The organism is Corynebacterium kroppenstedtii DSM 44385, from assembly GCF_000023145.1.
GTDB classification, from domain to species: Bacteria; Actinomycetota; Actinomycetes; order Mycobacteriales; family Mycobacteriaceae; genus Corynebacterium; species Corynebacterium kroppenstedtii.
The window spans coordinates 1,845,486-1,903,156 of sequence record NC_012704.1; the positions used below are offsets into that span (position 1 = coordinate 1,845,486).

Here is a 57,671-nt window from a genome sequence, read left to right on the forward strand (position 1 = left end):
TGACCGCGCCAGGTGTACCAGCTGTAGGGGCCTTCTTCGTCCTCGTGGAATGAGCGTTGAACGTCAACCCATTTCGGATCTTTCGCCGGCCCCCGGAAGCTCGCTGCGGACGGTTGGTAGTCCTTGGAGGCGAAGAAATCACCAATAGCGCCGGCGTTGCCCTGCCGTCGCCCATCGCTCAAGGTCACGCCACGGGGCGCCTCGGTCGCGTCATTGATCTCAGAGACCGTCACACCGGGGCCCGGACCGAAAATGGAGTCCATAAATGCGCGCTCATCAGGCAAAAAGCCGGCCTTCTTGCGGTTGCCCTTCCAGCTCTTCAGGTCCTCTCGACGGTGGCAAATGTTCCAGTCCCCGGCGACGAGCATCTTGTCGTACTGGCCGGCCCGCTGCTCCAGCACGGGGGCAAGAGAGTCCAAAAAAGCGTATTTTTCGTCTTGTTTTTCGTTCCACCCGCCACTCGGGAGGTACAAAGACGCGAGACGCACATCGCCTAATCCCCCACCGGCGTGAATCGTCCCCTCAATCCAGCGGCCTGCATCCTCAAAATCGGGAATACCGATCTCGACGTCGTCGACGGGGTACATCGACAAGATCCCCACCCCGGCGCGACCACGACTTGCCGCCGGCGCTACGGTAAGCGACCATCCATGGTCGAGGGCAGGTTTGAGAGCATCCTCGGCCTGCTTTTCCGACGCCCGCACCTCTTGCAAGAGCACAACATCCACGTTCGCGTTCTTCAACCACTCATGGAAGCCGAGGTTCTCTTCCGACCGATGCTTGACCGCCGCACGAATTCCATTCACGTTAATCGACGCGACAGTCAGCGAGGCGTCGGCAAATGATCCGGCGGACGCGGCAAACGAATTCCGGTGTCCAGGGGTGTTGTCATCATTGGGTTTTATCGGCGCACTGTGGGGAGGCATGCCGGACATCGTAGCGGATGCGCAGGACACGACTTCATCGGGGCAGCCGACGTCGGGGCGATAGGCCTGGTCACGGCTGATCGACGGTGGGCGTCTGCGCGACGTTGGTGGGGCGTCGGCAATTATTGGGCCGCTATTCGGCCACTGTTTTGCCCCTTTATGCTCCCCGGTCTAACTGGTGTTTTAGCTGGCTGGGGCCTTGACATGCTGCACCGACGCGGTTGATCGCTTACGAACCAGCGCGGTGGGCGCCCACACAATCATGGACAGCAGCGCCATGAGAGCACCGGCCAGGCCACCACTGGAGTAGCCGAACCCGGCGGACACGACCCAGCCACCGACCATTGCTCCCCCGGCATTCGCAAGGTTCAACGCGGACTGGTTGAGGGCGGATGCGAGGTTCTGCGCCTCACCGGCCGTGTCCATCAGCCGGGACTGCAGGTTCGGGGTGAGTAGCGATCCTGACATCCCGATCAGCGCGAAGTTGATGGTGCCGAGCCACGGGTTATGGGAGGTGAAGAAGAACGCGGTCAAAATCACCATCATGACGATGAGCGAGAAGAAAATTCCACGCTCCGGGTTGTAGTCCACCAGTTTTCCGCCGAACCAGGTGCCGATAATCATGCCGACGCCGTAAGACATCAGCACGATCCACATGAGGCTTGCCGGCAGGCCAGCGACTTCCGTCATCGTCCACGAAATGTAGGTGTAGACGGCGAACATGCCACCGAATCCGACCGTGCCCATGAGCAAGGTGAGCAAAACCTGCGGCTTAATGAGCGCACTGAGTTCGGTCAACGGGTTCGTCGTCAACATAAGCGTCATGTGCGGCAGCGCGATCCAAATAGAGACCAAGGTGGCGAGCCCGATCAGCGACACCATGGCGTACGCATAATGCCAGCTCATCGCCTGGCCGATCGCCTGCGCGAGCGGAACACCGATCAACGTGGCAATCGGCAACCCCAGGTTCACAATGGCGATTGCTTGGCCTCGCTTACCAGGCTTGGACAGGGACACCGCAACCAGCGAGGACACCCCGAAGAAAGCGCCGTGTGGGATACCGGCGATAAACCGAGCCGCTATGAGGAAAGGATAGTTCGGGGCAAAAACACTTAAACCATTGCCGACGGTGAACGCCCCCATCAACAGGAGGAGCAGCCGCCGACGGGGGATTTTGCCGGTCAGAGCGGTGATCAGCGGCGCTCCGACAACAACGCCCATCGCGTAGGCGGTGACGATCCGTCCGGCGGCGCCGTCGGAAATCCCGTAATCGGCACCGATGTACTTCAGCAACCCCATGGAGACGAACTCCGTGGTACCGATGCCGAACCCGCCGATGGAGAGCGCGATCAGGGCGAACAGGGCACGTCGGGACCCCATTTCTGTTTGCCGCGGGATCGGTTTGCGCTCTGGCATGCGCTCCACGACGACCTGCTTACTGCTGTTATAGGCGTGGCGTGAAGCCTGACCCGTTTTCACAGCAGCGGCGCGGGACGTGTGCGCGGTTTTCGCTGCGACGGCACGCGAGGTGTGCGCCGTCTTTGCTGCAGCGGCACGCGACGAGTGGGCAGTTTTCGCGACTGCTTTCTTCGACGCCTGCGTACTCTTTGCCACAACCTCTTTGCGCGCCTGAGCGCGGCGGGCTCGGTTATCGCGACGTTGCTGCGCTTTCGCCGCCTTGCGGGCGGCTTTGTCCTCTGCGGTGCCGTGCGTGGCAGCGCCGTGCTCGTCGTCACCTGCGTCGTCAAGGGAGTATCCGTTGCCGTGGGCCTGCGGGTGGTCATCGATGTCGATACTCAGCGACTGGTGGACCAGCGTTGCGTACGGCTCTTGAGGAGCCCCCGACGCGTCGCCAAATTCACGCCCCGATTCACGCTCGTCGGACGCCTCCATGCCCTCCGGCGCATGGGCATCTCCCGTAGCAACAGGCTCGGTCAATGCGCGTGGCGCAATGATGTAGTTGTCTGCGTCCATATAGTCGCGAAAAACGTCGACGGCTCTACGGATGAGGCTCCCCACAGGCATCACACTTCCTCTTCTCTTGACGTCGGTGCGTCATGTACTCGTGATCGTGTGTCGATGTAGTCGGTGTAAACGTGAATTTATCGGTCTTGCGTCGGTATTAGTTCGGTCGGAATCAGGGGGTTATGCGGACGCGGAATTAACGGAATTGGCGGGCGAAGCGACGCATTGTCATGTCTCCGGAGGTTTCCTTGTGGTCGCGTTCGAGTTGCCTACATTTGCACATACGTGTGCCATCGTGCAATGCGAAATGGGCATTTTCCCCTGCACAATTCATTACATTCCCGTGCGGAGTGTGATTCGTTTTACTTTGTTGGGCTTCGAGACGGGGTAATTTCAGCTCTTCTGAGCGAAGTATCTCAGCTGCAGCCGCGACGGGTCGACTGGCTCGGCTTTGTCCGACTGTATGACCCGACCGACGTCGTCCGTCTCTGTGAGGGAAGCCGTGTCCGGTTTTGTCGGGACCGACAGGTAATCTTGACTCTGAATTTAGGCACGACCTCGCGCCTTCATCACGCTGTCATCCCGACGCCCCCCAACGCGACCGCCCCCCCTCACTAACAGAAGGACCTCCAGTGAGCTCATCTGACGTGCGAACACAGGACACTCGACGCCCCCGCTTTTTCCTCACCCCGATGCGCCCGCGTGATCCTGAGCAACCCCATCGCGCTGCGACCGTTCTGGAGCTCTTCTTCGACCTGGTCTTCGTCGTTGCCGTATCGACGGCTGGCGTGCAGTTGCACCATGCCCTCACCGAAGGCCACGCGGGCAAGGGCATTGGCCTATATCTCATGGTGTTCTTCACCATTTGGTGGGCGTGGATGAACTTCACCTGGTTTGTCACCAGTTTCGATAGCGACGACTGGCTCTACCGCTTAAGCACGTTCGTGCAGATGGCGGGCGTGCTGGTCCTCACCGCGGGGATCGGCGACGTGTTTGAAGACCGCGATTTCAGCATCATGGTCATTGGCTATGTCATTATGCGCGTTGCCATGGGAGCGCAGTGGCTTCGCGCTTCTCGCGCTAAGGGACGGGAAGGCCGTTCGGCGTTAACCTACGCCATCGGAATCTTGTCGGCGCAGGTGCTGTGGGTGATCTCGGCGATGGTCACGTCGGGACGTATTCCCCTGTGGATATTCGTTATGTTCGTCATCGTGGAGCTGTCGGTTCCTCTGGTTGCCGAGGTCACGGGTGGGACGCCGTGGCACCGGGAGCATATTGCCGAGCGGTACGGCCTGTTCACCATCATTGTTTTAGGCGAGTCGCTGTTGGGTTCGGCCAATGCGATTATCGAGGCTCTTGATGAGGGCGAGCACATTGGTCAGCTGATCGATGTGTCGATCATGACCATCGTGATCAGCGCAGGTATTTGGTGGATCTACTTTTATCCACGGCACACGGAGCGGTTATCGAACTCGTCCATTCTGTTGTCTGTCCGATGGGGCTATGCGCACTACCTGATTTTCGCGTCTGCTGGTGCGTTCTCAGCGGGGATCGAGGCGCTCGTGGACTACGTGACGGGCTCGTCGGAGCTTTCTTATGTCGCTGTGTCATTGGCGGTGACTGCGCCGGTGGCAGTCTTCATCCTCGCGATTTGGGCGGTCGCGCACCCTGGGACTCCGCGAATTGTGCGGACCGTGATTCCGGTTGGTGCTGTGGTGACGGTCGCTTCCACCTGGGTGCCGGTGCCCGTCGCCGGAGTGGCCGTAGTCATTGTGGCGATGGTCGTTGTGTTGGTGTGTAATCCTGTCGACGGTGGCGACGACGCGGACCATGAGCACGAGGCCGACCAGGTCTGCAGCTGAGGAGGTGTTATCGGTGGGGTTTCCGCCGGACTTGTTTTTCCATCCCGCGGACATTGTCGCCCCGTACGTCTTGGGGTCGACGCTTCGCCGCGGCCCGGTCGCGCTGATGATTACTGAGGTCGAGGCGTACTTGGGGGAAGCCGATCCCGCGTCACATGCTTCTCGGGGGCCGACGCCACGCTGCGCGACAATGTTCGGCCCACCGCTGCATCTCTACGTTTATGCAAGCTACGGCATTCATCGTGCGGGCAATGTGGTGTGCTGCCCCGAAGGCGTCGCGTCGGGGCTCTTGCTGCGGGCCGGGCGCGTTATTGATGGTTACGACGTCGTTCGATCTCGACGAGGTGACCGCCCCGAGGACGATGGCCTCGCCCGGGGGCCGGGGAATGTGGGATCCGCGCTGGGCCTAGATCTTCATCTCGACGGGATGCCCATCGTCGTCGATGATGGCGTTGGGACGGCGGGTGAGCCCGATGCACAGGCGGATGTCGACGCCCACGTGGTTGACGTCGGCAATCCCGAAGCTCCCGAGCTGCGGCTGAGCCGTGCCCGCGATGAGGACGACATTGCCCCTTATGTCACGGGCCCGCGGATCGGGATCTCGAAGAACAAAGAGGCGCCGCTACGGTTTTGGATTCCTGGGGATCGTTCAGTGACTCCGCCTCGAGGCTGTCCACGCAGACCAACCGGCTAGCGCTATTCCTAGCAGAGCCCAGCAGGCCAGCACGATGCCGTGGGTAGCCCACCCGGCGCCGTCGAAAAATCCGACCGAACGTAGTGCTGAGCCGGCAGCGCCTAAGGGGAGGAATTGTCCGATGGTTCCCCATGGCGAAGGCAGCCAATCAGGGCCCGTTTGCATGCCGGAGAGCGGGTTCGACAGGAACATGACGAACACAGCGCCAATGCCCAATCCCGCGTAGCCGAACTTGGACTCCATGCCGAGTACGAACATCGAAACACCGACGATGGCCAGCGATAATGTGCCCACGATTTCCCAATAACTTCCGTCGACGACGTCGAAGCCGAAGCGCATCACAGCGGCCAAGATGAAGCCAGCGATGATGGCGAACGCCCCGCAGGCGAGAAATCGGCGAGTGCGTCCTCCGCGGACCTGGGTAGACAGGACGACTGCGGAGATCATGCCGCCAAACGCCATCGGGAGCGCCAGAGTAGCGAAGGCGGTTCCATGTTCGTCGCCGGAAGCTGGCGGGGCCACATCTGTGGTGGTGACCTGGGCACCTTGCGCCGTGAGCGTTTGGGTGACCCCATTCATGACCTGGAGATATGTAGTTCCGGCACCTGTCGCGGTAATCACCTCGGCAGTGGGAACAGGGGTGCCGTTGGGGCCGGCCGTCGGCTGTCCCAGCGCGATGCCTCCGATGGCCTCGCGGTCGTGAACGACCTGTTTGGCGTCGTCAACATGTTTGATCTCAAACACCCCGGGCTCGTTGTGCTCCATGTTTTGAGTGAGTTGGTTAACCGCCTGGTCCGGCCCGCTGACAGCGAGCGGGAGATCTTTCGCACCGGAATTCACTGCCGGTGCCAAGAAGGACAACAGCATGAGGGTGACGATGGCGGGGAGGCCGAGCACAATACCCACTACTTTTCCAGCCGACGTGTGTTCAGTGGTTTTCGACGTGTTTGTCGACGCCTCGTTGGTGGCGTTGTTAGGTGCCTGGTTCGTGGTGGATTCCGTGGTGTTAGTGGCGTGTGTGGTGGCCTGGGCGCTCTTGGTGGTCACCTCCGTGGAACCGCTGTTCATTGCCATAAGGTCTCCTCTTTTTCTGTTTTTCTGATTTGTTTCGCCGTGTAACGCGACCGTCGTCGTTTTCCGCGATGCTGTCTGTGTCGTGCGACGTGGCCGTTGACGTGCATGGACGTGGTTAACCCCTAGGTAGGACCCGAAAGTGCGACCTGTCGGCGTTACCCGAATAAACGGAACACTTCGCTCCGAATGCAAATGGAGCATAGCGCTCCGTTTAGATTGGCGCAAACGCGCCAGACGTGACAGAATGTGAACCCATCAACGGTTTCAAGCGCTGAGACCACACCACTAGGAGAAACATCGTGCGTGCAGACGCGACTGCCAGCCGTGCCGCCATCATTGACGCTGCGTGGCAAGGTTTTGCCACCAACGGTCCAGATATTTCACTGCGGTCCATCGCACAGGATGCTGGGGTTGGCATCGCTACCCTCTACCGGCACTTCCCTACACGCGAGGACCTCTTTGTGGGCGTCGCCGAAGAAATGGTGGCCCGGTTCAAAGCAGTGTGTGATCAGTACGTTGACGCGCCGTCCTGGGATGAAGATCCGGCCACTACATGGTCAGCTTTCATTGCCGACGATTACGAATTACGAATGGGCGCTTTGGTGGCACAAATAGCTGAAAAGATCGCTGTGTCGCCTGAACTTTATGATCGGATTACAGCTTTACGCACGAAGGCTTTGAGTCAGGTGGAACCCGTACTGAATCGCGCTAAAAACGCTGGGCTGGTTCGCCCAGAAATCAGCCCAGCACAGTTCCAAATGGGAGTGGGCCTTCTGAGCCGGCCTCTTCCAGCCACGTTGGAGCAACTCGAACCGGGCTTTTCCTCATGGTTACTGGACACCTTCGCGCGGGGAATAGCGCCCTAGGGGACCCCGCTCCAGCCAGGTAGGCACGCCCATCGCTCCCCAGCCCCAGCTGCGGGGACCAACCGTCACATCCCCACCTTCTCGACGAGCGTATCGTCGCCCCGTCTGTGGGGGTGCCTCACATCGTGGAGTCGCATTTGTGGCGTCGTCACGTACTCTAGAAAAAGGAAGTATCCGCTATGTTGATAGCTTTGCTACCCAGGCCTTGTCTAGGTGATGACGCACTGCACGAATCCGCAGATCAATGCTGTATATGCACATCATATGCAGATCACAACATCTGCACACCGTCGGCAGTAATCTTGCCCGGACACCGGCCTTGGCACGCACAGCACGCATAATCCTGAACAATATTTAGCGAGTAAGGGAGTTTTGCCCCACCATGGGAACAATTATCTACACCCGTACCGATGAAGCGCCTTTGATGGCAACGTATTCGTTGAAGCCAGTGGTGGAAGCGTTTGCGTCAACCGCCGGTGTCGACGTCGAAACCCGGGATATTTCATTGGCGGCGCGCACCTTGGCGGCGTTCAATGATGTGCTGCCGGAGGACCAGCGGGTCAACGATGCGCTGGCCGAACTGGGTGCGCTGGCAAAGACCCCGGACGCAAATATTGTGAAGCTGCCGAACATTTCAGCGTCGGTACCCCAGCTCAAGGCGACGATTAAGGAGCTTCAGGCCGCTGGATACGAACTCCCGGATTACCCCGAGGAGCCGTCGACGGACGAGGAACGCGACGCTCGCGCCCGCTACGACTCGGTCAAGGGCTCTGCCGTTAACCCTGTTCTGCGCGAGGGTAACTCGGACCGTCGCGCGCCGAAGGCCGTCAAGAACTTCGCCCGCAAGCACCCGCACACAATGGGTGAATGGAGCAAGGACTCCAAGACCAACGTGTCGACGATGGAGTCGGACGATTTCCGGCACAACGAGCAGTCGGCGGTTCTTGAGAACGACGATGAACTGCGGATTCAGCTGGTCGCCCCGAATGGCGAAACCACCGTTCTTAAGGAATCCCTCCCTGTTCTCAAGGGCGAGATTGTCGACGGCACCGTGCTGAGCGCGAAGGCACTGGACACGTTCCTCCGTGCCCAGGTCAGCCGCGCGAAGGCGGAGGGTGTGCTGTTCTCTGTCCACCTGAAGGCAACCATGATGAAGGTATCGGACCCGGTGATCTTCGGTCACGTGGTCCGCGCCTACTTCCACGATGTTTTCGACAAGTACGGCGAAGAACTACTTGCCGCCGGCCTCAATGGCGAAAACGGTTTAGGCGCCATCCTTGAAGGCCTGTCGGATCTGGACAACGGCGACGAGATTAAGGACGCGTTCGAGCAGGCCCTGAAGGACAACGCTGCTCTGGCGATGGTGAACTCCCACAAGGGCATCACGAACCTTCACGTCCCGTCGGACGTCATTATCGACGCCTCCATGCCCGCGATGATCCGCACCTCCGGCCATATGTGGAACGCCGATGACGAAGAACAAGACACCTTGGCAGTCATTCCGGATTCGTCATATGCCGGTGTTTACCAGGCAGTTATCGACGACTGCCGCGAGAACGGCGCTTTCGACCCGACGACGATGGGCACCGTTCCGAACGTCGGGCTGATGGCTCAGAAGGCGGAAGAATACGGTTCGCACGACAAGACGTTCGTGATGCCGTCCGACGGGAAGGTGCAGGTCGTCGACAAGTCCGGCACCGTGCTGATGGAGCACGACGTCGAGGCCAACGACATTTGGCGCGCCTGCCAGACGAAGGACATCCCGGTGCGCAACTGGGTCGGCCTGGCCGTTGAGCGCGCACGCCTGTCGGGAATGCCGGCCGTGTTCTGGCTCGACCCGGAGCGCGCACACGACAACAACGTGCGTGCGAAGGTCGAGGAATACCTGAAGGACGAGGACACCGACGGCCTGGACATCCAGATCATGGATCCCGTCGCCGCCACGAAGTACTCGATCGACCGCATCCGCAAGGGCGAGGACACCATCTCGGTCACCGGCAACGTGCTGCGTGATTACCTGACCGATCTCTTCCCCATCATGGAGCTGGGCACGTCAGCAAAGATGCTGTCTGTGGTTCCGCTGATCGCTGGTGGCGGGCTCTTCGAAACCGGTGCGGGCGGATCCGCACCGAAGCACGTGCAGCAGCTGCAAGAGGAAAACCACCTGCGTTGGGATTCGCTGGGTGAGTTCCTTGCCCTGGCGGAATCGTTCCGCTTCTTTGCCCGCAAGGACGGGAACGATCGCGCTGGGATCCTTGCCGATGCGCTGGATAAGGCCACCGAGAGTGTGCTGGAAGAGGGGCATTCCCCGTCGCGTAAGGTCAACGAGATCGACAACCGCGGCTCGCACTTCTACCTCGCGTTGGGTTGGGCGAAGGCGTTGGCTCAGCAGACCGACGATGCCGATTTGGCTGCGGCTTTCAAGCCGATTGCCGACGCTCTCGACGAGAAGAAGGATCAGATCGCGGAAGAGCTGCTCTCTGTGCAGGGCTCCGAGGTCGACTTGGGCGGCTACTACTGGCCGTCGGATGACAAGGTCAACGCTGTGATGCGGCCGTCAAAGACCTTCAACACGATCATCGACGTCCTGCACCGGTAGGGGTTTACCTGCGTTGAAGGTACCTAGTTGAGTCTGCCGCCACTGGCGGCCCGCGCTAGGTGACTCGGGGGGGACAGGTGCGACGGGGGCACCAGGCTGATTCGTGTGCCCCGCCCTGAGCGCGTCGTCAGTTTTTGGCGCACCCATCCCGAGCGCACCGTTAGTCTTCCTCGACCCCGTTGTATAGTTTTCCGTGGAAGCTGGGGCTCAGTAGGTTGTGATGGCTGAGGACATCGTCAAGCGTATCTCTATCCAGCAGCCCTTTCTCCAGAACGAGGTCGCGCACGGATCGGCCGGTCTGAGCCGCTTCTTTACCAATCACATCGCCCCAGTGGTGGCCGATCAGCGGGTTCAGATACGTGATGATTCCGATCGAATTGTCTACATAACGGCGGCAAACGGTCTCGTTAGCGGTGATTCCGATGACGCAGCGGGTGCGCAGCGTCGTGCAGGCCCGCACGAGGAACCGCACCGATTCGAACGCACATTGCGCGATCACCGGTTCCATCACGTTCAACTGCAATTGTCCGGCTTCCGCAGCCATCGCGACGGTGACGTCGTTTCCAAAGACTTTGAAACAAATTTGATTAACGACTTCCGGAATAACCGGGTTAACCTTCGCCGGCATAATCGACGAGCCCGCCTGGCGTTCGGGGAGATTAATTTCGTTTAACCCGGCACGCGGCCCCGACGACAGAAGACGCAAATCATTGCAAATCTTCGATAATTTCATTGCCAGACGTTTGACGGCCGAGTGCGCGTTGACATACGCGCCCGTGTCGCTGGTTGCCTCGATCAGGTCGCGGGCGGGCTTAATGTCCAGGCCAGACACTGTGCTTAGTGCGCGGATCACCGCTGCTTGATACCCCGCAGGAGTGTTCAGGCCGGTGCCGATGGCCGTCGCGCCCAGGTTCATCTCACGTAGTTGGCTTTGAGCACGTTCCAGCTGACTCCGCTCTTCCGCCAAATTGTTTCCAAACGCACGGAATTCTTGTCCTAATGACATGGGGACGGCATCTTGTAATTGCGTCCGCCCCATTTTCATAACGTCGTTGAATTCATTTCCCTTGGCCAGGAATGCGCGTTCCAGAGCGTCGACATGGTTCGCCAATTGTTCAATCGCGAAGTGCAAACCTAAACGGAAACCGGTTGGGTAAGCGTCATTCGTCGATTGGGACATATTGACGTCGTCGTTTGGATTAATAACGTCGTAATTACCCTTCGGCTCCCCCAGGTATTCGAGCGCGAAATTCGCGACGACTTCATTCGTGTTCATATTCACGGACGTGCCCGCCCCGCCCTGGAACACGTCGATAGGAAACTGATCCATCCCGCGGTGTTTGTCGAGAATCTGATCGCAAGCCCAGATAATCGCCTCCGCCTTTTTGGCTGGTAGCGCGTGGACTTCGCGGTTCGCGATGGCGGCGGCTTTCTTGACCATCACCATGCCGCGGATGAGCTCCGGAACGTGATTGATGTTCGTCCGCGAAATCTGGAAATTCTCGACCGCGCGCAGCGTGTGCACACCGTAGTAGGCGTCGGCGGGAACCTGCAGAGTGCCCAGTAGGTCGGTTTCCTCACGAAAACTCTGCGCGCTCTTCGCCCGCTGCGAGTGCGTTTCCGCCGACGTAATAATGTCCGTCGAGGTCATGACGACCCCGATTCTTTCCGACGACGACCCCGGCGCGGCTACCGGGACGTCCCAGGCTTCCGACGAAGGGGTGTGGGATTCCGAAGTGGTCGCCGTCGGAGATACCTCGTTGTGTTGATCAGTTGGTTCGTTGCCCTGATTGTCGGAGGGGCGGGATGCGGATTGCTCGGACACTGTAAACCTCGATCTGTTATCGGTGTAACAACATGCTGCATGGGTGCGCAGCGTGTTGACCTGGCTTATTCCCCATCGATGCGGAAGCTCTCCCCAGAGTGCCGACAATCCATTCGCACACCCTCGCATTACTGATCAGCTACTGATCACTTGCGTAAGTGCCATCAGGCTACCTTTGCCTCGAGCGAATGTTCACTTGAGACACGTCGAGGATGATCTACCTCAACGACGGGTTATTACCCCACTTTGTAGCAGGGTGTTTATTACAGCCCCACGGTTGGAGGGGCCGGTGCCTCAACCCCGCGGGTAGTGGGGCCGGCATCATAAACAAGTTCCCGCCGACATAAGGCCACTTCATCGACCCCTTTTCCTAGCGGGGTACCATCTTGTTTCACTGCCTTGCCAGCGGGAACTCGCTCTGCAACCAAGACTAGTCGCTCCCCACAGCCAGCGGGAAGGGATATTTGATTCCGAGCCCAAACGGGGGTGGATTCGTCGATGTCGCGGATATGCGTTCCTGAACTGCTCCCCGTTAGTTGGACTGAGAAATTAGACACCGACTAGTGGGGAGCAGTTCAGTTTTCACAACCGATCACGGTATACCTCCGCAGTTTTCGGCACGCGGACGTGAACTCCGCGTGACAGCAACGTGTTGCGTTCATCCACCAGCGCGTGAGCATCGCCAACACACGATTAACATCCCACATGCAGTGAACTATAAGCCTCGTACAACACACAATCTACATACCGCTTAGTCTAGAATTTTTCATAGCTCTGAGCTGGGCATATTTACGCAAAATAGACAGGGCGGTTTGCACTAGACCGAGCGGTACATTAATCTCTTTTTATGAGTTCGGAAGAGCTTACCTTCGGGTAACGACCACACCGTTTCTCCACAAGCGGCTACGCCACCTCGGGCGCCAGGGAAAACGTTTAGGGCAAACGTCCCGAGAGCCAGACGGCGAGAAAACCGACAGCCACACAAACCCGACGGCCACAAAACCACCACACAAGACCAACACAACGAATTTTGAGGAAACACCATGACAACCAAGTACGACAACAGCAACGCCGACCAGTGGGGCTTCAAGACCCGCGCCATCCACGCCGGCCAGCCGGTCGATAGTGAGACAAGCTCACGAAACCTCCCGATTTACCTCACGTCCTCATACGTTTTCGACTCCGCCGAGCACGCCAAGCAGCGCTTCGGCCTGGAGGACGAGGGCCCGATTTACTCGCGCCTGACAAATCCGACGGTGGCCGCCGTCGAAAATAGGTTGGCTTCCCTTGAGGGTGGAACGCATGCGGTGCTCTTCGCGTCCGGTCAGGCGGCGGAGACGGCGGCGTTCCTGAATATCGCGAGGTCGGGGTCGCATATCGTGTCGTCACCGCGCTTGTATGGCGGCACGGAGACGCTGTTGGCACACACGTTCCGTCGGCTCGGGATTGAGGTCACGTTCGTGGAGGATCCGGACGATCCGCAGTCGTGGGACGCGGCCGCGAAGGACAACACGGTGGCGTTTTATGGCGAGACGTTCGCCAACCCGCAGGCCGATATCCTGGACATTCCGGCGATCGCGGAGGTTGCCCATGAGCATTCCGTACCCTTGATCGTCGACAATACTGTGGCGACGGCGGCTGCTGTGCGTCCTTTGGAGCTGGGTGCCGACGTTGTTGTGGCGTCGTTGACGAAGTTTTACACCGGCAACGGGTCCGGGCTTGGCGGTGTGTTAATCGACGGCGGGAAGTTCGATTGGACGGTGGAGCGCGACGGCAAGCCGCTGTTCCCCGATTTTGTCGAGCCGGATCCCGCGTACCACGGGTTGAAGTACGCGGACCTGGGGAATGTGGCGTTCGGGTTGAAGGCTCGCGCGGGGTTGCTCCGCGATACGGGTGCGACGCCATCGCCGTTTAACGCGTGGGTCACTGCCCAAGGTCTGGATACCTTATCTCTTCGCATCGCAAAGCATAACGAAAATGCGCAGAAAGTCGCTGAATATCTGGAAAGCAATCCGAAGGTCACGAAGGTTAACTTCCCTGGGCTGAAGAGTTCGCCATGGTATTCGGTCAAGGAGAAACTGGGGCTGAAATACCCCGGCTCGGTGTTCTCATTCGACATCGATGGCGGGCGCGACACGGCGTGGAAGTTCATTGACGCCCTGAAGCTGCACTCGGACCTGGCCAATGTTGGCGACGTGCGGTCGCTGGTTGTCCACCCGGCCTCGACCACGCACTCCCAGTCCGATGAGCCGGCGCTGCGTGCTGCGGGAATCAACGAGTCAACCATCCGACTCTCTGTCGGCATCGAGGACATCGACGACATCATCAACGACCTCAAGCAGGCCTTTGAGCAAATTTAATCTTCTAGGTTAATTTTCTAAGGGTTAATCTTCTTGCCGACGAGGGGCTGGCCGCGCAACGATGGCCGGCCCTTTGGCCGTGTGTTGTGCGCCCGTGTGTTGTCGGGGTGGGCACGCCAGACAATAAGGAGGTGTCGGCCGTGACCGAACAGGTAACGCTTCCGCCCAATGGGCAGTACGTCGACGTGCCTTTCTCGCCGGCCGACGACCCATGGGTGACGGAGGCTGGTGTTCCGCTACCTGGCGCGTCGCTCCGCATATACGCGTTTTACACCACACCGGGCGACACGATGCCCGACTCAACACCGGGCGATGTCGCGCCCGACCTAACGCCAGACGCCACCCCTCCCCCAAACCCTCTCGACCGCCCGATAATCCTCATCGAGCATGCTCTCACGGGCGATGGCAACGCCGCCGAATGGTGGCAAGGGCTCATCGGCCCAGGCCTCGGCTTCGACACAGACCGCTACCTCGTCCTTTGCACGAATGTCCTGGGAGGCTGCAATGGCAGCACGGGTCCGTCGTCGATAAGTCCTGATGGAGCACCGTGGGGGTCGCGCTTCCCGGCCCTATCCATGCGGGACATGGTCGATGCCGAACACTGCGCGCTGGAGCAACTCGGCATCCGGCGGCTTCACGCCGTCGTTGGCGCATCGATGGGCGGGGCGCGGGCCCTGGAATGGTGCATCATGTTCCCCGACGTGGTCGCGTCGGCACTGGTTATCGCGGTTTCCGCCCGAGCGAGCGCGTGGCAAATCGGCATTCAATCTGCGCAAATCCGGTTCATCGAGGCCGACCCTGATTGGCAGGGCGGCGACTATTACGGCACCGGGCGGGCGCCCACTCACGGGATCGGCCAGGCGCGGCGCATTGCACACCTAACTTATCGGGGCGAGCTCGAGCTCGACGAGCGATTCGGCGCCGACCCTCAGCGCGACGAAGATCCATACGGCCCCTACCGGCACCGTGACCAGCGCTTTTCCATCGAAAGCTACCTGGATTCGCAGGCCTCCAAGCTCGCCGCACGGTTCGACGCCGGGAGCTACGTGATCCTCACCGACGCGCTCAACCGCCACGACATCGGACGCGGGCGCGGCGGCATGAACGCCGTCCTCGGCGAATGCACCGTCCCGATCATGGTTGCCGGCGTCGATTCCGACATCCTCTACCCGTTTCACCAGCAGGAACACCTGTCGCGCAACCTCGGCAACTTCATTGGGCTGTCAAAAATTACGACGCCGACCGGGCACGACGGCTTCCTCACCGAGACGCTGCAGACCCGGCGGATCGTCGAAAAATTCCTAAACAAGATTGTCGACGATTAAAAGCTCGGTGGGGGCCGTGGGGAATGTGATGAAACCGCAGTGCACATCGCTGGAGTAAACCGCGGGAAACGTGCGGATGAGGAATATAAGCGGGAAATTCCTAGGTTTTCTCGCGTCTGAGCTCGAAAACTGCGGCGGAATACGCGGCCCAACGAAAAGTGCGGGGCGATATGCCAGAAAAATGGCCAAAAATTGACCATATCCACCCGCAGTTTTCACAACCGACCCCTACATACCCCCACAGTTTTCCAACACGCGGGTGCGAACCGCGCAAACACCATCGCAAAGCAGAGTTAAAGCCCCTCAGACACAACAAAAGGCGCGCCTACCAGGCTGGTAAGCACGCCGTTTGTCTAACTATGAAAGAGAACTAATCCTCCGAGCGCCGTGAACCCATGAGATCACGGGACCATAGCTCGCGGACTAATAGTCCACTTGGACTACTTCTTGCCGTCCTTGGTCTCGTCCTGGAACTCGACGCGTTCCTTCTTGAGGTCCTCGGAAACCTTCTGCTTCTCGGTGACGGTCTCCTTGTTCAGGTTGATCTTCTCCACCGGCACGGTTTCCTTGTCAACGTTGACCTGCTCCTCGTGGAGCACAACGTCGGCGTTCTCTTCGCCAATGCGGGTGTTGCCCAGCTTCTTGGCTTCCTCCGGCGAGAGCTTCTCGCGCTCGACCTTCACCTCTTCGCGGCTGACCGGTACCTCGACGGTTTCGGTGTCCTCGACGACGTACTTGCGCAGGCGGGCACGGCCGGAGGCAACCTTCTCCTTGTTAACGTTGAGCTGTTCTTCGGAACGGATCACGGAACCGTCGTCGGAGGTAGCAGCCTTCTTGCCAGTGTCAGCGGAGGTCTTCTTCGTCTCAGCAGAGGTCTTCGTAGTTTCCTCACGACGACCCGTCGTACCAGCAGCGGTTCCAGCGGCAGCGCCGGTCCCAGCAGCAGTACCAGCCTGAGCAGCGTTTCCGCGGTCAGAGGTCTGAGTCTGAGCGGAGTCCTGCGTCGTCAAGCCGTAGTGCTTGTACAGACGCTCTTCTTCCTCGGGCTCCAGACCTTCGTCGGTGTCAGAGATGTTCGGAGCGTCCGAGATCTCATCCTTGGTGTGAGCAACATGGAGTTCCTCGTTGTTCAGCTTAGCGCCAGCCAGCGGGACGAGAGAACTATTGCGACCAAACAGTCCGGTGTTCACGGCTACGAACGTCGGCTCACCGCTATTGCTGTCGACGAAAAGCTGGCCAACCTTGCCAACCTTGTCGCCATTCTTGTCAAAAGCGGTGGACTCGAGCACGGCCTGAATGAACTTCTGATCAGCCACGTAAATCTCCTTTACTGATAGTTACGCAATATATCTAATAAAACTGCTAAAACAACGCAGCAGGCGTGCTACAAAGGACTTGACCGAAATGGGAAGCACGTCAAGCAGGAGCATGCCAATCTACGTTAGGTTGTCTGAACGCTTTCGCGTACCGAACACAACTCACATTAGTTGGCTTATCTCAGCTCCGCTACCATCTCGCAGCAAAAAGGGGCATTTTTGCCACTAATCTGCAGCTTTTAAGCTGGCTCTATAAAAAGTTTACCTGGTATTATAAGAACAACATAACGATCAAGTAACAATTAACTGATTCCCTTGCACTCCCGAAAATCACTTGCCGACGGGGGCTTCACCTCGTCACCTATTTGACCCTGATATCCCTTGCCGACGCTGCGCTAATGCTTGCTATATCAACCCCGTTCTCGGTACCCGCTGACGTGGAGGCGTTCGCCGCGCTGGAACCACCCTCCCCTTCATCCACGAGCTGGATATTCATCATCCCGCCATAAGGACGCGGCAAAACGACGACATCGACCCCCGGCACAATCCCCTTCGTCGCTAAGTAACGCAAAAGACCCGAGTCGCGGTCAGCAATGCGCACAATCCCCACCACGTCGCCTTCCTGCGCAGTATCCAACGGCAAGCCAGGATCGGTCTCAGCGACATTGCCCTCCTTGTCCGGGATGGGATCGCCATGCGGATCGCGCGTGGGATTGCCCATGAGAGCCGCGATACGCTCGACAAATATGTCCGACACAGCATGCTCGAGGTGCTCGGCCTCGTCGTGAACCTCATCCCAGCTATAACCGACGCACTCGCACAGATACATCTCCAGCAAGCGATGCCGACGAACCATTTGCAAAGCCAATGGTCGCCCGGTTGAGGAGAGCTCGATGGGCTTATACGCCTCATGAACAATGAGCCCCTGCTGCACCAGCCGCTTCAACGCCTCTGACACCGTCGACGCTTTCTGCCCTAGGACTTCGCCGATCCGCGTCGACGTGACCGGGCCCGCGTTCCACTCGCCCAGGTCATAAATCACCTTCAGGTAGTCCTGGGTACGGTCCGGCAAATCAGAAACGTGCATGCCCCTCATCGTATTAGGTGACCAGCACATCAAGCTAGGGGTCCGAGGTCATCGGAGCAGGACCGTGGACATGCTGGAGCTATCAAACTAGGGCCACCGAACCAAGGCCCTTGACAGCCTCGGCGGGTGGACATAAGGTTCCCCCCAGTTTGAAAATACATTGCATTGAACTTTTATAATGAACACGATGAATTTTTTATTCAGGGGGTTGGTATATCCGGGCACTACCTTCCGCTAAATCCCTGATAAACGGACATATCCACCACGTCCCCAATCCCCAAGAAACGACAACCGAAAACTAAGAACTAACACCCGAACGTAAGGATTCACATGGCTCCCTCACTCGGCGCTTCCTCCCCGACGCATAATCCGCGCTCACGATCCACCGCATCCAAACACCCCCGTCGACACGCAAAAATCCTGCCCGCCATCGCCGCCGCGCTCGTCGTCGGGCTCACTGCCAGCGGCTGCAGCGCCCTCTCCGACGATGACAATGGGAAGAAAGACGTCTTGGCAACGTTCACGGTCCTCGCCGACATCGCCCGGAACGTCGCCGGCGACCACGTCAACGTCAACTCCCTCACCAAGCCCGGCACCGAAATCCATGGCTACGACCCCACCCCGTCGGACCTCAAATCGGCAGCAAAAGCGGACCTCATCATCTCGAATGGTCTCGGGCTCGAGCACTGGTTGGACAAGCTCACCAGCAATTCCGACGCCAAACGCGTCGTCGCCACGGATGGGATTGAGCCACTCCCGATCACCGACGGTGAAGCCAGCGGCGAGGACAACCCGCACGCGTGGATGAGCCCCACCAACGTGAAGAAGTACGCGACCACCATCGCGAAGGCTCTCGGGGACATCGATCCCGACCACAAAGACGACTACAACGACAACGCGAAGAAATACTCCGACAAGCTGGACACCATCGGTAACGACCTCCGCGCGGACCTCGAGACCGTCCCCAAGGACAAGCGCGCGCTCGTGACCTGCGAAGGAGCGTTCTCCTACTTAGCCAAAGACGCGGGGCTCACCGAGCATTACATCTGGCCCGTCAACGCGGAAACCGAAGCCACACCTCAACGCATGAAGGAGACCGAGGAGTTCGTGCGCGAACACCAGGTCCCCGCCGTGTTCTGCGAATCCACCGTGGACTCCGGCCCCCGCGAACAAATCGTCCGCGCCACCGGGGCAAAAGACGGCGGCATCCTCTACGTCGACTCGCTGTCCGACCAAGACGGCCCCGTCCCCACCTACCTGGACCTCATCCGGTACGACGCCGACACCATCAGCAAAGGACTCACCAGCTAATGCAGGCCGAAACACCGCGAAAACCCCTGGTCAGCGTCGATAATCTCGGAGTGACCTACACGCACAACTCCGGCGAACCCGTGACCGCACTGCGCGACGTCACCGCGTCGTTCTTCCCCGGAAGCATGACCGCGATCATCGGGGCGAACGGCGCCGGCAAATCGACGCTATTCAACGCCATCACCGGCCAACTGCGCCCCACCACCGGGACCCTGACCGTCGACGGGCGCATCACCTACATGCCGCAAACCGAGGCCGTGAACTGGGATTTCCCCATGACCGTGCGCGACGTTGTCCTCACCGCATTCCGGCACCCCACTCGCGACAACAAAACCACTGCCGACGAGGCGCTGGCCAGCGTAGGAATGACCGCCTACGCCACCCGCTCCATCCGGCAGCTCTCCGGAGGGCAGAAGAAGCGCGTTTTCATCGCTCGCGCACTCGCCACCCAGGCGCCGATCCTCATCTTGGATGAGCCCTTCGCCGGCGTTGATCAGGACACCGAAGAAGTCTTATTCCGCGTGCTCACCGCCCGGCGCGATCGCGGCGCCCTCATCCTGCTTTCAACGCACCACCTCGGCACGCTTCGCTCGATGGATCGGATCCTTGTCCTGCAAAAAACAATTATTAGCGACGGGGCACCGGACGACACGCTCTTCGCCGCTTCGCCCAGCGTTTTGTTGGGAACCGCGCTGATGGAGGATATGAGGAAGGACGGCGACGCAGAATGAACCCCTTTGCGTTAACCGGCGCGTTCCCTGACACGTTTTCTGGCGCACCGATCCACGCATCACTCGCATCAGCGTTTATCGAACCATTCACCTATAGCTTCATGCAGCGCGCTGTCATCGTCACCTCTGTGACGGCACTGTGCACCGGACTTCTCTCCGCCTGGATAATTCTGCTGGGATGGTCGCTCTTAGGCGATGCGATCTCGCACGCCGTCCTTCCCGGCGTCGTGATCTCCTACATCCTGGGCACCCCGTTCTCCATCGGCGCGCTGATCGCCGCACTGCTCACCGTCGGCCTTATCGGAACCATCCGCGGAAAAACAAACCTCAAAGACGACACCGCCATCGGCATCGTCTTCACCACGTTTTTCGCGTTCGGTCTGGTACTCATCTCCATGACGCCGTCGACAACCGACCTCCACTCCATCCTCTTCGGAAATCTCCTGGGTGTGCGGCAATCCGCCCTCATCCAAGTTGTCGTCATCGCGCTACTGGCGTCGGCACTTGTCCTGATTAAACGGCGGGACATTACTCTCTGGAGTTTCGACGCGATCAACGCCCGGTCGCTCGGCATCAATCCCACACTCATGCGCGGATTCATGCTGACCATGCTCGCGCTCGTCATTGTGGCGTCGATGCAGGCGGTGGGCGTGATCCTCGTTGTCGCCATGCTGATCACCCCCGGCGCGATCAGCCTTCTCATTTTCGCGCGCATGCGCAGCACCCTCATTTGGACGCCGGTTATCAGCTGGGTGACGGCCATGAGCGGCCTGCTAATCAGCTACTGGACCGACGTATCCAGCGGAGGCATGATAGTGGTCGTGCAGGGCTGCACATTCATGGTCGTATTCGCGACGAAACACTGGGTTTCGCGTGTGCGGCACCAGGCTCATCAGGCCTAACGTCGGCTATTTCTTCTTCCCTTTCTTAGCGGACTTACCTTTCTTCCCCTTCTTACGCTTCTCCGGCTGATGGGCCCTGAGCTCCGCGCGATCCTGCACAACAATGACCTGCCCACCATCACCTGGATCGGGCTTCGGAATAACATCCGCCGGGTCGATCAGATACACGCGCTTCCCGTCCAGAGTTAAACGGCGAGCCACCTCCAGAATCATGCGCCGCGCGACCCCATCCAACGCGTGAACATCGGTCAAGTCCAGGGCCACCGCCGGCTCTTTAATCGTCGTGCTAGAGAACTCGCGGACAATCTTCTCCGCACCAGCGAAACGCAAACTCCCCTGGATCGAATAGACCTTGATCTTTTGCGGCTTCACCCCCTGCGACTTTTCGTCGTCAGTCAGGTCCTGGACCAGCACCGTCGTGTTCCGGATCACCGTCTGCACCGACGGCGGAACCTCCATGAGGTGGATCCCCATATCCCGGGACATCCGCTCAAACAGGCGGACGCCACGCACACTATTGCCATGCTCGTCCAGCCGAGGCGAGAACGTCGCCACCCCAATCTGACCAGGCAACGCGCCGATCAAACCACCCGCGACGCCCGACTTAGCCGGGATGCCGACCTGGGTCACCCAGTCGCCCGCGGCGTCATACATGCCGCACGTCGTCATGACGCTCAACACCTGGCGGACCACGCGACCCGACACCACCTTCTCGCCAGTGATCGGGTTGATGCCCTTATTCGCCAAGGTCGCGGCCATGATCGCCAGGTCCCGCGTCGATACCAGAAGAGAGCAGGACCGCGTGTAGCCCTCCACGATCACGCGCGGATCCTGGGGGAATATGTCGTAGCTGCGGAGCATGTGGGCGATAGACAAGTTCCGGTGGGCATGGTCCAGCTCCGAGCCGCACACCCGCTCATCAACCTGCAGCCGACGGCCAGCGAAGGCTGACAACCCGTCGATGATCCGCTGCAAGCGCTGGCCCTGGGTCCAATCGTCGCCGCCCACCAAGGAATGCGTCGTCAGCGCGCCCGCATTAATCATCGGGTTGAGCGGGCGGCCTTCCTCGTCTAGGGACACCTCGTTGAAAGCCTCACCGGACGGTTCCACGCTGACACGCTTCAACACGTCACGAAAACCACGGTCTTCCAGGGCAAGCGCATACACAAATGGCTTCGCGATCGACTGAATGGTGAACTCGGTCTCGGTATCACCCGAGCCGTACACCTTGCCGTCGATCGTCGCCAAGCTCACACCGAATCTCTCGGGGTCAACATTGGCTAGTTCCGGAATGTAGCTCGCGGGAGCACCCCGATCACCTGGGCGAACGTCCTCGAGAACCTCGTCCAAATAATCAGTGACCATGGATTTCATAGAGTTTTGCTCCGATCATTAGTCCGATCATTCATACGTATGAACCATCACCGTGTATGTACTACCCTCAGACTCCCTTGTCGTCACGTAGCGAAAACCAAGTTTCTCATACAACGCCTGGGCACGGTCATTACCCTTCTCTACGCACAAACTCACTCCGGGGCGCCCATCATCCCGCGCCTGATCCAGGGCAGCCGTCAATAAGCGACGCCCGAGACCCTCGCCAGTGTGACCTGGTGCCAGAGCGATCGCCACCTCCGGATACTTCTCCTCCACGAAACCGGTCCCCGGATCCTCTGCGGTAAACGTACGCAACCACGCCGCACCAATCGGCTCACCATCCTGAACCACAATCACTCCGCCCTGGTCAGGGGTCCACTTGCCGACGTAGTGACAGTCCGATTCGGAAAAGTCCCGCTCCTGGGCAGCGTCCTCATCGCCCCACGTCTCCGTCAAGTGGTTCATGCGGATAAGGAAATCCCTATCATCCTCCTGAGCGCGCCGGATGGTCACATCCTCGTCACCACGGGAAGCCTCCGAAACCGCCGAAACGCGTGAATCGCCTGAAACGTGTGAAACCCCTGCCATTCTTCCTTTAACCTCCTCATAGATGAAGCGACGTGCTCACGGGCCGACCGCCGCCTAAGCACAACGCCCCTACCCTAACGCCCGAGCAGCTCCCCCGCGCCACACCGCGCATCGTTTGCAACACGTACCCGCGGGTTGGCGGCAACACATAGTCGCGCACTGTTCGCCATCATCGCAGCCGCCGTGCTGGTGGCGTCGGCAATGACTTTGATACCACGCACGGCCCAGGCCGGAAGCCAACAGGAACCGGCCTCCATCACCGCCCGAGAGCACATCGGGCAAAGCGGAAAATGGTACACCGACGGCAACGGCCGCGCGGTCCTTACCCAGGGCGTCAACATGGTGTACAAACACCCGCCGTACACCGCCGAAGCCGGTAGCGTCAACGAGGACGACGCCGATTGGCTTGCCAAGGAAGGTTTTGACTCCGTCCGCCTGGGCATCATTTGGAAAGCCGTCGAGCCCGAACCGGGACAGTACGACGACGCATACCTGGACTCTATCGCGAACACTGTCAAGATGCTGAGCAAACGCGGCATCATGACGCTGATCGACGCCCACCAGGACATGTACAACGAGAAGTTCGAAGGCGAGTTCGCCCCTGACTGGGCGGTTATCGACGACGGTCTGCCGAGCCTGCTGAAAGTCGGCTTCCCGACGAACCAAGCGGTCAACATCGGCCTGATCCGCGCCTATGACAACTTCCTGACGAATAAGCCCGGCCCCGGTGGCGTTGGCCTGCAAGAACGCTATGCTGCCATGTGGAAGCACGTCGCCGAGAAAATGGGGTCGCTACCAGGCATGATGGGGTACGACATCATGAATGAACCGTGGCCCGGCAGCGCATACCCGCTGTGCTACCTCGCTCTCGGCAATTGTGGGGCGGCCACCCAGCACCTCGACGCGCTCCACCAAAAGGCCGCGGATTCCATCACCGCCGCGGACCCCCAGGCGATCGTTCACTACGAGCCCTACTCCATGTGGAACATGGGCTTCAACACTCGCCCGACGGCACCACGCGTCCCGGCATCTGCAGGAACCGCGCTCAGCTGGCACGTGTACTGCCCCACCAACGCCATCGCTGGCACGTACACCGGATGCACCATCCCCGACGGCATCACTTTCGACAATGCCGACAAGGTGTCCGCTGCTAACAACTCGGCGACGCTGCTCTCCGAATTCGGCGCGACCGACGACGCCGACACCCTGCTCGGCGTCACCAACCTAGCCCGCCAGCACCTCACCGGATGGCAGTACTGGTCCTACTGCGGGTGTGACGATCCAACCACCCAAAACCAGAAGGAACAAGGCATTGTCGCTGATCCCACCGTTGGTGGGCCGGTCACTGCCGACGCTGTGAACAAGGACAAGCTCGCCATTGTTGCGGCACCTCACCTGCGTGCTGCTGCCGGTACGCCGACATCGACGCACTGGGATCCGAAGGCAAAAACCTACACGGCCAGCTGGACGACGGACCGCGTGGACGGCAAGGGAACGTTCGATAAGGACATCACCAGCGAGGTTGTCGTTCCTACCGTGAACTACCCCAACGGGTTCAGCATCAATGTTGAAGGTGGGACGGCTGAGGTCGCTAAAGACGGCACGACGGTGCATGTCACGGCGCACGACAAGAACGTGCGGATCACGATCACACCGAAATAGTGTTGCGAGGTCGACGGGGCGCGGCCGGTTGTGATGACCTGGCAGGTCCAGATCACGCGGCCGGCCTACCCGGCCATCGCGTCCATCGACACGGCTAAGTACAGCACCACCAGGCCCACGCCGAAACAGAAAGCAACATCAAAGCGACGAGACCGAACGGAGAGAACGCCCAAAGTTTCCGAATCGCACGTCGCGCGGGCGATGGCCAGCCACACCATGCTGGCCCCCATCACAAATGACCCCCGACGCCAGTGCTCGAACGCAACGAAGAGCGCGGCAACAGACATCCCGACCACAAAAAGGGCCACCACGATGCGCTGGTACACCAACGGGATCCGGGAGACGAAGTCCCCGTCGTGAGGATTCGACAGCATCGACTTCTGCGAGGTGGTCCCCCTCAGGTGGTCCCCCCACTTCACGTATGCGTCGGGAATGCGTGTCTTCCCAGTGCTACTCATTAAGCTATCCCCGCCAAACGCTCACCGCGTTCCACCACATTCGCCATCAGGAACGAACGGGTCATCGGCCCGACGCCCCCGGGGTTCGGGCTCACCCACGCTGCTTTATCCCACACATCGGGCGCAACATCGCCCGTCAGCTTGCCGTCGACACGAGAAACACCCACATCCAACACGGCGGCACCGGGCTTAATCATGTCCGCGGTCAACATGTGTGGTTTACCAGCTGCGGCAATAACGACGTCGGCCGCGCGAGTCTCGGCCACCACATCTTTCGTCCCGGTGTGACACAGGGTCACCGTGCTGTTCTCGCTTCGACGGGTGAGCATCAAGCCGAGCGGTCGGCCGACGGTAATCCCCCTGCCGATAATGACGACTTTCGCACCATTGAGCTCCACGCCGAAACGTCGCAACAAATGAATGCAGCCATTGGGCGTACACGGCAGCGGGGCCGGCTCATTCAGCACCAGCTTCCCCAAGTTCACCGGATGCAGGCCATCAGCGTCTTTCTCCGGGTCAATCTGCTCCAACACAGCGTTTTCGTCCAGGTGCTTCGGCAACGGGAGCTGAACAATATAGCCGGTGCAAGCATCGTCGGCATTGAGCTCATCGATAACGGCAGAGAGGTCCTCCTGGGAAATATCCGACGGGAGGTCCTTACGAATGGAGCGGATGCCGATCTGCTCGCAGTCCTTGTGCTTCATGCGGACGTACGCTTGGCTGCCGGGATCATCACCAACCAGCACTGTGCCTAAACCCGGCTGGTAACCAGCATCTTTTAACGCTGCGACACGACGGGTGAGATCCTCGATGATCTCCGAGCGGTACAAACGTCCATCAAGCGAAGAAGCCATGCCGACAGTATAACGAACCCGCTTATTCTCGTTTCCGGATTCATTCTGGGAGCTCTTCGGGTTCTTTCCGGGTTCTTTCCGGGTGGAAAATACGGGTACGACGTAGGCGCTTTAGTTTTTCGCAGCGCTCAGGAGTTGCCCCCCGGTTGTGCAGCACTGTTGCTACGCACAGAGTCCGATGGTGATGAGAATGACGGCGAGCAGAGGGAGTGACCCCTGTTTGACGGCTGCACTGCGCTTGTCGGGTGACCATATCCACAAAACGAGCGCCGCAGCAAGCATCGACCCGACGCCGGCGAGGGCTAAGGCACCACCGACGGCCGTCGCCCCTGCGACCAGGAAACCGAGGGCTACAAACACCTCGAAGGCGAGAAAGAGGTTATAAAATCCCTGGTTAAAGGCTAGTTCCTTTGTAGATACTGCTTCGTCTTCGCTCATCCCGAATACTGATCGCGCGCGAGAACCAGTCCACGCCACCGACTCTAAATAAAAGATGAACACATGAAGGAGGGCCGCAAGAGCAGCAACAACTGCACCTAAGAAGATCATGAGTGGATACTCTACTTAACGTCCCTAGCTAACGTGTCTGCAGATGTGGCAGGGCTGTCGTCATGCACGAGTTTCGTACTACACGGCGGACACACGCTGTCGATCGCACAATCCCGGCGCGAGCGGAATAGCGAGAGCGGTTAAGCCCTCGCCCGCTACTCCGCTTACCTCACTACTTCAGTTCCTTAGAGCTCAGCCCCAGCTCGCGGCGGGCAACAACCAACTGCTGGATCTGCTGCGTTCCCTCGAAGATGTCCAGAATCTTTCAGCTATTTTCATTTAACCTGCTACTTTGCCATATCTGCAGGTCAACGCGATTCGGTTAGTATGAGTATTACCGTTAATAGTGTGGCTACACGACCTCGTGCGGATTTTTTGCGGACTTTTTGCGGACTTTTCCACCCCGTCACAGACCGAAAAAGACAAAAAAGGGGACTCGAACGCACAGTCAGAGCCACCCTCGCAACACCCCACAAATAAAAGAAAGGGCCCCAGGCTGAAAAACAACCCAGGGCCACAGTCCCCCCTAGCGCAGCTGCACTCCCAGCATAACACACTATAATCGAACACGCATACGAATATAATCCCATAGTCAGGAGGAAAACCTATGCCAGGACGGGGACCAGCACCCAAAAACCCAAACGCACGTGCGAGAAGAAACGAACAAAACATTCCGCAACGGGAAATCGTTGTCTCCTTTGTCCCCCAACCCGCACTCGAAGACATCTACGGAGACACCAACCCGGCAACACAACAACCCTGGACAGACCAAACACTCCAATTCTGGGACACCCTCGCCACCTTCCCACCACTTAAAACGCAAGGCCTCCAACAAACACAGTGGCTCGACCTTGCCCGCACCATGGTCATCGACGACGCTTTCAACCGAGGCGACACCCGACTAGGCCCAGAACGACGACTACAACTCGCCCAATACGGCATCACACCCGACAGCCTGGCACGCCACCGCATCACCATGGCCACCGCTGACGAAGCAGAAGACAAGCGCCGCGCCTCCCGCGCCGCCGCCGACGTCCGAGGCCGCTACCGCAGCCTGAAAGCAGTTGATTAACCCATGCCATTTAAACCCAGCGAGGCCGGAGAATTCCCCTCTCTCGGGTGGGAATGCCTGGCCTGGATAGAGGAAAACCTCGCACAACCAGACTCCGCCGAATACAGGCCACTCATCCTGACCCCAGACCAAGCCAACTTCCTCATCCACTACTACCGACTCGACCCGGAAACAGGACAGAGAACATACACCCGAGGAATATTCTCCCGCCCCAAAGGCTCCGGAAAATCCCCACTCATGGGCGCTATCGGAGCACTCGAAGCGCTCGGCCCCGTCTGCTTCGGCGGATGGGACGCAGCCGGACAACCAGTCGGAATCCCCTGGTCTCACCACGTCACACCACGCATCCAATTCGCAGCTGTTAACGAAGACCAGTCAAAAAACGCCTACGGGCCACTCCTCGAAATGCTCCGTGATGGGCCAGCAGTAAACAACTACGACATCGACCCCATGGAGAGTTTTATCGCTCTACCTCGCGGCCGCATAGAATTCATCACCTCCGGCGCTTTATCTAAGGAGGGTGGCAGGCCAGTGTGGGCGGCCCTCGATCAGACGGAATCATGGACACGCTCAAATGGTGGTGTCGCACTAGCCGACACTCTGCGACGCAACCTCGGAAAAGTGGGAGGACACTCCATTGAAACACCGAACGCATTCCGCCCCGGATCAGGCTCCGTAGCAGAGAAGACATTCCAGGCTGTCGAACTTGAAAAACAGGGGCGGCTCAAGCGGGAAACCATCCTGGTCGACCACAGGGAAGCCCCCGCCGACACTGATCTTTCCGACCACGACTCCCTCTATCAAGGGCTGGTCTATGCCTACGGGGACTCAGCACGAGATCGGGGAGGCTGGGTAGATATTGAACGGATTATTACTGAAATATGGGACCCGTCGACCGACCCGTCCGATTCCCGACAGTTTTACCTTAACCAGATAGTGTCAGCCTCCGATTCGTACCTTTCTCACCTTGAGGTGGACGCCATCGAGGATCGTGGCAAAGCCATCCAGCCAGGCGATAAGGTCGTGCTCGGTTTCGACGGATCACGAGGCCGTGTCCGAGGCAACGCTGACGCAACCGCCCTGGTGGGGATGCGCGTTTCGGACGGGCACCTTTTTGAAATTGCAGTGTGGCAATCACCAACTCCCCGTGATCCCACCTGGGAACCAGATGTCAAGCAAGTTGATGCGGTTGTTCGAGACTGCTTTGACCGATACAAGGTGGTCGGCATGTACTGCGACCCGTCCGGGTGGACCGAGCATGTGTCAAGTTGGGAGGCGACGTTTTCACCGAAACTCAAGGTTCGCGCCACCTCGGATCATCCTATGATGGCCTGGCCTCGGGGGAAGACAGCGGCTGTATACCAATCGTTGACCCAGTTTCGGCAGGCGGTTGTTCACCGTGAGATCAGCTATGACGGTGGCGCTTATCTTCGGGCCCACTTGCTTAATGCGCGGCGGCGAGAAGTACGAACCGGATATTTGCTCTACAAATCATCTCCGGAATCTGCTGATAAAATTGACGCAGCATATGCAGCGGTCATGGCCTATAAATGCTACCTTGACGCTGTGTCACGGGGGATGACGAAACATAAGAAGAGAAGGGGGTCGTTTGTCCTATGACCGGTGGACTAACGCAAACGGAAGACGACATTCTAAGCCTACTGAGCAGTCAGGTCGGATCACACCGAGCCAGCAACGAGCGGCTAGCCGCCTACTATGACGGCACACACCGAGTCCGGCGAATCGGCGTAGCTGTGCCACGCACCCTCGGAGATATTGGGGTGGTATCAGGCTGGCCAGCAACCATCGTCGATACCTATGGCGACTTGCTACGCATGGACGGCTTTATCTCCCCAGACTATCCCGACCAGATGCGCACCATCACCCGCCGGTTCAATGTTCCGCTGCGCGTCTCAGAAGCCATTTTAGACATGCTGATCTTTGGGCTAGGCCTACTTGCTGTCGAGCCGGACACGACGGGCCAAGTCCGACTGCGCTCCGTGTCGCCTATGTCCGGATCACTGTTGTGGGATGATGCCACCAATAGTCCAGTGGCTGGCTACCGACGGTCCGGGGTTGATTCACAAGGCTATTATCGCGAAGTCCTCTACCTACGTGGGCAAATCGTCATCGTGCTGCAGGATACAACCCGGATTCAATCAGTCCAGAGATACCCCATCCCCGACAACGGGTTCCCCATGTTCAGGTTGCGCAACAGGCTACGCACCTCCCACTGGTCAGGGCAATCAGAAATCACGCCAGCCGTGCAATATCTCACCGACGCAGCAGCTCGAACACTAGAAAACATGGAATACAATTCCGAGTTCTATGCCTCACCTCAAAGGTGGGCTACGGGGGCCTCACCCGAAGACTTTGGTTACGACCCTGACGGCATGTCTGAATTTGACCGCGTTGAGATGGGGTGGCGCACGTCCATCGGCAAGATGCTCGTCCTCAATGGCGACGAGGACGACCAAAAGCAGCCCAGTGTCGGGCAATTTGCCTCCTCACCCCCGACCCCATTCATTGAACAGGTACGAGCCTATTCCCAGCTCATCGCCTCGGAATCGAAAATCCCGGCTCAGTACTTCGGATTCATGACGCAAAACCCGCCATCGGGTGATTCCATCCGCGTGTGGAAAGAGCAGCTTATTCGCGCCTCAGAAATCAAAACCGAGCTGATGAACCCGGACTTGATTGCGCTCGCTCAGGTACTAGCTTCGCTGACTGAATTTGATGATGAGGTGGATGCGGATCGGTTAGCCGATAACCTCGAGGTGGATTGGAGAGACCCGGCGACAGCGTCGAAAGCCGCAGATGCCGACTGGGCACTCAAACTCCTCTCCGCTGGTGTCCTCTCCCCTGATTCTCAGGTTTTGCTCGAAAACCTGCATTTCTCTGCTGCTGATCGTCTGCGAATTGAGCAGGAAAACCGGGGGAAGCGTCTCTCTGCTCTCGCGAAGGTCATGGCTGCATCCAAAAAGGACAGCGACCAATCCAGCTCCCCCAACGACACCGAAGACGGGGCGACCGAAGCAGAACAAGCCCCCTCTCCCGATGAGAACGCCAGCCAAGACGCGAAAGAGGGAAGATAAATGGCCACCGTGGATGTTGAACACCCGTGGACATCGATTACCCCAGTGGTCGATCAGATTACGACGCTGGCCATTCGTGAACTCAACATGGAGGCCGCTACCATCCCGGACGTCACCGACAACCCTTATGAGCAAAAAGACCTGTTACGGCAGCTAGCGCGGGAGACCATCGACGCCTATGGCCTATCAGTCACGGACGCGACAATGGCGTGGCTCGAGGAGCAAGAAGAATATATGGGAATGCGCCCGGTGGCGTGGGAGCCGAAGAAAGTTGATATTGATCGTGTGGAAGCCCGGATGGCCCATGACTTCGGACCGTTGTTCTTCGAAGAGGATGGGTATGCCACCACGGTGAAGAATTTGGGTTTTCTTGTCTCTGACGAGTTGTACGGTCGGCAGCGCAAGACGACGGAGTTGACGGCATGGAACGGTAATGGGGCGTGGGCTCGGGTGGCACATCCGGGTGCTTGTGCGTTTTGTATGTTGATGGCGTCACGCGGTTTTGCCTACAAAACGCGGGAAACCGCAGGCGGTGGTCATGCGGGGGCGCATTATCACGATCATTGTCGGTGTCTGGTGATTTGCAAGAAGCGAGGGAAGGTTGAGCTTCCTGACAGCACGATTCGGGCTCAGAAGATTTATGCCGAGGGGCGGGAGCAGTCTCCTACTGGCAAGCCGGAGGATATTTTGTCATCTATGCGAAAAGTTGGGAATCTAAGCCATTGAACGTATGTGCTAAAATGTGTGATGATTGCGGTACTGTCCGGAAGGGATGAATGCCATGATCGTAATTGACACAAGCACATAGAGGAGTAGCTGTGACTGCACATGAGGGGGATCACTCCGATCAGGAGGCCGAAAAGGTCTCTGGAGTTGAGGACTCTGCATCCGAGGCCGAAAAGGCGGAGTCGAATTCAAGTTCTAGTGACTATCGACAAAAGTATGAGAAGATGCGCGCCCATTCCCGCACATGGGAAACACGGGCAGAGAAGTCGCTTGAGGAAGTCAAACACCTTACAGCCCAGCTTGACTCGTTGAAAGATGAGAACGGCAAGCTTGAGGAAACGGTGGAGGCACTTCGCTCACAATTGTCGGAGGCGACGAGCCAACTTGCTGAGGCGACGCGGCATCACGATCTGACAACGCGCATTGCAGATTTGGGCGGCAACATTGGTCAGCTCTTTGATTCGAAGCGCTTTTGTAAAGCAGTAGACGAGTTGGATCTTGATGCCGATGATGCAGACTCCACGCTGAAAACGCTCATCAAGCAGCACAGCACTGCTACCGCCCCTAGCTCGTCACTGACATGGGAGCAGCCCGGCCAGGGCATTTCGAAAGGTGAAGAGCTGTGGAATCGCCGTAAGGCACGTCGGGGGGCGTAACATCATTCATCAACTATTCGGGGGGAATTATGCATATTCGGCCAACATTTGACCGGTATTCTCCTAGTGACCTGTCTTGGCTTGGTTCACGTCATGCTGTGGACAATGCGGAGACGGGAACATTGGGGGAAAAGACAACCCATATTCGACGGGCAGTTTTACCGTCGGGCACCGCTTTGCACCGTGACGGCGACTACTGGCTTCCGGTGACATCGAAAACGCAGTCTGTGGACGGTTTTTTGCTCACTGACCAGGACAATGTTCCTGGAGAGGTTGTACCCATTGTGTGGCATGGCCGTATCCGCGTTGATCGTCTTCCAGATTCAAACAACCGCGTGAAAATCGCAGAATGCGATCATCCTGAGTTCACTTTCGTTCACGAGCCGTCCGATTCTCTATGGAATGAGGATGGCTCGACGAATTTTGATCAGGTCGGATCACTGCGAGGTGATATTTAATGGGATCGTCACAGATTTGGACTGAGGTTCTTTCCCCTCAGGATTTAACGGTGTATGCCAACCACTACCTCACTGACCTTCAAGCCAACGGGTACTCCCTGTCCGCCTATTTCCCCGATCAGCTGGTCAATGACATTTTCTTCGCCTGGAAAACCGAGGAAGATACGAACCGGCTGGCGGAGGTACGTTCCGCCGATGCGGAGACTCCTATCGGGTCGATGGGCGGTGGCCATAAGGCCACAATGCAGCTGCCCCTCATTGGGCAGAAAGTCCGCATCAACGAGATGGACCAGCTGCGCAGCTTCCGGCAGGGCAATGCCGAGTTCCAGGAAGACGACATGACTAAGGCCACTGAAACGGTCGTCCGTGCGGTGGCTAATCGTGTGGAAGTGGCTCGTGGCGATGTTCTCACCACTGGCCGCGTTCGTTACGCCGAAAACGGCGCGATCGTTGATGCAGGTATTGGCCGCGATAAAGAGTTCGAGGTCACACCGAAGAAGCATTGGGACGATCCCAACGCTCCGGCGCTTGAAGACATCATTGATTGGGCGATGGCGTATGAGGATGCTAATGGCACCAAGCCGGGCACGATCATTGCTTCACCCAAGGTGATCCAGAAGCTGCAGGTTAATGCGCAGTTCCGGGACTCTGCGAATACGACAGGCGAGTTAGCTCGCGTCTCTTCTGGGGCTATTAATGCTGTGCTCCAGGACCAGGGGCTACCGGCTATCACCTCGTATTCGAAGTCGGTACGGGATGGGAATGGTTCTCGCCGCATCCTGGACGAGAACACCGTGTACTTCCTGCCTCCTGAGACTCAATCTGGGCTGTTGGGCTATACGGTGTGGGGCCAGACTGTGGAGATGAATTCTCCGGAATATCAGCTCACTGGTCTAGGCCAGATCGCTGTGGGTGCGTGGCGCGAGAATGATCCGATGGCGTATTGGGTTCGTGCGAACTGTGCTGTCCAGCCGATTTTGACGAATCCGAATATGGCGATGGTCGCTCATGTCGTCAAGCCGGAGAGCACACGTAAAGCTGCCAAGGTCTCGAAGTAGTCAGTGAGGGGCGGCACTGTGGATGTATATTGCACGGTCAGCGATGTGACGGATCGTTTGACGATGGAGCCTGATCGAGATGATCGCCGGTTTATTCGGGCGATGATTGATGAGGCCACTGTCGCCATTGATGCCTATATGGGTGGTCATGTGGGTGATGATGTTCCGTCTGCTGTTCGTGTGGTGTGTGCTCGGGTTGCCGCTCGTGCGGTCAGTCGTGGCTTATCCACTGCCCCGGTGGGTGCTGAGTCTCAGTCTTTTACTGCTGGGCCGTTTTCTGCCACGCAGAATTTCGGGTCGAACTCGAATGGTGGAGGCGTGTTTTTGACTGCTGAGGACAAGCGGATGCTTCGTTCTGTGGGAGGTGGCCGTCGTGGCGCGTTCACGGTCTCGTTGTACTAGGTCGGGGTTTCCCCTGCCTTTTACAGTGCAGGTGTGTCATCGCGAGGATGCGGGGGTTGATGCGTTCGGCAATGCCACGAGATCGTGGGGCGCGCCGGAATCTGTTCGGGTCGCTGGTTGGTTCATTGATAGCTCGGACGAGCATGGTCCTGATGATCGGGATGTTCGGCGGGTGGATTGGGCTGGTTCTTTGTTGGCTCTTCCTGGCTGTGTTTGTGCTGGGGATCGGGTGGAGCTTGGTGGTGCCTGGTTTCTTGTTGCTGATGGTGGCCAGGATTACACGCATGGGCCCTGGTGGGATCCGGGTGTGGTGGAGCATAAACTTCATGTTTTTGAGGAGGCATAGCCGTGAGTGACCGTGTTGAGTGGAAATTCAACCATCAGTTTTTTAACCGTGTCCTCAAGGAAGATGGCCAGACACGCGCGCTTGTCGATGCCAAGGCCGAGGAGTTCCGCCAGAGAGCTGGGTCGCATTGCACAGTGCTCCCTGCGATTCAGGGGAAAACGCGGTGGCGGGCTCTTGTGGTGCCCACTCCTCACGATTCGGAGGCCTATGCGTACGAGCTGAAACATAACTCGATGCAGAAGGCTGCGGGTGAGTATCCAGTCGCGGCTAACCATCCAAGGAGTACAGAATGAGGCATCCTACAGCCGTCGTGGTCTCGTGCCTAAAGAAATGGTTCGTCGGCTCGGAGTACGAAAAGGTCCATGTCGCCACCAAAGTGCCTGCGAACATTCACGGCCCTGTTGTGCGGGTGGACAGTGCGCCACCTAATCGGGAAACGCCGATCACAGACCGGACGCGGATCATGCTGCAGGCCTACGGGGATGACGACCAGGCCTGTGTCGATCTTCTGGCTGCCTGCCTTGACGGTCTAGAGATGGCGTATCGAGCTGATCTAGCCGTCATGGCGTGGGAGACCGATACCGAGCCATATAACTTCCCTGATCCAGATCGGCCGGGGGTAGTCAGGTGGCAAGCGGCCGGTACTTTGTGGACAACGTTAAGCTAATCAATATTCATGTATAATACGAGGTGGCTTGTGCTTTAAACGAGGAAAGCCACTCGGGGATTCATACTTTTGGGGGGATTCGCATGGCACGTATGCGACAAAATCTTGTTGTCGGCGCGCCCGAAGTGAAAAGTGGCGGGGCTGCTTGGATCGGGCAAGCTGACATCAATCCGCTTCAGACTCCGCATTCGGCGTCGATCCGGGTAGCAGCATTGCCTGCTGTCAATCGGTTCAGCCCGGCGGGCTACATTTCTGAAGATGGCGTGACGAAGACTGTTGACCGGGATACGGACAATGTTGTGGATTGGAATGGCGACACGATGGCTGTTCTGCAGTCAAGTCATTCTGTCCAGGTCAAGGCTAAGTTTCATGAGATTGTGAATTCTCATGTGGCGACAGCGATGCTTGGTGACGGGAATTTCCGTTCACGCCATGACGGCCGGGCAGTCCAGATGATTGATAACGCCACTGATACCCCGTACCGCTCCTATATTTTCGACATTCACGGCGGTGACGGGCTCAAAGGCAGATTGTTCATTCCGAATGGGCGCGTGTCAGAGCTGGATGACCAAGTGTTTTCTCGCTCTGAAGTAGTCGGGTTTGATGCCACGATTGAGTGTTTCCCTGACGATAACGATAACAAGCTCTATACCTACATTGATCGCCGTGAGGTCAAGCGCGATGAAGATGACCGCTTCCCTGACGATGGTCTGCCGGTGGTCTCACTGGCTGAGATCGAGGAGATTGTTCGCAGTGCGCTTGATGGCTTGCCAATCTCCCCTGACTTGGTTGCGGGCGTGTTCTATTCCCTTATCGATGGTAAGGGCGGGCTGGACCTCGATTTCATCGAGAAGCTTGTTAACCATCTGCGCCCGTTCGATGGCGTCGATGACATTCTTAAGCTTCTGGCCGATCTTTTGGAGGGAGCAGATACGTCCACGTTAATTCACGACGTTGAAGCCCTCCCGTTCACTCCGCTGAACAAATACAACCGCTGGTCCCAGGCTGTTGTTGACCTGCTCACCGGTGCCGGCGGTCGCCAAACGATAGATGACCTCACTGGGGGAATTATCTGACCTGCTCTGTTGAGCATTGTTCGTAAAAACGTTTTTGGAGGTTTATTCCTATGGCTGACAAAGAAAGCCTTTTGTCACAGATCACTGAGTCGATCCGCGATCTTCAGCAGCAGGGCGGTGTGGAAAAAGACACTGCCGACTCGTTGTCAGGCATGTTCACGAATTTCAACGGGCTGATCGATAAGTTAACTGAGTCGATCCCCCAGCAGGTGTCCATGCTGGGCCGCACGGTCAAAGACGCCAAAACACTGGCCGATGATGTCAAGCAGATTCTTGGTGGGCCGCTCGTGTTCCCTGGTACTGGTGTTCCTGCCGCTATCAAGAGCATCGAGGATGCAAAGACAACTCTTCGTGAGCAGGTTGCTTCCCAGTTCGGGGATGCTGAGGCTCTGCCGAAGCAGGTTGCCGATCATGTGGACGAGTTAGCGCAGAACGCTGGAAAGGTGGGCGCTGCCGTCGATGAGTTGGTGAACTCGACGTATGGCAAGAAGCTGTTCGACGGTATTACTCCGGGCGATGGTTTCCCGGAGTTGGTCGGTAAGTTCGACCATCTCACTGAAGGTGACCGTAAGAAGATCACTGACTTGGTGACCAGTATTGGCACTGCAGCGAAACCGATGGGCGGCACGATTGTCGACATTTTGCGCGCTGTTCACAACGAGAACGAGGGGGCTAAGTAAATATGGAGTATAAGTACACTGACCGCGATTCGTACGGTGAGTTTTCTCCGTCGACTCTGATTGATCGGTTGGAGTCTGCCGGCGTAATTCCGCACGAGATGGCAGACGCTCTCACCCAAGCTTCCAGCGCACTACTGAACTTGGGTGATGATACTCGCAGTGAGGTTGAAAAGGCCGTGTCTACTCTTGTAGGAGAAGCTGAAAGCGGACAGGAAGTTCTGGATACGCTCAAGGCCAATATTGATACCGCTATTCATGAACCGGACCCGCTGAAGAAGGTTGCAGACTTCACGTCTGCAGCGGATGAATTGGTGGATGGGTTCGAAGCCCAGCTCAACCACCTTGGTCTGGAGAAGGCTTCTGACCTTTCTGAGATTCGTTCTGTTGCCCGTGATTTTGCTGAGGCGTTAGATACGCTGAATGCTTCCGCACCTGTTGCTCAGGTGGTCAAGAAGTTGCCCGGTGGTGCGCTGCCTGGCCATGTTTTGGAAGCATTGGCTGAGCTTAAGCAAGATGAGTTGGACGAGCTGGCGAAGCATTTTGACGCTGTCACGGAACGTGGCAGCAAGCTTATTGCCGAGCTGGCTTCCTTGGGCGCTGATGAGGCTGTGCGTAAGGCTGTGAAGGCTGCTGAGGGGCTGTCACCCTTGCTGGCTGTGGCTTTGGCTGCAGGTTCCGTTGTCGCCCAGGGGGCCGAGGCGGTCAAAGGCATTGTTGACTTCGGCGTGGCGGTGAAGGCTGCGCTTGTCAAGGGCTTGTTCACCGCGGGTAAGGGTCTTTTAGCTGCTCCGGTTATCGCGCAGTTTAAGTCTGTGAAGAATCTGCCGTTTATTGTTGTTGCGCTGCAGATGTTTAACCACCATGAGGTACGCCAGGCGCTGCTGCACGTATTCAATGATGTGATTGTTAATACGTTGACGGCATTTAACACTAAGACGGTAGTGAAGGCTGTGCGCGCGGCGGTTGATTTCTTGGTTCTGTCTACTCCGATTCGCGTTGCGGTGCGTGATAATAACCTGTTGAGGATTGTCAACGGTTTAAACATTGGCCGTATCTTGTTTAACGTGTTCCTGCTGTCGCGGCTGCCTCAGCTGGGTCATTTGCCGGTTCGTGGCCTGGGTCTACGTGGTGTGGAGACTTTGGCTGCTGGTTTGTTCGCTAACTGGCGCATGCTGAAGACCGTGTTGACGCCGCTGGCGCTGAAGCCGAGTGTTCTTATCGGCGATGCGGTAGCATTAGTGGTGGTCGCGTACTTAATTGTAGGTGCACTGACCGTATAGGGAAATCCATGGAGACTAAGGGGCGAGGGTTTATCCTTCGTCCCTTTTCTTCTGAGTTAACTTGGCATAGTTAACAAACAGCCGCTCTTGGCGTTGACGCTCTGTGGTGAGCTTGCGGGGTGCGCCCCGTCGACGCTCTCTTCGCGCTGCGTTGGTACAGGTAGAGGTCGCGGGCGTTGACGCCGAAACAGTCGAGCAGGTCGCCCCAGAATTGCTGGTCGTGACTCGACTCGGTCGCAGGCCGATTTTCCGCCCTCCACTGCTCAATGTGGGCAAGCCACCGGAGCTTGAACTCGATGAGGTTATGGCGAATCATAGCGCGGTCGACGGCGGTGGTCATGGGAAATAGTTAGTATAGCTGACGGTATTTTTGCGGGTTGGCTATCACAAAACCCCCACACATGTAATGTGGAGGCCCTTTTCTGAAAAACGATAGCACGCACAGTCAACCACATTGACTGTCACTACAATGCTAACACGTAAAGTCGTGCTAGATAGCGCTCACGTTGATGTCCGGCAGGCTCAGGTCATTGAGGAAGTTAGACGGTTCGGTCTTCTCAATGGATGGGCTGAACTCATTGCTGAAGGAAGTGGTTGGGCTGAAGTCAACACTGACATTCTCGGGGGGTGCCGGCATGTTGATTTGCGGCAGGTTGATTTCCGGCTGTCCGGTGGAGAAGTGCACCATGAGGTCCTTAATAGGGCCGGATACAATGTCGTTGATTTGGAGCAGAAAATCCATGGGGTTTCCTTTTCTTGCGATGTTCGAGGGAGACAGTGTGGTGACTACGCCGTAACTGTCGTAAAAAATGTTAACGAAGGGGGGCGCGCTTGTCCACTGCTCGGGGAGATTTTCCTTTCTGATTGCGGGGCATCGGATGTTTTATACTGGGGACGTATCGTGACGCTATTTTGGGGGTTTTATGCGTAATCGGGGGAATCTTGTTCACGGTGTGCCCAACGTGTCGGCTGGTGGTGGAGCCTGGATTGGGCAATCGGTATCTAATCCCTTTGCTGTCCCCATGTCAGCACGGGAGCCCGTTGGCCGACTGCCTGGCGTCGGACTTACTCCAGCCGGGTATGTGTCGGCTGAGGGAGTCAAGGTAGATACATCGCTGGCCTCGGAGGAGACGAAATCCTGGTCGGGGCTATCGATGAATACTGTCTCGTCGCCGGATGGCGTTACGTTGTCAGTATCTTTCATGGAGCTGGGCAATTCCGCAGTGATGAGACTCACGCACGCCGATGGGGCAGTCAAAGAGCTATTCGATTCGTCTCGTGTTCGTGTTGAGGAGCGTCTGGATGAGCCTCTTCCGTATCGTTGTTTAAACTTCGATCTCCTGTCAGCAGATGGGCAGCGTACTCGACTGTTCGTTCCCCGCGTGGTGGTTACTGATATTGATTCGCAGTCATTTAGCCGCTCTGAGCTGGCCGCCTGTGTGCTCACCCTGTCGTGCACCCCGGATAGTAACGGCGTGTGTTTATACAGGCTGGTGGATCGCCAACCTCAGAAGCCAACTCCACGTGACCATGATGGACCAGATTTTGCCGTCGTTGGGCACGTGCGCGAGTGGGTCGAATACATCACTGGTGACGGACGACTTGCCAATCTTGGAGCTATCCGGGCGTCACTGTCCACGGCGCTCAGTATTATTTCCCGTATTTCTGAGCGGTCATTGGTCGATACCATCGATCAGCTGATTAATCGTGTTGAGCACACGGTCGCGGATATGACCGACTCCGAGCTTCTCCGCCTTATTGCTGATTGGGCTCCGCGGGATCTGATCACGGGTGCGAACCTGGATAATTTCAGGGCCGCGTTCGATAATGCCATGTCGTGGCTGCGTAGACGCACAAAGTCTATTGCCCATGCGGTGAAGAAGATTGCGACTCTGTGGTCGAGTGTTGGCATTGGTGGGCTCATCGCAGGTTTGTCGAACGGTGATGCGCAAAGGGCGATCGGTGACTTCATAGCGACTATTGGAGCCAATTGGCAAGAGTGGCTCACGGCTGTGATGAATGGCGATGTTGACCACATCATTGATAATGCGATTGCGTCGGTGAACGTCCCTGCTCTCGGTGACGCATTGGCGAATCTTGCCGATTCCGCGGGGCTGGGCCAGTGGTCGGGCCCGATCCGGGCGTGGGCCGGGTGGCTTGGCCAAGCGTCGGCAGAATGGGGCACGGTGGTCGGAGACTGGCTGCGTAGTTTTCTCAACAATCAGAGTGTCTCTGATTTAAACCAGTGGTTGGGTGATGCAGTTCAGCGGTGGAATGAGATCGCGGGCGATTTTGTTAATCGCATGGCATCAGGTGAATTATTGGCGGATTTAGCGCGTACCGGCGGTGATTTGTATCGGGCTGCCCAAAAACTGTGGGATACCGCTGCCAGTATTGTCCGCGAGAATTGGGGGCGTTTAACCCCGCTAATCTGGTTAAGGCGTATAGCGCGTTCGTCGGTTCTTTTGATGCCGCACAGTACGGTGATATTGCTAACCGTTTTCTTACTGACTGGGCTAATCCTCCGGCGTTGGCGAATGACTGGGCTTTATTGTCAGCTGCTCTAGCCGGTGACTTTACTCGTGGGTCGGTGGCTGCTCTTGATGCGTTAAATCTCGCCCAGGTGTGGCCACAGCTGACGGCGGCCTGGGATCAGTTTTTACAGGGGGCCAACGCGGCGCTATCTGAATTGACCGCGCAAGATTGGTTGCTGGCGTCAATCATGTTGCTCGGCCCGCTTATCACGCTGGCAGCTGGTTTTGCGTTAACGATCGCGTTGTTTGTCTTTGGGCAGCCACTTTTTGCCATACCTGTGGGATTGTCAACGCTGGGCCTGGTTATCGGCATGTGGCTTGTTGTTGCCCAGTTTGTCGGTTTCAGCCTCGGTGGGGCGTTGTTGCCGTGGGCCGCGGATCTGATCGTGATTTCCCTCTTGACGGGCCATCCGTTGGCGGCGTTGTTCATTTTTTGGTCTGTGCTTAACGGGGCACGGTTTATTATTTTGGATTTTCCGTTGCTGGTGATTGCGGGGGCAGCACCGGTCACGATTAAGGCTGCTGTCCTGTTTTTAGCGTCTGCCTGGATTATCGCGCATTTAGCGGCGTTGGCAGCGGTGACGTTGCTGGTGGTCGTTAAAGCCCGTGTGTTCTTGCGGCTGACTCGACCATTTCGAATGACTGGCCTGGAGCGGGCCGTGATTGCGGCGACGGTTGCTGTGATCACGTTTGTGATTGTGGCGTTGTTTTCGTCCACAGTGTTGGGGCTTATCGTCGTTCTTGCTGCACGGAACTTAACGATCACTGGGCGATCTGCTCTGATTAACATTCTTCGAGCTGTCGCTATTGGTGGCGTTGTGCTCCCTGTTGTTGCGGCGGGGGTCATGCTGTCGCTAGTGCGTTTGCTGCGTTTTCAGCTGGCGATGATTCCTCCTGTGTCTATTGCGCTGGTCATTGTTCTTCCTCTTGCCCAGGCTCTGTTTTTCCATCGGCGTATAACGCGACTTCTCACAGCCTCAGAATTGGGAGCATTGGGGAGTGTCCTAGTGCCCCTGTTGAATTTTATTGTCTCGGTTTTCGGTTTAGCTGTCACCACTGTGCGGGCACTTATCCCCGCTCTTTTCTCTGGTACGACCGCCCTTATCACAGGCTTGGCGGCTATTCCTGCATCAATTGCATTCTATGCGTCGTCGGTGACGTGGGTGCTCTCCCAAATTGCATCTTTTACTCTATTGAGGCGGGATATTAGGCCAGTTGTGCTTGTTATTGGCAGCGTGATGGCTCTATCGGCTCTCGCTGCGGCGGCGGGGCTGGTTGCTTCTGCCCCACTGTTGGCCCCACCACTGACGGTGATCGTCGTTAGTGGAGCTGTTGCTCTGGGTGTCGTCGGCGCTATTATCGCATGTTTTACGGCAGGACAGTTGTCTTTGTTCGTGACAGGTCTCCGTGGAGCGGCACAGCTACTACTGCGACTGGTGGTGGCATCCACCGTGGTGTCCGGCCTGTTTTTCATGTCGTCTGGGGTACTAGCAGGAATAGGACCGTTTATCTCGGCCCTGATTCTACGGGGTGTACGTGTCGCACGCTCGGCGGTATCAGTGGGGCTAATCCCTATCGTCGCTAAGATGTACCGCTTGGCTGCCCCACTTCGGTGGATTATCGATGCCAGCATTGCAGCCGCCGGAGCTGTGGTGTTTGGACTTGGGGAACTGGGTGCTCCACTTCTTCATTGGCCTTTCCGTGGCCCGACCTACCGGTTCTGGGTTCCGCTTATTCTGGGTTTTTGGCTGGTGGTGTGGAATTATCTGGCCACCGGCTACTACGCTCTATGGCTGACTTACCTAATAGCGTTGTTCTTGTCAGCATATGGCGGGTGGGTGGCCTGGCTGATAGCCGGTGGCGCGTCAACTCCCTTGTCAGCACCGCAGTATGCGTGGGCCACAAACTTCACGATCGCGTGGGGGTGGACCTTAGTTATTTGTCTTGTTGGGGCGGCACTGCTGATTCCGGGCCGCTGGTTCCGGCATATCGTCACTGCCCTGGCAACCCCGTGGCTCTTCTTCGACGCCGTCAGTATAGACACCCTCAGCATCGCTGCCGGCGGGCTTACCAAGGCAATCATGACACGACGAACAGCTGCTGGTGTGCTCTTTACTCCCCTCCGGGCTGTTCTTGCTGGAATTGCCGCCGCTAGCCTCGTTGCCGGGGCTCGCCTGCTGGGGTGGGGAGTTGCCATTCTCGCCGCCGATCTCTTCACTCCTGTAGCTATTGCTTTAGGCGTGAATCACCGGTTCCTCATGGCCGCCATCATCACATTGACCTGGATCGGCGTCCGACTAGCGGCACTACCCCGGTTTGTCGTCGCGGCAACGCTGTCAGCATTAACCGGGATCAGCGGTGCCTTTATCATCGGTCGGACACTACGCATATTGGCTGCCGACATGGCCGCCATCACCGGGGCGATACCGTGGCTACGGTCGCAGAAACTCGCCCAAATGGGTGTCATGCTTCTCGCCGTCATCCCGGTCGTCCTCTTTGTCGGTATCCCGCTTACGATGGTGGCTCGGCGATTAACGGCCCCTGTGCGTGTACTTATTGCTATTGCGTTCACCGCAACAGTGGCCACCTTCGCTGTGGCCACTGCCACGATTGTGCCTGGAGTCGGAGGGGCGCTCACAGCTGTTGTTGCCCTAGCCATTTTCGTCACGGTGCTTGCCCAACACCCAAGAGTTCTTCTCTCCCCACTGGCAGGACTTATCGCTTTATCGGCCGGTCTAGCAGTCGTGGCGGCCGTACTAATTTATTTCTCTGGCCAGCCACTTCGAGCTGCCCGCCGTGTGACGATCATGCTGCGGGCACTCATCACTGTGCTAGGGATGCCCATTATTATTTGGGGGCTGCTTATCGTCGCCGCAGCCGGGGTGATCATTGCAGTTTCGTCTCTTATCAACACAGGCCGCGTGGTTGAAGTGCTGGTGTCTTTAGCGGTGTTGTCTGTTGTTTTGGCAGTGATGGGGCTAGTCGTTGTCACGCTGCTTTTGACTGTTTTTAACCGTGCCAGTGGCCTGACTATTGCGGGAATAGTTACCGTAACAGTGCTGACGGTGGTGGGGCTTATTATCGTGTTCAGCCTGATTCCCCTCTATGTTCGAATAGTCAACACTGTATCGTTCCCACTGGTTGGCATCCCAGTGGACATCTTCAATATTCTGACCCGGAATTCCCTATTGGGACGAATCTCGCGCCTGTGGGTTCTGGTTCATCTACTGGTTATCGGTGCGATATCTCTCGGTCTTGTTGCTGTGGTCGTGGTGTTGGGACTTGCCGGGGCTATCACAGGATTCGCTTCGGCGGCGGGTATCGCAACGGTTATCGTGCTTGTCTACCTCTACGTTTTTATCCCCATCGTCGCTGTCATTATTATCGCGGCGGCATCCGCCGCGATTGCGTATGGATGGTGGTGGTGGGTGACCTTCGGCCCGAAGTAATCGAACGTATGTACTGCTATGATGTCAGTAGACCTAATGGCGTTTCATCAGGAAACTACCTCTATCTTCCTGTTAGGTAAAAGATAGAACTCGCATTCGACATAGGGGGGAAGGTTACATATGGCCGCCAAGAAGACAACGAAGAAACCAGTTCAGCCCAACACTGACTGGTTTGATTACACCACCCACAGCGGAGAATCGATCAGCCTGCCACCCATCGGCTCGGTCATTACCGCTGGGGATCGTCGCCGGGCGAAACGCGATGGTGTGGATGATGAAGAGTTTTCATGGATCATGCTGGAACGGGCAGCTGACAAGGCTGCCGAGGGAACTCTGGACATTATTGACGCCATGCAGATGGACGAGTTCAACACGTTTATGAAGGCGTGGAGTGACGGGGGCGACAAAAGCTAGCCTGTCAGAGATTATTTCCCTGATCGACGCTATGGATAGGGACCCGATTTTTTCTATGGCAGTCGAGCGGGAATTGATCGAAGTCGGCGTGCGATGGCGGTGGGTCAATGATGGTAGTGACCGGCTGTCGTGGGATGACGTGATCGCTTTGATCGCTACTGCGGGCCCTGATTCGGCTATCGTGCGTGATGCTCGCAAGGATGAGTGGGAGTGGGATTTAACCAACCAGTTACTCGCGCATATTGCTGATCAACAGGCGATGAGCGCCTGGGGTGGTAAAGGCGCGAAGCCGAAACCGATTCCTCGACCTGGGGTGGATGGTAAGGAAATGGAGACGGCTGGTGTGAAACCGGAGGGCTTGTCGAAAGCTGAGATGGACGAATGGCTGGGCGATGATTGGCCTGGCGTTAACGGGGGCTAAATAATGGCGGCGAACTTTGATGTTGGCACCGGATGGGTGAGCATTGTTCCGAAGATGGGCGATTTCTCCCAGATTCGTAAACAATTGGATAAGGCAGTAGTTGCTCCGTCCCAATCGTGGGGCGAACAGATGGGTAACAGGATCACGTCGGGCTTGAAGAAAACGATGAAGGTCGGGGCGATTGCCGCCACAGCCGCTATCGGGGTGAGCGCCGGTAAGGCGTTTTCCGATGGTTTCAGCCGACTCGCCTCGACTGATCGGGCCGAGAAAGCTCTTGAGGGTTTGGGCTATAAGGGTAATGAGATTACCCAGATCATGGGAAACGTTAATAAGTCTATTGAGGGCACGTCGTTTCTCATGGGTGATACTGCTCAGGTTGCGTCGGTGATGTTGGGCTCGGGTATTAAACCGGGCCAGGAGCTTCAAGACACGCTGAGTCATGTTGCTGATGCTGCCGCGCATTCGAATACGTCGATTAGTGAGATGGGGTCGATCTGGTCGAAGGTTGCTGCTCGTGGCCATGTTGATGGTGAGGTGATGGCCCAGCTGATGGACCGTGGTATTGGTCTTCAGGATCAGCTTGCCAAGCAGATGGGCGTGTCCAAGGATGCGGTGGCGGATATGGTCAGCTCTGGGAAGGTGTCGTTTGCTGATTTCTCCCAGGCTATGGATTCCATGTTCCATGGGGCGGCGCAGAAGCAGCGCGAAACGTTCCAGGGGTCTATGGAATATATGAAGGCTATGGCCTCCCACGTCACCGCTGAGATCATTCAGCCGTTCTATAATGGAATGATCCCGGTGTTTAATGCCATTTCTGATGGTTTCGCCGGTCTCGAAGGCAAACTTGGCCCAATTGCACAACAGATTAGTAATGCGATTGCGCCGGTATTTGAGCATCTCGCCAATGATGTTATCCCTTCGATTTTTTCTGCATTGGATAGCATCAATGTTGAGGCTGTTATAGGGGCTTTTGGGCCGCTCAAGGAGGGGTTAGCCCAGATGGGCCCCTTGTTAGAGCAGCTTGCTCAGGCAGCTATCCGTGTGGTAGCCGCCTTGGCCCCGGCGATTCCACCACTGGCAGCTGCACTCGTGGCCATTGTGAATGGGACACTGCCTGCGCTAACCGCACTATTGAATGCGCTGGTCCCGATCATTACTTCGGTGATTGTTCCCGCGATTACCGCGTTAAGTAACGCGTTGGCTAAACACCCACAGTTAGCGGCGGCGGCTGCTAACGGTTTTATGCTCTGGGCTGAAGCATTCGTCCCATTGAATAGGGGTTTTAGGGCTATTCAGGAGGGAGCTACCGTTGTTTCCACATTCGGGCCCCTAGTCGGAGGGATGGTTAAGTCCTTTGTTGGCGTCGGGAAAGCCCTGAAGTTTGTTATTGGTATGGGCCGTATCATCTTTACTGGTTTGCGGACGCTGCCTGCTTTGTTTGCCGCGATCTTTGATACGAATCCTGTCGGTCTCATTATCACTGCAATTGGACTTCTGACCGCTGGTATCACCCTGTTTTTGACGAAGACGAAGGCGGGTCAAGAAATCTTGGCCGCAGTCGGCAGCGCTTTTCAAAGTTTTTGGGAATGGTTGCAACCGATTTTTGAGACAATCGGCACTTGGCTGTCGTCGGCGTGGTCGTCTATTTCGGGGTTCTTCTCCCAAGCTGCGAGCGTAATCAGCACAATTGTTCCGTATATTGTGACGGCACTTCTCACACCAATCATGATTCAGGTGGAGATAGTAAAAGCCGCTATTCTCCTGGCGTTCAACTTGATTCAAGCCGGCTGGAACTTGCTTGTCACAGGCATGGTCGCATTGTGGGAGTCGGTTTTGCACCCCATGTGGGACTTCATGGGCATGGTTGTGAGCACCCTGTGGTCGGCGGTACTCCAACCAATTTTCTCTCTGATCGGTGCGGCGTGGAACATGCTACTCAGCGGCATGGCGGCTGTCTGGAATGGTGTTTTACAGCCTGCCTGGAACCTTATGGGGGCGGTGCTACAGGGCCTGTGGAATGGTATCTTGCAGCCAATATTCACCGCGATTGGTGCCGTCTGGTCTGCTGTCGTCAATGGAATTAAGGCGGTCATCGATAATGTTTTGATTCCTGCCTGGCATGGAATGTCGGACTTCATCTCGATGATCGTCGATAACTTTGTGAAACCGGCGTTCGACAGGATGGGCGAAGGTGTCCGCACCGTCCAGCACTGGTTCGAATCCGCCGCCGACGGTATCAAAAACGCATGGAACAAAGTGTGGGATACCGTTCAGAGTGTTGCGAAGAAGATCACCGATATTGCGTACAACCACGGGATTCTTCCGGCGTGGAATGCGATTGCGAATGTCACCGGTGTCGGCAAGCTCAATGAGGTGCATTTTGCTACCGGTGGTGTGATGCCCGGCTATACCCCAGGCCGGGACGTGCATACGTTCTTCTCCCCCACCGGCGGGATACTCAACCTGTCCGGTGGTGAGGCTGTGATGCGTCCTGAGTGGACGCGTGCTGTCGGTGGGCCTGCTGCTGTGGCGCGGATGAATGCGATGGCGCGGTCTGGTCGTGGTAGTGGCTTATCGGTGGGGTTTGCTGATGGCGGTGTTATTGGCGGTATTAAGCATGCGGCTGGTAAGGCCTGGGAGATTAGCGATGATGTGCTTGATAAGGCGATGGAGCTGGGGGGTGATTTCGCTAATGCGGCTAAGCGGTTGTTCTTCAGCAAGATTGATGGCGTGAAGGGGCAACTAGGTATTAGCAGTGGTACCGACTTGGCTAAGTCTGTTGCCCCTGCGTATTTGACTAAGGGTGCTGATAATGCGTGGAATTGGCTAAAGGAAAAGGTCTCAGAGGTCGCCAAGAAAGTCAAAGAAAGAATGACCGTCGGCGGCAACGTTGAGATGTACCGAGGGCTTGTCGAACGACTCCTTCGTGAAAAAGGCCAACCAGTATCCCTGACCAACAGCGTTCTCCGGCGTATGCAGCAAGAATCCGGTGGGAATCCCCACGCGGTCAATAATTGGGATTCGAATGCGGCTAAGGGGACGCCGTCGAAGGGGCTTATGCAGACTATTGATCCAACATTCCAGTCGTATAAAGACCCTGGATATGACGATATTTGGGATCCGGAATCCAATATTCGTGCTTCGATGAACTATGCCATGGCCACGTATGGTTCACTTTCTGCAGCATATGATCGTGCGGGAGGGTACAAGCGTGGTGGCGTGTTGCCAGCGTTCCTCCGTGATTCAGGCGGTGTTCTTCCCAATAATTCCATCGCCGTCAATACATCCGGAGACAGCGAATGGGTCCTATCTTCCCAACAAATGCAGGACTTCGCTCAGGGTATGACTGAAGCCTCTCAGCATATGGATGAAACCGCTAAAGCGTTTGCTGATGGTGTCGAGGCCTGGCTTAACGGCGAAGAAGACCGGATCGGGGCACCAATCGAATGGGGAGCGCAATTCCTCGGAGACATTCTCTCCGATGTGACCGAGGACCTTGGCTCACCCTGGGGGATTGACGGCACAAAGGCACCCGACATCCTTGATAATCAAGGCCGGGTGAAGGTCTCTGTCGCAGGCCCTGCTAACGATCCTGGCCGTAGCGTACTGCCACCCGTGGAGGTGCACGTCAATATGAACGGGGACAATATGACGGTGTCATCAGATGATGTGCGGCGTGGGGTCAATCAGGCTTTGGCTGACTATCAGCGCAGGATTGAGGCCTTAGAGCGCGGCGTTCAGATCAATACGTTCACAACACCAATGGTGGTGTAACACCAATTATCCAGGGGGCTGCTGATGAATATTCAGCTTTTAGACTATCGGGGGCAAACATGGCACCTGGCCGGAGATGACGAGGGTGCCGAGGGTATCACGCTCGGCAAGATCAGTAACACCGTCGGCAACATCAGTGACCAAAAGGATAAACACCAATCACGTTTCCAGTCACCAAGCCTAGATATCGGTGAGCTTGACCCTATCGAGCCGACACTCACCGTGCAGATCACCACAACACCCGAACTCACCGTCGAGACAGTCACCCGTCGGTTCCTTAACGGCTTAGACTTTTTCAAACCAGCCAAACTCATCGTCACGGAATCTCGCCAACCATCACTGTGCCTCTTCGTGCATCTTGCAAAACCGGTAGGCCTGCCCGAGGACACCACCGCCATAGACGGCACCACCATGGAGGTTGAACTTACCGCTAAGGACGGCTGCTGGTTCGGCCCCCAACATAGCGGCACCGGCATTGTAGCCATCGAAAACACCGGCGATATTCCACTATGGCCAACTGTTCGCTGGCGGGGCATGGCAGCACGATTCACCGAAGACCGCAATGGCCTCATCGTGCTCCCACCAGCCTTAGGCCGATCAGGACTGACGTATTACACCGACCCAGCCACCGGGGGCCTTGTCACCGACAACCAGGGCTACCCGAACCATACAGCCTGGGCCACCATGCGCGGCGTGGCCTGGACACGGCCAGTCATGCCAGGAGACGGCACAGCAGTGGAGTGCCACCATTGCCAAGTGCTGTGGCGAAACCGTTACCTTTCACCATGGGCGCAATCAGGGGGGATAATTTCTAATGCAGGAACATCAAATAACGCAAATGGCCGCGATTGGTCAGAGGCGACGGGACGACCATACGCCGTTCGTCTATTTGACTGACAAATACTTAACCCCACAGGTCATCGTCACCGGCTACGTCTCACTCAAAGCCTCAGATAAGGTCAACGATGCTGGCACCTTCGCACTCGAAGTCCCAGCCCATCACCCGATGGTTGATTTACTTATCCCACCGTTAGCCTTCGACGGCGACCCCAACTCGGCTTTACGCAAGCTAACCGACATACAACAATTCCTCATCGTCGAATACGGGCACACCCGCTACACCTACTTCGTCGACAAGATCGTCGACCATGCCCAGCGAGTCAATCCCACCGTCGAAATCAGCGGAGCCTCCATCTATGAAATGACCGACTATCTTGTCATGGAATCCAACCCGATGTCGATCAAATCGCTCCAACCCAAATATATGGACGTGCGGGCCGGGGACTCACTCCGCGTGATAAAAACGTTCATCCTCATGAACCTGCGCAGGCTCTACCAATTTGACCTTCTACCCGACCCCGACCCGTGGTCACCGATCGCCTGGCGAGACTATGCAGATTGGCCGATCATGGTCAACCCCTTGCACAAGTCAGTTGATACTCCCTGGACAGTACTTGCCGCACGCTTCGACTCACTAGCCGACCTGACAAAAGAAACCTTAGACGCGGCGGGCCTCAGGCTAACGATCACTCTATGGATGCCGTGGGATCGGCAACCGTTCCCTACTCACACGCGCCTATGGAAACCCACCTTCATTATCGATGTCGTCCCCGTAACAGCCGATTCGTCCGTCGCCGGCCATATCCGTGAGGGCGTGAAAAACATCAAGCGCAAATGGGATCCGGAAGACAACGTATCGACAGTCGGCATGTCCGCCCGCTCCAATCCGGACGGCTACAAACCCTGGGTGATGCTCCGACCAGACCACATCGACTACGCCACCTCGGATGTCACCATCACCCGCTCAAAGTACGCTGACGTCACCGTTGGTGGGAAAAGCCCAGGTGCGATTAACCAACTTTTGAAACGGGCAACAGCCTCATTTGTAGGCGGCGCTATTGCAGGAGCGAAAACGGCGTGGCCTGGGCACGATAAACAATTGGATGACTTGCAGTCGAAGCTGGAGAAAGCCGGAGGCAAGCTGACGGAAGATAAATTGTTGGCGTTTACCCACCATCAGGCGACTCGCCGAGCACATTATCTAGGCCCCTACCGGCGTCGTGAACTGGTCGCCTCGGGTGAGGGCTTCACTGTAGAAGGTGAACAACAGGCGTTTGAGGCGCTTACTAAGGGCAAAGGTGGGTTCTCGGCGGCGTTTAAGATCGCCGACGGATGCCCATACTCTCTCGGCTATGAGGTGAATGTGGGTGACCAAATTGGTGTCGAATGGCGAGAAATGGTGCTATCCACATGGATTGATGAAGCCACAATCACCTGTGAAGATGGCCACCCGCCGGAGGTAGAACTAGCCGTTGGTGAAGCAAAAGCTCGCCGATCTGCTCTACAACAACTCAACGATAACCAAAAGCACATATCGTCGGTCACAAAGCGACTAAAAACCCTCATCGGCTAGAATATAAGTTCGAACGAGTAGACTTCATGTTGTATAAAACAAGGGGGTGGAGCACATGGGGGTGTGCCTAAGCGAAGATACACCCGCGGGGGCATGGGTTGTAGGAAGACCCATGCTAAATGCGGTTAATGAGGCGCACGCATTGTTTTTCGGCCAAGACGACTACACCACAGGACGATCAGCGATGGAAGCGCTGATCCCCACACTACACACGTGGCTACCGAACCTACGTTCGATCAACAAGTAGAAAAGAGGTAACTATGCCACTGTACGGACTCGATGTCTCTGAACATCAAAACGGAATGTACCTACACCGCGCACAAGCCGAAGGATACGACTTCGTCATCATCCGACTATGCGACGGCACCTACCGAGATAAAGTCTTCGGCTCCCATCTTCAAGACGCGGAAAGCGCAGGACTGATCACGTCAGCATACTGGTATCTTCGCGCCCCCTCAGAAGGAAGCACCATCGCCCAACAAGTCGACGTCATCGACCAACAAATGGGAGGACGCCGCGACCTCGGCGTATGGATCGACGTCGAATCAGTCAGCAGAAACCACCAACTCCTCCTCACCGGCGACGACGTATGGGCCGCGAAACGTGAACTCGAATCACGCGGCTACCACGTACCCGGCATCTACTCGGGAGCGTGGTACTGGGAAAACATGCCCGGGGGTGAACCATCCATGGATGGGCTCGGGGCACTATGGATCTCCAACTACGGCACCAACGGCTACGGCACTGCCGCCCAACTCTACCCCGGCGACACCGACCAACGATGGAACTACCCACTCGGCAACCACGCCCCCGACATCCTCCAATACGGCTCCAACTGTTATGCCGCCGGCTACCCCGGCGTTGTCGACGTCAACGCCTACCGCGGAAGCCACGACGAACTCCGGCACCTGTTCACCGGCAACTAACCACCCCCTAGCGCAGCCATCTCACTCCTGACCGCACACCACGTAGAGGATCACACCATGGCTAAGCACGACATCCCACACATCAACAACATTCATCCTGGCGAATTCCACCTCGACCGAGGCATCACCCACTCCCCCTGGTACCTCCGGCAAGTCGTCTACACCACTGCAGGGATCATCGGGCTAGCCGTCACCGCCCTCGGTATTGCCACACCAGGACAAGTCAACGACTGGTTCCAAACCGCCGCCGGCATCGCCGCAGCTATCAGCGGCGCACTCGCCGCCGTCTCCACTGGAGAGCACTCCGACTATCGCCCCACAGGGCGCCCGAAAGACGCAGAAACCCAACCCGGCGACAACAACACACTCCACGCCCCACAAACACCCCCCTCACCACCCATCACCTACGCTCCTCATTCACAAAACCAGGCTAACCAGCCTGAACAAACCCACCGGCCTGACCAACCGAATCAGAACACGCAGACCAACCAGCCCAACGACACCTACCAGCCGCCCCGCCCCACCATCACACCCCAAGGCGGCACACCCGGCCACCCCACACCAGCCCCCGAACACTAACCCCGGCCACACATCCGAAAAAACACCAACTAACCGCACAGGGGGCACTATGCACGGGCCACTCACCACCCTCCTCATCACAGGAGTCTCCAGCGCCATCGCAGGGCTTGCCTCATGGTTCGCCGCCATCACCAACGCGCATGGCAAAGAAAAAGTCGCCAAAGAACAAACGCGCTACCCCGAATGGAAGGCGTTCGTCGACGCCATCCAAAAGGAAACCGAACGCACCAAACACGAACTCACCGGAAGGATCAACAACCTACAAACCCAAGTCGACACCCTCCGTGAACGAGTCAACACTCTTAGCAACAAATACGATGCTGCCCTCGGTCACATAGCCGAATGGCGCCACGCCCACCCCGACGAACTCACCCAACACCCCGCACCCGCCGCCATCAAACACGACCTATGAACACACACAACCCGAACAAACCCGAAACCCCCCGACACCTCCGCACTCTCATCAGACAACGAGACCACTACACCTGCCAACTCTGCGGAGCCCCCGGCAAAGAAGTAGACCACATCATCCCCACCAGCCAAGGCGGCACCCACACCCCCACCAACCTCCGCGTGCTCTGCCGCACCTGCCACACCCGCAAAACCACCACCGAAACACAAGCAGGAAAACACACCAAACACCAACTCCTCCACCTCCCCACCGAAAACCACCCCGGCATCACATAATTCCGACCACCCAATCCCCCTCGAGAAAGCCCCACCAGGGATGTACACTCACACACGACAACACCCCCCCAACAACAACGAAGGCCCCCAATGACAACCACCACAACAAAAACAGCCATCGCCGCCATCGCCGCCCTCACCACCGCAACCCTCATCCCCACCACCACACACCAACCAGCCCACGCCGACACCATCACCACCGGAGACAAATACGTCGCCCTCGGAGACTCCTACGCCTCCACCGGCACCCTCGCCCAACAAGTCCCCGGCACCCACCCCGCCTGCGTCCAAGACCAAGACAACTACCCCCACCAACTCGCCAACAAGCTTGGCCTCACCCTCGACGACGCCTCCTGCGCCTGGGCACTCACCTACCAATACGACCAACCACAAAACCACGCCCTACCAGGCACCGCACCCACCCCACAAAAAGAACACCTCACCAACGACACCAAACTCATCACCATCAGCCTCGGCGGCAACGATGCCGGACTAGCCGACGTATTCGCACAATGCGCCCCCCACATCCACATACCCGGACTGCCCGACTGCAAAGACACAGCAGAACCGACAGCCACCGCACAAATCAACAACCCCGACCCAGAAGGCCGAACCCTCCACCAACGCCTCGTCGACATCGCCAACAACGCTCGACAACGCTCACCACACGCAAAGATAGTATTCACCGGCTACTACACCGCCGCAATGAAAGACTACCAATGCATAGATGATGGCTTCCTTTCCCAAAACGACCGCGCATTCCTCGAACAATACGTCACGAACATCAACAACGTCGTCAAATCCGCCGCCCAAGACACCAACGCCACCTACGTCACCCCACCTAACCAACCCGACGGATGGTGCAGCCCAACTAACGAACGCAACTCAAGCTACTTCGGAATCCCCGAAGGCAGCCTCATCGCCCACCCCACACACACCGGACAACAACGCATGGCACAAACCATCGCCAACCAACTCTAAAACCACCAGAAGGAAATAAGCACCATGAAAAAGTCCCTCCTTGCATCCACCATCACCCTCTGCACACTAGCAGTAAGCACGGCCTTCACCGTCCAAGCTGAACCTACCGACCCCCAACCACAAACCAACCAACAACAACCCTCACCCGAAGAAGTCCAAAACCAACTCCCCACCCCACCACCCGAACCAGAAGGCGGCAAAGACCTCGTCACCATCGGCGATTCATTCACCGCCAACGGCCCCACATCAAACCCCCTCGTCCACAGCTACACCACACCGCCACGCGAACCAGCCATCGGCCCCAACGGCTGCAACCAAGACCAAGAAAACTGGCCACGAATAGCCGCACAACAAAAACAATGGTCCCTGGCCGACTACTCATGCAACGGAGCACAAGCAAAACAAGTAGCCACCTACCTCAAACAAGCAACCAACAACAAAGACCTAGGCACTAACACCAAAAACTCATCATCTCCTTCGGCGGACTTCAAAAAACCGAGCAACTCAAAACAGCAATCGGAACACTCAACCTCCCCACCCTCAACCCCGACCTATACACCGCATACCTCACCGCCATTAAAAACTGGCTGCCCACCATCGCACCAAACGCCGAACTCCTCACCACCACCTACCAACCACTCTCCGCACCCGGCGACTACATCTGCCCCGCCACCCCCGAAGCCAACAAACCCATCCCCCTACACGTCCCACTCAGCAACAAAGCCGAAGAAACACTCAACAACAACATAAAAACATCAAGCCAAAAAGCCGGAATCCGGACAATAGACATCCACAACGACGCCAAAGGCCACGACACCTGCAACCCCGACGACAACGAACGATGGGTTGACGGACGATGGGCACCAACCACAACACAAAACATGATCTACCACCCCACCATCACCGGAACCAACGCCATCGGCAGAATCGTCGCCAACCAGCTCTAACACAACCCCAGGGGACCACCCCCTACCCCAACCACCACACAACCCCCGGGCGACTAAGGCGTTAGTGGTGTGTACGGGTCTTGGGGGTGGGCTGCAGGTTTGTTTTATTGTTGGTTTTTATGGGTAGAGGTATAGTAGGGGGGCACCCTTTTCCTCGGGGTGTGATGAGAGAGGGGCCCCTGTGGGCGGCCGGGCGAGGCGCCTGCAGGGGTCTTTTCTGTTTTCGTGGTGCGGATGATGGCAGCGATGTCGCTGGTAGGTTAGCGTTCGTTGACCATGAGTTGGGCTACGTTGAGGTGATGTCTAGGGGTTAAGGCTGTGTTGGTGTGGTTTACGATATCTTTCTTGGTTCGCAATGGAGAAGCGGGACCAGCCCAGGTGCGGTTGGTCCCTATGGGTGGATGGTTGGTTAGGTAGCTTAGACCGTGGTGTGGCTGGTCACTTCGGCCAACGCATCAGGATCAGTTTATTCTTCTATTGTGCTATCCACGCGCAGCTCGGAGTAGCGGCTTTCTGGGATGGATGCGTCGAATGGGGCTCCTACTTCGTGCCAGGTCAGGTCTTCCCCGCATGTCACATTCTGGTTTGTGGTGTCCAGGATGAGGAATCCCCAGACCAGCCGGCCTTGTTTGCCAGCGGGAAGGTTGTACGGGCCTACGACTTGTTTCAGGGCCCAGTGCTCCGTGTATACGTAGTTGAAACCGAAGGTGTTGGTCATCAACTTCGGCAGTTCAGCTTTCTCTTTTATTTGGACACTGGTTTCAACCGTCTGTGTGCGAACATCCTTGATGTGTTGTTTTACGGGGACAGGATGATTGTTGTGGTTGGCGACGCTGGCGGCATCGGTCTGTTTAAACCAGCGGCGTTTAGCAATGGGATAGATCCCATTGCTGTTCGGTGTAGCGCATGACGTTCCTGGTTTGAAGTCATCGTTCCAGCGCTGTGGCAGTTCGAAATCCCCGGCGAATGTTCCGGGTGAGGATTTCTCCGTAGCGGTGGAGATGCCTGGTGTTGTCAGGCCGATTGCGAGTGTGCACAGTGTTACAGCAATTTTTCGACGGTAACGCATATGGGTTAGCCTTCGATCTTGTCATTGTCGCGCGTGCTGATGGCCACGTGACGTTCCTTCGGTAAGCTAGCGGTGAAGTTTCCACCGTTTGCCTTCCATGTGTGGTCTGCGCCGCAAATAGTCTTCTGTCCTTCGAAGTCAGAAACAATCCAGCCAGCACGAAGGACGGCAGTTTTGCCGGGGGCGATATTGTATGGTCCCACGGTTTCGCCAACCTCGTAGGTTTGCGTGTCGGTGTAGCTGGTGGAGAAGGTCATGTGGATTAAATCCAAGATGGGGAAGTCAACGCCAGCAGACACATTCCAGGTTTTGGTCTTGGTTTCTGTGATTTCGCGTGTGACGGGTAGCGGTTCGTCATTGTAGTTGGATACTGTCCAGGTTCCGGCGGACCCGTCAAAATAGCTACGTTTGATAGCGATGGTTTGCCCGGTATCGCCTGGGTTAGTGCAACGATCTCCGATGGTCGTCGGATTTGCTGTTCCTTGGTCACGGGGTGGCAGTGCGTGTGCGGCTGGTGCAACGAAAAGTGAGGCTGCTGCTGCGGTTCCTGCTGCTGCTGTTGTAATGGTGCGGATGATGTTTTTCATGGTGTCTCCTGTCATGGGTGTGATTAGTTAGATGATTGGGTGGGTACGGGCAATGTACGCCACTGGTCTGGTGTGATGTCTTCAGTTCTGGTTGATCCGTCCTTGGATGTGATTTTTGCCTGTGCCCAGAATCCACTGGGTGCTGACGCCTGAGGATAGTGGGAGAGCAAGGAGTATTTTCCGTCTTTTCCGCAATGGATTTCTTGGTAATTCACTCGCGTCATGGTTGTTCCGTATTCCACGCGGACTTTTTCACCGGGGGCTAGGTGAACGGGTTTTAGAGGAGTGCCCACTGGCATGTATGCGCGCTCAATCACTCCGATAGATTCCAACCAACCGTTGGGCAGGTGGTTTCTTACGTTTTTCCAGTTAGAGTAGCCGTTGTATTCTGCGCCAACCACGTAGTCTGTCTGTGGTGTGTACGTGTACTCGGAATCTGACCAATTCAGGAAGTCGTTTGAATAGCCTGGTTTTGCAAAATCTGGTTTTGTTGCTGTGATGTGATAGGGGTACCAGGTTTTGTCTCTGTTGTTGCATGTTTGACCTAGCGTAGGCCAGGACGAATCATGCTGTGGTTCCTGTGTGGGTTCGATAATTTCGTCGCGCTTGGGGTCTGCAACTTTTTCCAGGCTCGGCCCTGAGTGGCTGTTGTAGGTGTTTCCACTGGGCTTACTGTTTGCCCCTGGGTTGCGGGTTGGAATATCCATCGCAAGGTCTGAGACGGTGCCATCAGCTTTGATGATGTAGGCGTATGCGTAGCGTTCGGCGGGGCCGGTACCGCGAATAACGTTGGCGCCTTCGGCATTGGTAAGGACGCCGTCTTGGCAGGTGACGTACATAGCGATGAAGTCTTTTTCGACGACGCCGTATTCAATGCGGACGGATTCTCCCGGTCCTAGGTTGATGGGCCCGAAGGTTTCGTTGTCTAGCCACCCGTTGGATTCCTTTAATCCAATGTCGGATTTGGCGGTAGTGTTCCACCCGGAGGGGAGAGAGGCCTTGGAATTCGCGTCAATCTTGTGATTAGTTCCTGTTTCGATTGAGGC

53 protein-coding genes and 1 pseudogene (2 of these 54 cut by a window edge) are annotated in these 57,671 nt (G+C 57.2%); 37 read left to right on the forward strand and 17 right to left on the reverse strand.

Annotated features, from left to right (window positions below; translation table 11 throughout):
- Together CKROP_RS07715 and CKROP_RS07720 are read right to left on the reverse strand one after the other, a co-directional pair.
- Positions 1–935 carry the 5' portion of an exodeoxyribonuclease III gene (locus CKROP_RS07715; RefSeq protein WP_012732175.1) on the reverse strand. 151 nt of this gene lie to the left of the window's left edge, so only the first 935 of its 1,086 coding nucleotides appear in the window; it begins with the start codon at positions 933–935; the stop codon falls past the left edge of the window.
- A 174-nt stretch (positions 936–1,109) separates the two neighbouring features.
- A complete protein-coding gene (locus CKROP_RS07720) occupies positions 1,110–2,951 on the reverse strand; it encodes an MFS transporter (RefSeq protein WP_012732176.1) in 1,842 nt (613 codons plus the stop codon).
- Between the two features lie 572 nt (positions 2,952–3,523).
- Between CKROP_RS07720 and CKROP_RS07725 the strand changes: the two genes are divergently transcribed.
- Both CKROP_RS07725 and CKROP_RS07730 read left to right on the forward strand, forming a co-directional pair.
- Positions 3,524–4,753 carry a low temperature requirement protein A gene (locus tag CKROP_RS07725; RefSeq protein WP_012732177.1) on the forward strand — a complete coding sequence of 410 codons (1,230 nt, stop codon included), beginning with the start codon at positions 3,524–3,526 and terminating at the stop codon, positions 4,751–4,753.
- 13 nt (positions 4,754–4,766) lie between these two features.
- The gene (locus CKROP_RS07730) at positions 4,767–5,447 is read left to right on the forward strand and encodes a DNA-3-methyladenine glycosylase (RefSeq protein WP_012732178.1); all 681 of its coding nucleotides are present in this window, start codon (positions 4,767–4,769) and stop codon (positions 5,445–5,447) included.
- On the opposite strand, the gene CKROP_RS07735 is transcribed toward CKROP_RS07730, so the two are convergent.
- On the reverse strand, positions 5,403–6,521 hold the full coding sequence (locus CKROP_RS07735) for an ABC transporter permease (RefSeq protein ID WP_012732179.1): 1,119 nt from the start codon (positions 6,519–6,521) through the stop codon (positions 5,403–5,405). The genes CKROP_RS07730 and CKROP_RS07735 overlap by 45 nt on opposite strands.
- Before the next feature lie 299 nt (positions 6,522–6,820).
- On the opposite strand from CKROP_RS07735, the gene CKROP_RS10780 reads away from it, so the two are divergent.
- Both CKROP_RS10780 and CKROP_RS07745 read left to right on the forward strand, forming a co-directional pair.
- A complete protein-coding gene (locus CKROP_RS10780; RefSeq protein ID WP_012732180.1) occupies positions 6,821–7,387 on the forward strand; it encodes a TetR/AcrR family transcriptional regulator in 567 nt (188 codons plus the stop codon).
- A gap of 382 nt (positions 7,388–7,769) precedes the next feature.
- Positions 7,770–9,986, forward strand: a complete 2,217-nt coding sequence (locus CKROP_RS07745) for an NADP-dependent isocitrate dehydrogenase (RefSeq protein ID WP_012732181.1) — start codon at positions 7,770–7,772, stop codon at positions 9,984–9,986.
- 160 nt (positions 9,987–10,146) lie between these two features.
- Here the strand turns inward: CKROP_RS07745 and aspA are convergent, their stop codons facing one another.
- On the reverse strand, positions 10,147–11,637 hold the full coding sequence (aspA, locus tag CKROP_RS07750) for an aspartate ammonia-lyase (protein ID WP_052292497.1): 1,491 nt from the start codon (positions 11,635–11,637) through the stop codon (positions 10,147–10,149).
- Between the two features lie 1,217 nt (positions 11,638–12,854).
- On the opposite strand from aspA, the gene CKROP_RS07755 reads away from it, so the two are divergent.
- Complete coding sequence (locus tag CKROP_RS07755; protein WP_012732183.1) at positions 12,855–14,171, forward strand: O-acetylhomoserine/O-acetylserine sulfhydrylase; 1,317 nt, start codon at positions 12,855–12,857, stop codon at positions 14,169–14,171.
- Positions 14,172–14,311: 140 nt separating this feature from the next.
- Positions 14,312–15,496, forward strand: a complete 1,185-nt coding sequence (gene metX / locus CKROP_RS07760; protein ID WP_012732184.1) for a homoserine O-acetyltransferase MetX — start codon at positions 14,312–14,314, stop codon at positions 15,494–15,496.
- Between the two features lie 440 nt (positions 15,497–15,936).
- On the opposite strand, the gene CKROP_RS07765 is transcribed toward metX, so the two are convergent.
- Both CKROP_RS07765 and CKROP_RS07770 read right to left on the reverse strand, forming a co-directional pair.
- Positions 15,937–16,812, reverse strand: a complete 876-nt coding sequence (locus CKROP_RS07765) for a YsnF/AvaK domain-containing protein (RefSeq protein ID WP_012732185.1) — start codon at positions 16,810–16,812, stop codon at positions 15,937–15,939.
- A gap of 361 nt (positions 16,813–17,173) precedes the next feature.
- Positions 17,174–17,899, reverse strand: a complete 726-nt coding sequence (locus CKROP_RS07770; RefSeq protein WP_081429439.1) for a metal-dependent transcriptional regulator — start codon at positions 17,897–17,899, stop codon at positions 17,174–17,176.
- 330 nt (positions 17,900–18,229) lie between these two features.
- Here CKROP_RS07770 and CKROP_RS07775 point away from each other — a divergent pair, with 330 nt between their 5' ends.
- Genes CKROP_RS07775 through CKROP_RS07785 form a run of 3 tightly spaced genes read left to right on the forward strand, consistent with a single transcriptional unit; the run spans position 18,230 to position 20,843 of the window.
- The gene (locus CKROP_RS07775; protein WP_012732187.1) at positions 18,230–19,210 is read left to right on the forward strand and encodes a metal ABC transporter substrate-binding protein; all 981 of its coding nucleotides are present in this window, start codon (positions 18,230–18,232) and stop codon (positions 19,208–19,210) included.
- Entirely contained in the window at positions 19,210–19,941 is a 732-nt protein-coding gene (locus tag CKROP_RS07780) for a metal ABC transporter ATP-binding protein (protein ID WP_012732188.1), read from the forward strand. The genes CKROP_RS07775 and CKROP_RS07780 overlap by 1 nt, the downstream gene beginning before the upstream one ends.
- Positions 19,938–20,843 (forward strand): metal ABC transporter permease, encoded by a 906-nt coding sequence (locus tag CKROP_RS07785; RefSeq protein WP_012732189.1) that lies wholly within the window; start codon positions 19,938–19,940, stop codon positions 20,841–20,843. The genes CKROP_RS07780 and CKROP_RS07785 overlap by 4 nt, the downstream gene beginning before the upstream one ends.
- A 6-nt stretch (positions 20,844–20,849) precedes the next feature.
- Here CKROP_RS07785 and CKROP_RS07790 read toward each other — a convergent pair whose 3' ends face one another.
- Positions 20,850–22,217 carry a glutaminase gene (locus tag CKROP_RS07790; RefSeq protein WP_012732190.1) on the reverse strand — a complete coding sequence of 456 codons (1,368 nt, stop codon included), beginning with the start codon at positions 22,215–22,217 and terminating at the stop codon, positions 20,850–20,852.
- A gap of 27 nt (positions 22,218–22,244) precedes the next feature.
- Positions 22,245–22,805: a GNAT family N-acetyltransferase gene (locus CKROP_RS07795; RefSeq protein WP_012732191.1), complete on the reverse strand. Its 561-nt coding sequence runs from the start codon at positions 22,803–22,805 to the stop codon at positions 22,245–22,247.
- A gap of 201 nt (positions 22,806–23,006) precedes the next feature.
- On the opposite strand from CKROP_RS07795, the gene CKROP_RS07800 reads away from it, so the two are divergent.
- Positions 23,007–24,467, forward strand: a complete 1,461-nt coding sequence (locus CKROP_RS07800) for a cellulase family glycosylhydrolase (protein ID WP_012732192.1) — start codon at positions 23,007–23,009, stop codon at positions 24,465–24,467.
- Between the two features lie 65 nt (positions 24,468–24,532).
- Here the strand turns inward: CKROP_RS07800 and CKROP_RS07805 are convergent, their stop codons facing one another.
- The 4 genes and pseudogenes from CKROP_RS07805 to CKROP_RS11725 form a co-directional block, all read right to left on the reverse strand.
- Positions 24,533–24,925, reverse strand: coding sequence for a DUF3017 domain-containing protein (locus CKROP_RS07805; protein ID WP_012732193.1), 393 nt, complete (start codon positions 24,923–24,925; stop codon positions 24,533–24,535).
- Complete coding sequence (locus tag CKROP_RS07810) at positions 24,925–25,779, reverse strand: bifunctional methylenetetrahydrofolate dehydrogenase/methenyltetrahydrofolate cyclohydrolase (RefSeq protein WP_012732194.1); 855 nt, start codon at positions 25,777–25,779, stop codon at positions 24,925–24,927. The genes CKROP_RS07805 and CKROP_RS07810 overlap by 1 nt, the downstream gene beginning before the upstream one ends.
- Positions 25,780–25,941: 162 nt before the next feature.
- Positions 25,942–26,328 (reverse strand): DUF1304 domain-containing protein, encoded by a 387-nt coding sequence (locus tag CKROP_RS07815; RefSeq protein ID WP_012732195.1) that lies wholly within the window; start codon positions 26,326–26,328, stop codon positions 25,942–25,944.
- 172 nt (positions 26,329–26,500) lie between these two features.
- Positions 26,501–26,593, reverse strand: a pseudogene (locus CKROP_RS11725) (hypothetical protein); the annotation flags it as partial.
- Between the two features lie 342 nt (positions 26,594–26,935).
- Between CKROP_RS11725 and CKROP_RS10785 the strand changes: the two are divergent.
- The 14 genes from CKROP_RS10785 to CKROP_RS07885 all read left to right on the forward strand — a co-directional run bounded on the left by CKROP_RS10785 (position 26,936) and on the right by CKROP_RS07885 (position 37,844).
- Positions 26,936–27,400, forward strand: coding sequence for a phage terminase small subunit (locus CKROP_RS10785; protein ID WP_012732196.1), 465 nt, complete (start codon positions 26,936–26,938; stop codon positions 27,398–27,400).
- 3 nt (positions 27,401–27,403) lie between these two features.
- On the forward strand, positions 27,404–29,020 hold the full coding sequence (locus CKROP_RS07825) for a terminase large subunit domain-containing protein (RefSeq protein WP_012732197.1): 1,617 nt from the start codon (positions 27,404–27,406) through the stop codon (positions 29,018–29,020).
- Positions 29,017–30,495 carry a phage portal protein gene (locus CKROP_RS07830; protein ID WP_012732198.1) on the forward strand — a complete coding sequence of 493 codons (1,479 nt, stop codon included), beginning with the start codon at positions 29,017–29,019 and terminating at the stop codon, positions 30,493–30,495. Before CKROP_RS07825 ends, CKROP_RS07830 begins: the two co-directional genes overlap by 4 nt.
- Entirely contained in the window at positions 30,496–31,221 is a 726-nt protein-coding gene (locus CKROP_RS07835; RefSeq protein ID WP_012732199.1) for a VG15 protein, read from the forward strand.
- Positions 31,222–31,313: 92 nt separating this feature from the next.
- Positions 31,314–31,877 (forward strand): hypothetical protein, encoded by a 564-nt coding sequence (locus CKROP_RS07840; protein ID WP_012732200.1) that lies wholly within the window; start codon positions 31,314–31,316, stop codon positions 31,875–31,877.
- 29 nt (positions 31,878–31,906) lie between these two features.
- The gene (locus CKROP_RS10790) at positions 31,907–32,335 is read left to right on the forward strand and encodes a hypothetical protein (protein ID WP_012732201.1); all 429 of its coding nucleotides are present in this window, start codon (positions 31,907–31,909) and stop codon (positions 32,333–32,335) included.
- Positions 32,335–33,393, forward strand: a complete 1,059-nt coding sequence (locus CKROP_RS07850; RefSeq protein WP_012732202.1) for a major capsid protein — start codon at positions 32,335–32,337, stop codon at positions 33,391–33,393. Before CKROP_RS10790 ends, CKROP_RS07850 begins: the two co-directional genes overlap by 1 nt.
- 18 nt (positions 33,394–33,411) lie before the next feature.
- Positions 33,412–33,795, forward strand: coding sequence for a hypothetical protein (locus CKROP_RS07855; RefSeq protein ID WP_012732203.1), 384 nt, complete (start codon positions 33,412–33,414; stop codon positions 33,793–33,795).
- A 25-nt stretch (positions 33,796–33,820) separates the two neighbouring features.
- Positions 33,821–34,141 (forward strand): hypothetical protein, encoded by a 321-nt coding sequence (locus CKROP_RS07860; protein ID WP_237698410.1) that lies wholly within the window; start codon positions 33,821–33,823, stop codon positions 34,139–34,141.
- Positions 34,142–34,143: 2 nt separating this feature from the next.
- The gene (locus CKROP_RS07865) at positions 34,144–34,434 is read left to right on the forward strand and encodes a hypothetical protein (protein WP_012732205.1); all 291 of its coding nucleotides are present in this window, start codon (positions 34,144–34,146) and stop codon (positions 34,432–34,434) included.
- The gene (locus tag CKROP_RS07870; protein WP_012732206.1) at positions 34,431–34,808 is read left to right on the forward strand and encodes a hypothetical protein; all 378 of its coding nucleotides are present in this window, start codon (positions 34,431–34,433) and stop codon (positions 34,806–34,808) included. The genes CKROP_RS07865 and CKROP_RS07870 overlap by 4 nt, the downstream gene beginning before the upstream one ends.
- An 83-nt stretch (positions 34,809–34,891) precedes the next feature.
- Positions 34,892–35,884 (forward strand): phage tail tube protein, encoded by a 993-nt coding sequence (locus tag CKROP_RS07875; RefSeq protein ID WP_012732207.1) that lies wholly within the window; start codon positions 34,892–34,894, stop codon positions 35,882–35,884.
- 50 nt (positions 35,885–35,934) lie between these two features.
- A complete protein-coding gene (locus tag CKROP_RS07880; protein ID WP_012732208.1) occupies positions 35,935–36,564 on the forward strand; it encodes a hypothetical protein in 630 nt (209 codons plus the stop codon).
- Between the two features lie 2 nt (positions 36,565–36,566).
- The gene (locus CKROP_RS07885; RefSeq protein ID WP_012732209.1) at positions 36,567–37,844 is read left to right on the forward strand and encodes a hypothetical protein; all 1,278 of its coding nucleotides are present in this window, start codon (positions 36,567–36,569) and stop codon (positions 37,842–37,844) included.
- Positions 37,845–37,914: 70 nt separating this feature from the next.
- Here the strand turns inward: CKROP_RS07885 and CKROP_RS07890 are convergent, their stop codons facing one another.
- Together CKROP_RS07890 and CKROP_RS07895 are read right to left on the reverse strand one after the other, a co-directional pair.
- Entirely contained in the window at positions 37,915–38,184 is a 270-nt protein-coding gene (locus CKROP_RS07890; protein WP_012732210.1) for a hypothetical protein, read from the reverse strand.
- A 150-nt stretch (positions 38,185–38,334) separates the two neighbouring features.
- Complete coding sequence (locus CKROP_RS07895) at positions 38,335–38,586, reverse strand: hypothetical protein (protein ID WP_012732211.1); 252 nt, start codon at positions 38,584–38,586, stop codon at positions 38,335–38,337.
- A gap of 181 nt (positions 38,587–38,767) precedes the next feature.
- Between CKROP_RS07895 and CKROP_RS07900 the strand changes: the two genes are divergently transcribed.
- The 13 genes from CKROP_RS07900 (at position 38,768) to CKROP_RS11325 (ending at position 54,772) form a co-directional block, all read left to right on the forward strand.
- On the forward strand, positions 38,768–40,411 hold the full coding sequence (locus tag CKROP_RS07900; RefSeq protein ID WP_012732212.1) for a hypothetical protein: 1,644 nt from the start codon (positions 38,768–38,770) through the stop codon (positions 40,409–40,411).
- Positions 40,375–43,827 (forward strand): hypothetical protein, encoded by a 3,453-nt coding sequence (locus CKROP_RS07905; protein ID WP_148209669.1) that lies wholly within the window; start codon positions 40,375–40,377, stop codon positions 43,825–43,827. Before CKROP_RS07900 ends, CKROP_RS07905 begins: the two co-directional genes overlap by 37 nt.
- A 120-nt stretch (positions 43,828–43,947) precedes the next feature.
- The gene (locus tag CKROP_RS07910) at positions 43,948–44,241 is read left to right on the forward strand and encodes a hypothetical protein (RefSeq protein ID WP_012732214.1); all 294 of its coding nucleotides are present in this window, start codon (positions 43,948–43,950) and stop codon (positions 44,239–44,241) included.
- Entirely contained in the window at positions 44,219–44,662 is a 444-nt protein-coding gene (locus tag CKROP_RS07915; RefSeq protein WP_041628886.1) for a hypothetical protein, read from the forward strand. The genes CKROP_RS07910 and CKROP_RS07915 overlap by 23 nt, the downstream gene beginning before the upstream one ends.
- Positions 44,663–44,665: 3 nt before the next feature.
- A complete protein-coding gene (locus CKROP_RS10795) occupies positions 44,666–48,436 on the forward strand; it encodes a tape measure protein (RefSeq protein WP_012732216.1) in 3,771 nt (1,256 codons plus the stop codon).
- A 24-nt stretch (positions 48,437–48,460) separates the two neighbouring features.
- The gene (locus CKROP_RS07925; protein ID WP_012732217.1) at positions 48,461–49,333 is read left to right on the forward strand and encodes a hypothetical protein; all 873 of its coding nucleotides are present in this window, start codon (positions 48,461–48,463) and stop codon (positions 49,331–49,333) included.
- Entirely contained in the window at positions 49,251–50,849 is a 1,599-nt protein-coding gene (locus CKROP_RS10800) for a Gp37-like protein (RefSeq protein ID WP_148209670.1), read from the forward strand. The genes CKROP_RS07925 and CKROP_RS10800 overlap by 83 nt, the downstream gene beginning before the upstream one ends.
- 260 nt (positions 50,850–51,109) lie before the next feature.
- Positions 51,110–51,775 carry a glycoside hydrolase family 25 protein gene (locus CKROP_RS07935; RefSeq protein ID WP_012732219.1) on the forward strand — a complete coding sequence of 222 codons (666 nt, stop codon included), beginning with the start codon at positions 51,110–51,112 and terminating at the stop codon, positions 51,773–51,775.
- A 57-nt stretch (positions 51,776–51,832) separates the two neighbouring features.
- Positions 51,833–52,354, forward strand: coding sequence for a hypothetical protein (locus CKROP_RS07940; protein ID WP_012732220.1), 522 nt, complete (start codon positions 51,833–51,835; stop codon positions 52,352–52,354).
- A 49-nt stretch (positions 52,355–52,403) separates the two neighbouring features.
- The gene (locus CKROP_RS07945; protein ID WP_012732221.1) at positions 52,404–52,766 is read left to right on the forward strand and encodes a hypothetical protein; all 363 of its coding nucleotides are present in this window, start codon (positions 52,404–52,406) and stop codon (positions 52,764–52,766) included.
- Positions 52,763–53,041 (forward strand): HNH endonuclease, encoded by a 279-nt coding sequence (locus CKROP_RS11160; protein ID WP_169302961.1) that lies wholly within the window; start codon positions 52,763–52,765, stop codon positions 53,039–53,041. The genes CKROP_RS07945 and CKROP_RS11160 overlap by 4 nt, the downstream gene beginning before the upstream one ends.
- A 90-nt stretch (positions 53,042–53,131) precedes the next feature.
- Positions 53,132–54,022, forward strand: a complete 891-nt coding sequence (locus CKROP_RS07955) for an SGNH/GDSL hydrolase family protein (RefSeq protein ID WP_012732222.1) — start codon at positions 53,132–53,134, stop codon at positions 54,020–54,022.
- A 24-nt stretch (positions 54,023–54,046) separates the two neighbouring features.
- The gene (locus CKROP_RS11325; protein ID WP_012732223.1) at positions 54,047–54,772 is read left to right on the forward strand and encodes an SGNH/GDSL hydrolase family protein; all 726 of its coding nucleotides are present in this window, start codon (positions 54,047–54,049) and stop codon (positions 54,770–54,772) included.
- 663 nt (positions 54,773–55,435) lie between these two features.
- Here the strand turns inward: CKROP_RS11325 and CKROP_RS07965 are convergent.
- The 3 genes in view from CKROP_RS07965 to CKROP_RS07975 are tightly spaced (at most 23 nt apart) and all read right to left on the reverse strand, a layout consistent with a single transcriptional unit that may run on beyond the window.
- A complete protein-coding gene (locus CKROP_RS07965) occupies positions 55,436–56,038 on the reverse strand; it encodes a hypothetical protein (RefSeq protein ID WP_012732224.1) in 603 nt (200 codons plus the stop codon).
- Between the two features lie 5 nt (positions 56,039–56,043).
- Entirely contained in the window at positions 56,044–56,625 is a 582-nt protein-coding gene (locus tag CKROP_RS07970; RefSeq protein WP_012732225.1) for a hypothetical protein, read from the reverse strand.
- Between the two features lie 23 nt (positions 56,626–56,648).
- A protein-coding gene (locus CKROP_RS07975) for a hypothetical protein (protein WP_012732226.1) crosses the window boundary here: on the reverse strand, positions 56,649–57,671 show its 3' portion. Its footprint extends 267 nt past the window's final position; 1,023 of the gene's 1,290 nt are visible here — the last part of the coding sequence; its start codon lies off the right edge, out of view; its stop codon occupies positions 56,649–56,651.

What these genes read in the sequence shown, in the direction of transcription:
- CKROP_RS07720 (WP_012732176.1), bottom strand. Translation starts at nt 2,951, where the DNA reads ATGCCTGTGGGGAGCCTCATCCGTAGAGCCGTCGACGTTTTTCGCGAC.
- CKROP_RS07735 (WP_012732179.1), bottom strand. Translation starts at nt 6,521, where the DNA reads ATGGCAATGAACAGCGGTTCCACGGAGGTGACCACCAAGAGCGCCCAG.
- CKROP_RS07745 (WP_012732181.1), top strand. Translation starts at nt 7,770, where the DNA reads ATGGGAACAATTATCTACACCCGTACCGATGAAGCGCCTTTGATGGCA.
- aspA (WP_052292497.1), bottom strand. Translation starts at nt 11,637, where the DNA reads ATGACCTCGACGGACATTATTACGTCGGCGGAAACGCACTCGCAGCGG.
- CKROP_RS07755 (WP_012732183.1), top strand. Translation starts at nt 12,855, where the DNA reads ATGACAACCAAGTACGACAACAGCAACGCCGACCAGTGGGGCTTCAAG.
- CKROP_RS07770 (WP_081429439.1), bottom strand. Translation starts at nt 17,899, where the DNA reads ATGCACGTTTCTGATTTGCCGGACCGTACCCAGGACTACCTGAAGGTG.
- CKROP_RS07775 (WP_012732187.1), top strand. Translation starts at nt 18,230, where the DNA reads ATGGCTCCCTCACTCGGCGCTTCCTCCCCGACGCATAATCCGCGCTCA.
- CKROP_RS07780 (WP_012732188.1), top strand. Translation starts at nt 19,210, where the DNA reads ATGCAGGCCGAAACACCGCGAAAACCCCTGGTCAGCGTCGATAATCTC.
- CKROP_RS07785 (WP_012732189.1), top strand. Translation starts at nt 19,938, where the DNA reads ATGAACCCCTTTGCGTTAACCGGCGCGTTCCCTGACACGTTTTCTGGC.
- CKROP_RS07790 (WP_012732190.1), bottom strand. Translation starts at nt 22,217, where the DNA reads ATGAAATCCATGGTCACTGATTATTTGGACGAGGTTCTCGAGGACGTT.
- CKROP_RS07795 (WP_012732191.1), bottom strand. Translation starts at nt 22,805, where the DNA reads ATGGCAGGGGTTTCACACGTTTCAGGCGATTCACGCGTTTCGGCGGTT.
- CKROP_RS07800 (WP_012732192.1), top strand. Translation starts at nt 23,007, where the DNA reads ATGACTTTGATACCACGCACGGCCCAGGCCGGAAGCCAACAGGAACCG.
- CKROP_RS07805 (WP_012732193.1), bottom strand. Translation starts at nt 24,925, where the DNA reads ATGAGTAGCACTGGGAAGACACGCATTCCCGACGCATACGTGAAGTGG.
- CKROP_RS07810 (WP_012732194.1), bottom strand. Translation starts at nt 25,779, where the DNA reads ATGGCTTCTTCGCTTGATGGACGTTTGTACCGCTCGGAGATCATCGAG.
- CKROP_RS07815 (WP_012732195.1), bottom strand. Translation starts at nt 26,328, where the DNA reads ATGATCTTCTTAGGTGCAGTTGTTGCTGCTCTTGCGGCCCTCCTTCAT.
- CKROP_RS10785 (WP_012732196.1), top strand. Translation starts at nt 26,936, where the DNA reads ATGCCAGGACGGGGACCAGCACCCAAAAACCCAAACGCACGTGCGAGA.
- CKROP_RS07825 (WP_012732197.1), top strand. Translation starts at nt 27,404, where the DNA reads ATGCCATTTAAACCCAGCGAGGCCGGAGAATTCCCCTCTCTCGGGTGG.
- CKROP_RS07830 (WP_012732198.1), top strand. Translation starts at nt 29,017, where the DNA reads ATGACCGGTGGACTAACGCAAACGGAAGACGACATTCTAAGCCTACTG.
- CKROP_RS07835 (WP_012732199.1), top strand. Translation starts at nt 30,496, where the DNA reads ATGGCCACCGTGGATGTTGAACACCCGTGGACATCGATTACCCCAGTG.
- CKROP_RS10790 (WP_012732201.1), top strand. Translation starts at nt 31,907, where the DNA reads ATGCATATTCGGCCAACATTTGACCGGTATTCTCCTAGTGACCTGTCT.
- CKROP_RS07850 (WP_012732202.1), top strand. Translation starts at nt 32,335, where the DNA reads ATGGGATCGTCACAGATTTGGACTGAGGTTCTTTCCCCTCAGGATTTA.
- CKROP_RS07870 (WP_012732206.1), top strand. Translation starts at nt 34,431, where the DNA reads ATGAGGCATCCTACAGCCGTCGTGGTCTCGTGCCTAAAGAAATGGTTC.
- CKROP_RS07875 (WP_012732207.1), top strand. Translation starts at nt 34,892, where the DNA reads ATGGCACGTATGCGACAAAATCTTGTTGTCGGCGCGCCCGAAGTGAAA.
- CKROP_RS07880 (WP_012732208.1), top strand. Translation starts at nt 35,935, where the DNA reads ATGGCTGACAAAGAAAGCCTTTTGTCACAGATCACTGAGTCGATCCGC.
- CKROP_RS07885 (WP_012732209.1), top strand. Translation starts at nt 36,567, where the DNA reads ATGGAGTATAAGTACACTGACCGCGATTCGTACGGTGAGTTTTCTCCG.
- CKROP_RS07890 (WP_012732210.1), bottom strand. Translation starts at nt 38,184, where the DNA reads ATGACCACCGCCGTCGACCGCGCTATGATTCGCCATAACCTCATCGAG.
- CKROP_RS07895 (WP_012732211.1), bottom strand. Translation starts at nt 38,586, where the DNA reads ATGGATTTTCTGCTCCAAATCAACGACATTGTATCCGGCCCTATTAAG.
- CKROP_RS07900 (WP_012732212.1), top strand. Translation starts at nt 38,768, where the DNA reads ATGCGTAATCGGGGGAATCTTGTTCACGGTGTGCCCAACGTGTCGGCT.
- CKROP_RS07910 (WP_012732214.1), top strand. Translation starts at nt 43,948, where the DNA reads ATGGCCGCCAAGAAGACAACGAAGAAACCAGTTCAGCCCAACACTGAC.
- CKROP_RS10795 (WP_012732216.1), top strand. Translation starts at nt 44,666, where the DNA reads ATGGCGGCGAACTTTGATGTTGGCACCGGATGGGTGAGCATTGTTCCG.
- CKROP_RS07925 (WP_012732217.1), top strand. Translation starts at nt 48,461, where the DNA reads ATGAATATTCAGCTTTTAGACTATCGGGGGCAAACATGGCACCTGGCC.
- CKROP_RS10800 (WP_148209670.1), top strand. Translation starts at nt 49,251, where the DNA reads ATGCAGGAACATCAAATAACGCAAATGGCCGCGATTGGTCAGAGGCGA.
- CKROP_RS07935 (WP_012732219.1), top strand. Translation starts at nt 51,110, where the DNA reads ATGCCACTGTACGGACTCGATGTCTCTGAACATCAAAACGGAATGTAC.
- CKROP_RS07940 (WP_012732220.1), top strand. Translation starts at nt 51,833, where the DNA reads ATGGCTAAGCACGACATCCCACACATCAACAACATTCATCCTGGCGAA.
- CKROP_RS07945 (WP_012732221.1), top strand. Translation starts at nt 52,404, where the DNA reads ATGCACGGGCCACTCACCACCCTCCTCATCACAGGAGTCTCCAGCGCC.
- CKROP_RS11160 (WP_169302961.1), top strand. Translation starts at nt 52,763, where the DNA reads ATGAACACACACAACCCGAACAAACCCGAAACCCCCCGACACCTCCGC.
- CKROP_RS07955 (WP_012732222.1), top strand. Translation starts at nt 53,132, where the DNA reads ATGACAACCACCACAACAAAAACAGCCATCGCCGCCATCGCCGCCCTC.
- CKROP_RS11325 (WP_012732223.1), top strand. Translation starts at nt 54,047, where the DNA reads ATGAAAAAGTCCCTCCTTGCATCCACCATCACCCTCTGCACACTAGCA.
- CKROP_RS07965 (WP_012732224.1), bottom strand. Translation starts at nt 56,038, where the DNA reads ATGCGTTACCGTCGAAAAATTGCTGTAACACTGTGCACACTCGCAATC.
- CKROP_RS07970 (WP_012732225.1), bottom strand. Translation starts at nt 56,625, where the DNA reads ATGAAAAACATCATCCGCACCATTACAACAGCAGCAGCAGGAACCGCA.